This is a genomic window from Pseudokineococcus lusitanus (assembly GCF_003751265.1).
Taxonomy (GTDB): domain Bacteria; phylum Actinomycetota; class Actinomycetes; order Actinomycetales; family Quadrisphaeraceae; genus Pseudokineococcus; species Pseudokineococcus lusitanus.
Window position 1 is genome coordinate 57,093 of the sequence record NZ_RJKN01000006.1, and the last position, 57,671, is coordinate 114,763.

General features: G+C 74.8%; 46 protein-coding genes (1 of these 46 only partly in view). 23 read left to right on the forward strand and 23 right to left on the reverse strand.

Annotation, left to right across the window (positions count from 1 at the left end; genetic code table 11):
• Positions 1-7 precede the first annotated feature (7 nt).
• The 5 genes from EDC03_RS11840 to EDC03_RS11860 all read right to left on the reverse strand — a co-directional run bounded on the left by EDC03_RS11840 (position 8) and on the right by EDC03_RS11860 (position 4,609).
• Positions 8-466, reverse strand: coding sequence for a DUF4262 domain-containing protein (locus tag EDC03_RS11840; protein ID WP_123380461.1), 459 nt, complete (start codon positions 464-466; stop codon positions 8-10).
• Between the two features lie 217 nt (positions 467-683).
• Positions 684-2,189: an NAD-dependent succinate-semialdehyde dehydrogenase gene (locus EDC03_RS11845; protein WP_123380462.1), complete on the reverse strand. Its 1,506-nt coding sequence runs from the start codon at positions 2,187-2,189 to the stop codon at positions 684-686.
• Complete coding sequence (locus EDC03_RS11850; protein WP_123380463.1) at positions 2,176-3,372, reverse strand: alcohol dehydrogenase catalytic domain-containing protein; 1,197 nt, start codon at positions 3,370-3,372, stop codon at positions 2,176-2,178. The genes EDC03_RS11845 and EDC03_RS11850 overlap by 14 nt, the downstream gene beginning before the upstream one ends.
• Positions 3,369-3,785, reverse strand: coding sequence for an FmdB family zinc ribbon protein (locus EDC03_RS11855; RefSeq protein ID WP_123380464.1), 417 nt, complete (start codon positions 3,783-3,785; stop codon positions 3,369-3,371). Before EDC03_RS11855 ends, EDC03_RS11850 begins: the two co-directional genes overlap by 4 nt.
• The gene (locus EDC03_RS11860) at positions 3,785-4,609 is read right to left on the reverse strand and encodes an N-acyl homoserine lactonase family protein (RefSeq protein WP_123380465.1); all 825 of its coding nucleotides are present in this window, start codon (positions 4,607-4,609) and stop codon (positions 3,785-3,787) included. The genes EDC03_RS11855 and EDC03_RS11860 overlap by 1 nt, the downstream gene beginning before the upstream one ends.
• 168 nt (positions 4,610-4,777) lie before the next feature.
• Here EDC03_RS11860 and EDC03_RS11865 point away from each other — a divergent pair, with 168 nt between their 5' ends.
• Positions 4,778-6,541 carry a GAF domain-containing protein gene (locus EDC03_RS11865; RefSeq protein ID WP_148058073.1) on the forward strand — a complete coding sequence of 588 codons (1,764 nt, stop codon included), beginning with the start codon at positions 4,778-4,780 and terminating at the stop codon, positions 6,539-6,541.
• Positions 6,542-6,573: 32 nt separating this feature from the next.
• Here the strand turns inward: EDC03_RS11865 and EDC03_RS11870 are convergent, their stop codons facing one another.
• The 4 genes from EDC03_RS11870 to EDC03_RS11890 all read right to left on the reverse strand — a co-directional run bounded on the left by EDC03_RS11870 (position 6,574) and on the right by EDC03_RS11890 (position 9,141).
• Entirely contained in the window at positions 6,574-6,972 is a 399-nt protein-coding gene (locus tag EDC03_RS11870) for a PIN domain-containing protein (protein WP_199720203.1), read from the reverse strand.
• 17 nt (positions 6,973-6,989) lie between these two features.
• The gene (locus EDC03_RS11875) at positions 6,990-7,226 is read right to left on the reverse strand and encodes an AbrB/MazE/SpoVT family DNA-binding domain-containing protein (RefSeq protein ID WP_123380468.1); all 237 of its coding nucleotides are present in this window, start codon (positions 7,224-7,226) and stop codon (positions 6,990-6,992) included.
• A gap of 292 nt (positions 7,227-7,518) precedes the next feature.
• Positions 7,519-7,878 carry a hypothetical protein gene (locus tag EDC03_RS11880; protein WP_123380469.1) on the reverse strand — a complete coding sequence of 120 codons (360 nt, stop codon included), beginning with the start codon at positions 7,876-7,878 and terminating at the stop codon, positions 7,519-7,521.
• Between the two features lie 690 nt (positions 7,879-8,568).
• Positions 8,569-9,141 carry a nuclease-related domain-containing protein gene (locus EDC03_RS11890; RefSeq protein ID WP_158674282.1) on the reverse strand — a complete coding sequence of 191 codons (573 nt, stop codon included), beginning with the start codon at positions 9,139-9,141 and terminating at the stop codon, positions 8,569-8,571.
• A 479-nt stretch (positions 9,142-9,620) separates the two neighbouring features.
• Between EDC03_RS11890 and EDC03_RS11895 the strand changes: the two genes are divergently transcribed.
• A complete protein-coding gene (locus tag EDC03_RS11895; RefSeq protein ID WP_123380472.1) occupies positions 9,621-9,929 on the forward strand; it encodes a hypothetical protein in 309 nt (102 codons plus the stop codon).
• Positions 9,930-9,947: 18 nt separating this feature from the next.
• On the opposite strand, the gene EDC03_RS11900 is transcribed toward EDC03_RS11895, so the two are convergent.
• Positions 9,948-10,403, reverse strand: a complete 456-nt coding sequence (locus tag EDC03_RS11900) for an HNH endonuclease family protein (protein WP_123380473.1) — start codon at positions 10,401-10,403, stop codon at positions 9,948-9,950.
• A 322-nt stretch (positions 10,404-10,725) separates the two neighbouring features.
• A complete protein-coding gene (locus tag EDC03_RS11905) occupies positions 10,726-11,622 on the reverse strand; it encodes a DUF262 domain-containing protein (protein ID WP_123380474.1) in 897 nt (298 codons plus the stop codon).
• Between the two features lie 291 nt (positions 11,623-11,913).
• Here EDC03_RS11905 and EDC03_RS17890 point away from each other — a divergent pair, with 291 nt between their 5' ends.
• The 4 genes from EDC03_RS17890 (at position 11,914) to EDC03_RS11925 (ending at position 15,685) form a co-directional block, all read left to right on the forward strand.
• Positions 11,914-13,011: a tellurite resistance TerB family protein gene (locus EDC03_RS17890; RefSeq protein WP_199720204.1), complete on the forward strand. Its 1,098-nt coding sequence runs from the start codon at positions 11,914-11,916 to the stop codon at positions 13,009-13,011.
• A gap of 101 nt (positions 13,012-13,112) precedes the next feature.
• Positions 13,113-13,793: a hypothetical protein gene (locus EDC03_RS11915; RefSeq protein ID WP_123380475.1), complete on the forward strand. Its 681-nt coding sequence runs from the start codon at positions 13,113-13,115 to the stop codon at positions 13,791-13,793.
• A complete protein-coding gene (locus tag EDC03_RS11920; RefSeq protein WP_123380476.1) occupies positions 13,793-14,296 on the forward strand; it encodes a hypothetical protein in 504 nt (167 codons plus the stop codon). The genes EDC03_RS11915 and EDC03_RS11920 overlap by 1 nt, the downstream gene beginning before the upstream one ends.
• Positions 14,297-14,527: 231 nt before the next feature.
• A complete protein-coding gene (locus tag EDC03_RS11925) occupies positions 14,528-15,685 on the forward strand; it encodes a phospholipase D family protein (RefSeq protein WP_241967184.1) in 1,158 nt (385 codons plus the stop codon).
• Between the two features lie 47 nt (positions 15,686-15,732).
• Here the strand turns inward: EDC03_RS11925 and EDC03_RS11930 are convergent, their stop codons facing one another.
• Complete coding sequence (locus EDC03_RS11930) at positions 15,733-17,322, reverse strand: Eco57I restriction-modification methylase domain-containing protein (protein WP_123380478.1); 1,590 nt, start codon at positions 17,320-17,322, stop codon at positions 15,733-15,735.
• Positions 17,323-18,421: 1,099 nt separating this feature from the next.
• On the opposite strand from EDC03_RS11930, the gene EDC03_RS11935 reads away from it, so the two are divergent.
• From EDC03_RS11935 to EDC03_RS11970, 8 genes are all read left to right on the forward strand, one after another.
• A complete protein-coding gene (locus EDC03_RS11935) occupies positions 18,422-21,358 on the forward strand; it encodes an Ig-like domain-containing protein (protein ID WP_123380479.1) in 2,937 nt (978 codons plus the stop codon).
• Positions 21,359-21,613: 255 nt separating this feature from the next.
• Positions 21,614-24,139, forward strand: a complete 2,526-nt coding sequence (locus EDC03_RS11940) for an Ig-like domain repeat protein (RefSeq protein WP_148058075.1) — start codon at positions 21,614-21,616, stop codon at positions 24,137-24,139.
• 168 nt (positions 24,140-24,307) lie between these two features.
• Complete coding sequence (locus EDC03_RS11945; protein ID WP_123380481.1) at positions 24,308-27,109, forward strand: Ig-like domain repeat protein; 2,802 nt, start codon at positions 24,308-24,310, stop codon at positions 27,107-27,109.
• Positions 27,110-27,376: 267 nt separating this feature from the next.
• Positions 27,377-29,002: an ABC transporter substrate-binding protein gene (locus EDC03_RS11950; RefSeq protein ID WP_241967164.1), complete on the forward strand. Its 1,626-nt coding sequence runs from the start codon at positions 27,377-27,379 to the stop codon at positions 29,000-29,002.
• 4 nt (positions 29,003-29,006) lie between these two features.
• The gene (locus EDC03_RS11955; RefSeq protein ID WP_123380483.1) at positions 29,007-29,954 is read left to right on the forward strand and encodes an ABC transporter permease; all 948 of its coding nucleotides are present in this window, start codon (positions 29,007-29,009) and stop codon (positions 29,952-29,954) included.
• Positions 29,954-30,910: an ABC transporter permease gene (locus EDC03_RS11960; RefSeq protein ID WP_123380484.1), complete on the forward strand. Its 957-nt coding sequence runs from the start codon at positions 29,954-29,956 to the stop codon at positions 30,908-30,910. Before EDC03_RS11955 ends, EDC03_RS11960 begins: the two co-directional genes overlap by 1 nt.
• On the forward strand, positions 30,907-32,739 hold the full coding sequence (locus EDC03_RS11965; RefSeq protein WP_199720205.1) for a gamma-glutamyltransferase family protein: 1,833 nt from the start codon (positions 30,907-30,909) through the stop codon (positions 32,737-32,739). The genes EDC03_RS11960 and EDC03_RS11965 overlap by 4 nt, the downstream gene beginning before the upstream one ends.
• Positions 32,740-32,888: 149 nt before the next feature.
• Positions 32,889-34,565 carry a dipeptide ABC transporter ATP-binding protein gene (locus EDC03_RS11970; RefSeq protein WP_123380683.1) on the forward strand — a complete coding sequence of 559 codons (1,677 nt, stop codon included), beginning with the start codon at positions 32,889-32,891 and terminating at the stop codon, positions 34,563-34,565.
• Positions 34,566-34,636: 71 nt separating this feature from the next.
• Here EDC03_RS11970 and EDC03_RS11975 read toward each other — a convergent pair whose 3' ends face one another.
• A complete protein-coding gene (locus EDC03_RS11975) occupies positions 34,637-35,584 on the reverse strand; it encodes an NAD-dependent epimerase/dehydratase family protein (RefSeq protein ID WP_199720206.1) in 948 nt (315 codons plus the stop codon).
• A 113-nt stretch (positions 35,585-35,697) separates the two neighbouring features.
• Here EDC03_RS11975 and EDC03_RS11980 point away from each other — a divergent pair, with 113 nt between their 5' ends.
• From EDC03_RS11980 to hepT, 3 genes are read left to right on the forward strand one after another with little or no spacing between them, the layout of a single operon-like run.
• Positions 35,698-36,384 carry a TetR/AcrR family transcriptional regulator gene (locus tag EDC03_RS11980; RefSeq protein WP_199720207.1) on the forward strand — a complete coding sequence of 229 codons (687 nt, stop codon included), beginning with the start codon at positions 35,698-35,700 and terminating at the stop codon, positions 36,382-36,384.
• Between the two features lie 50 nt (positions 36,385-36,434).
• Positions 36,435-36,869, forward strand: a complete 435-nt coding sequence (locus EDC03_RS11985; protein ID WP_123380487.1) for a hypothetical protein — start codon at positions 36,435-36,437, stop codon at positions 36,867-36,869.
• On the forward strand, positions 36,866-37,306 hold the full coding sequence (gene hepT / locus EDC03_RS11990) for a type VII toxin-antitoxin system HepT family RNase toxin (protein WP_123380488.1): 441 nt from the start codon (positions 36,866-36,868) through the stop codon (positions 37,304-37,306). Before EDC03_RS11985 ends, hepT begins: the two co-directional genes overlap by 4 nt.
• Before the next feature lie 60 nt (positions 37,307-37,366).
• Here hepT and EDC03_RS11995 read toward each other — a convergent pair whose 3' ends face one another.
• Both EDC03_RS11995 and EDC03_RS12000 read right to left on the reverse strand, forming a co-directional pair.
• Positions 37,367-40,159 carry an alpha-amylase family glycosyl hydrolase gene (locus tag EDC03_RS11995; protein ID WP_123380489.1) on the reverse strand — a complete coding sequence of 931 codons (2,793 nt, stop codon included), beginning with the start codon at positions 40,157-40,159 and terminating at the stop codon, positions 37,367-37,369.
• A gap of 91 nt (positions 40,160-40,250) precedes the next feature.
• A complete protein-coding gene (locus EDC03_RS12000; RefSeq protein ID WP_123380684.1) occupies positions 40,251-41,174 on the reverse strand; it encodes an NAD-dependent epimerase/dehydratase family protein in 924 nt (307 codons plus the stop codon).
• A gap of 186 nt (positions 41,175-41,360) precedes the next feature.
• On the opposite strand from EDC03_RS12000, the gene EDC03_RS12005 reads away from it, so the two are divergent.
• A complete protein-coding gene (locus EDC03_RS12005; protein WP_123380490.1) occupies positions 41,361-42,131 on the forward strand; it encodes a hypothetical protein in 771 nt (256 codons plus the stop codon).
• A gap of 95 nt (positions 42,132-42,226) precedes the next feature.
• Here EDC03_RS12005 and EDC03_RS12010 read toward each other — a convergent pair whose 3' ends face one another.
• A complete protein-coding gene (locus EDC03_RS12010) occupies positions 42,227-43,102 on the reverse strand; it encodes an endonuclease domain-containing protein (RefSeq protein ID WP_158674283.1) in 876 nt (291 codons plus the stop codon).
• Positions 43,103-43,277: 175 nt separating this feature from the next.
• Positions 43,278-46,256 carry an Ig-like domain-containing protein gene (locus EDC03_RS12015; protein WP_123380492.1) on the reverse strand — a complete coding sequence of 993 codons (2,979 nt, stop codon included), beginning with the start codon at positions 46,254-46,256 and terminating at the stop codon, positions 43,278-43,280.
• Between the two features lie 260 nt (positions 46,257-46,516).
• Here EDC03_RS12015 and EDC03_RS12020 point away from each other — a divergent pair, with 260 nt between their 5' ends.
• The 4 genes from EDC03_RS12020 (at position 46,517) to EDC03_RS12035 (ending at position 51,344) form a co-directional block, all read left to right on the forward strand.
• Positions 46,517-47,221 carry a FadR/GntR family transcriptional regulator gene (locus tag EDC03_RS12020; RefSeq protein WP_123380493.1) on the forward strand — a complete coding sequence of 235 codons (705 nt, stop codon included), beginning with the start codon at positions 46,517-46,519 and terminating at the stop codon, positions 47,219-47,221.
• An 87-nt stretch (positions 47,222-47,308) separates the two neighbouring features.
• Entirely contained in the window at positions 47,309-48,724 is a 1,416-nt protein-coding gene (locus tag EDC03_RS12025) for a four-carbon acid sugar kinase family protein (RefSeq protein WP_123380494.1), read from the forward strand.
• A 93-nt stretch (positions 48,725-48,817) separates the two neighbouring features.
• Positions 48,818-49,750 (forward strand): NAD(P)-dependent oxidoreductase, encoded by a 933-nt coding sequence (locus EDC03_RS12030; protein WP_123380495.1) that lies wholly within the window; start codon positions 48,818-48,820, stop codon positions 49,748-49,750.
• Positions 49,751-49,847: 97 nt separating this feature from the next.
• On the forward strand, positions 49,848-51,344 hold the full coding sequence (locus tag EDC03_RS12035) for a GntP family transporter (protein ID WP_123380496.1): 1,497 nt from the start codon (positions 49,848-49,850) through the stop codon (positions 51,342-51,344).
• Positions 51,345-51,374: 30 nt separating this feature from the next.
• Here the strand turns inward: EDC03_RS12035 and EDC03_RS12040 are convergent, their stop codons facing one another.
• The 4 genes from EDC03_RS12040 to EDC03_RS18590 form a co-directional block, all read right to left on the reverse strand.
• Complete coding sequence (locus tag EDC03_RS12040; RefSeq protein WP_123380497.1) at positions 51,375-52,922, reverse strand: amidohydrolase; 1,548 nt, start codon at positions 52,920-52,922, stop codon at positions 51,375-51,377.
• A 144-nt stretch (positions 52,923-53,066) separates the two neighbouring features.
• The gene (locus EDC03_RS12045) at positions 53,067-53,816 is read right to left on the reverse strand and encodes a GntR family transcriptional regulator (RefSeq protein WP_123380498.1); all 750 of its coding nucleotides are present in this window, start codon (positions 53,814-53,816) and stop codon (positions 53,067-53,069) included.
• Positions 53,817-53,886: 70 nt separating this feature from the next.
• Positions 53,887-54,576 (reverse strand): DUF4232 domain-containing protein, encoded by a 690-nt coding sequence (locus tag EDC03_RS12050; protein WP_123380499.1) that lies wholly within the window; start codon positions 54,574-54,576, stop codon positions 53,887-53,889.
• Positions 54,577-54,677: 101 nt separating this feature from the next.
• Complete coding sequence (locus EDC03_RS18590) at positions 54,678-54,989, reverse strand: hypothetical protein (RefSeq protein ID WP_199720208.1); 312 nt, start codon at positions 54,987-54,989, stop codon at positions 54,678-54,680.
• Positions 54,990-55,179: 190 nt separating this feature from the next.
• On the opposite strand from EDC03_RS18590, the gene EDC03_RS12060 reads away from it, so the two are divergent.
• Positions 55,180-55,803, forward strand: a complete 624-nt coding sequence (locus EDC03_RS12060; protein WP_199720209.1) for a hypothetical protein — start codon at positions 55,180-55,182, stop codon at positions 55,801-55,803.
• A 76-nt stretch (positions 55,804-55,879) separates the two neighbouring features.
• On the opposite strand, the gene EDC03_RS12065 is transcribed toward EDC03_RS12060, so the two are convergent.
• Together EDC03_RS12065 and EDC03_RS17385 are read right to left on the reverse strand one after the other, a co-directional pair.
• Positions 55,880-56,575 (reverse strand): HNH endonuclease family protein, encoded by a 696-nt coding sequence (locus EDC03_RS12065; RefSeq protein ID WP_241967167.1) that lies wholly within the window; start codon positions 56,573-56,575, stop codon positions 55,880-55,882.
• Between the two features lie 302 nt (positions 56,576-56,877).
• Positions 56,878-57,671: the 3' portion of a hypothetical protein gene (locus EDC03_RS17385; protein ID WP_148058076.1), read on the reverse strand. Its footprint extends 190 nt past the window's final position; the window shows 794 of its 984 coding nt (coding positions 191-984); its start codon lies off the right edge, out of view; the stop codon is at positions 56,878-56,880.

A 57,671-nucleotide genomic window follows, 5' to 3' on the forward strand; every position in this document is an offset into this window, starting at 1 on the left:
TGTCCTGTCACAGCTGCTCGACGTACCGAGGGCGGCAGCACACCTCGCGGTCGAGCTCCCACGGCCACTGGCCGGCGTCGTCCTGCCACACGAGCTGGAGCAGCGGGACGGGCGGCCCGTCGGCGGCGTACATGGCTTGGAGCACCACCATGAGCTCGGGACGGCTGACGGGCTCGAGCCGGACCGGCACCGGTCCGATGTCGTGCAGCTCGTCACCGGCCTGTAGACGTCTCCCGTCGAGAACCGCCTGCGTCGCCAGGCCGAGCAACGGGAAGGAGACCGCCATCTCGAGGCCGCTGACCACCAGCTCGGGTTGTTCCGGTCGCAGCGAGAGCCCCACGGTGTGGGTCAGCGCCGGGCCCACGGCGTCGCCGCGGACGTGGACCACCGACACCCCGTGCTCGTCGACCAGCCGTCGGTGGTGCTCGACGAGAGTGTCGACGTCGACTTCGCCGTCCGTCGTCATGCCGTCCCCCTCGCCTCGACGCCCGTCGTCGGGCGTGCGCTGGAGACGCTAGGGACGCGCGCTCCTCGACGTCCTGGGGCGCCGACGTCCTGTGGACACCGGAGGTGGTCCGACGACATGTGGACCACCACGCCGCCCGGTGCCGCCGACGACCGCTCGATCTGACGGCGAGCGGGCACCCCTGGGTGTGGACGGGTCGAGGACGACGGCCGCGCCGTCAGCCCCAGGGATCGGCGATGCCGGCGTACACGGTCTCGAGGTACTCCTCGATCCCCTCCTCGCCGCCCTCGCGGCCGATCCCCGACTGCTTGACGCCGCCGAAGGGCGCCGCCGGGTTGGAGATGACGCCGGTGTTGATCCCGAGCATTCCCGTCTCCAGCCGCTCGACGAGGCGCAGCGCCCGCGCCGTCGACCCCGTGTAGGCGTACGCCACGAGCCCGTACTCGGTGTCGTTGGCGAGCGCCACGGCCTCGTCCTCGGTGTCGAAGGTGGCGACCGGCGCGACGGGCCCGAAGATCTCCTCGGCCAGCAGGCGCGACCCGAGCGCGACGTCGGCCAGCACCGTGGGCGCGTAGAAGTAGCCCGGCCCCTCGACCCGCGAGCCCCCGGTGAGGACGCGCGCGCCGCGGGAGACGGCGTCGTCGACGAGGTCGGCGACCTTGGAGCGCCCCTTCTCGTTGATGAGCGGCCCCACCTGGGCGCCGTCCTCGGTGCCCCGCGAGACCTTCACCGCGGCGACCCGCTCGGCCAGCCGCCGCGAGAAGTCCTCCGCCACCGCGGAGTGCACGTAGAAGCGGTTGGCCGACGTGCAGGCCTCCCCGCCGTTGCGCAGCTTCGCGAGCATCGCGCCCTCGACGGCGGCGTCGAGGTCGGCGTCCTCGAAGACGAGGAACGGCGCGTTGCCGCCGAGCTCCATCGACGTCCGCAGCACGCCGTCGGCGGCCTGCTTCAGCAACTGCTTGCCCACCGCCGTCGAGCCGGTGAAGGACAGCTTGCGCAGCCGCGGATCGGCGATGAGCGGCCCCGTGACGTCGCCGGCCCGGGTGCACGGCACGACGTTGACGACGCCGTCGGGCACGCCCGCCTCCTGCAGCACCTGCGCGAAGAGGAGGGCCGTCAGCGGGGTCTCCGCCGCGGGCTTGAGCACCACGGTGCAGCCGGCCGCGAGCGCCGGCGCGATCTTCCGGGTGGCCATGGCCAGCGGGAAGTTCCACGGCGTGATGAGCAGGCACGGGCCGGCGGGCTTCTTGGCCACGAGGACCCGCTGCTTGCCGTCCGGCGCGGGCAGGTAGCGCCCGGCCACGTGGGCCGCCTGCTCCGACGCCCACCGGAGGAACTCCGCGCCGTAGGTCACCTCGCCGCGCGACTCCGCGAGCGACTTGCCCATCTCCAGCGTCATGAGCAGCGCGAGGTCGTCCGTCCGGGCGACGACCGCGTCGAAGGCCCTCCGCAGCACCTCGGCCCGCTCGCGGGGCGCCGTCCTCCCCCACGTCGCCTGCGCCGCGACCGCGGCGTCGAGCGCGGCCGCTCCGTCCTCGACTCCTGCGTCGGCCACCGTCGTCAGCTCGAGTCCCGTCGCCGGGTCCTCGACGGCGAAGCGCTCTTCCGACGACGACGGCACCCACCGCCCGCCGACGAGGAGGTCGGTCGGCACGCCCGCGAGGAGCTTGCTCTCGCGGGCGGCCTGCTCGGACGTGACGGGCCCTCGCTCAACGGTGGTCATGCCCGGCCTCCTGGTCGTCGTCGGACGACGCGGCGTCGTCCTCCCCGAAGAGGATCACCTGACGGATGGCCGCGCCATCGGCGAGGGAGTCCATCGCGGCGTTGACGTCCTCGAGCCGCGTCCGCGAGGAGATGAGCGCCTCGACGGGCAGGCGTCCCTCGCGCCACATCTGCGCGTACGCCGGGATGTCGCGGGCGGGGACCGCGGACCCGAGGTAGCTCCCGACGATGGTCCGCGCCTCGGCGGTGATGCCGAGGGGCTTGATGGTCGCCTCGGCGGTCGGCGCGGGCAGCCCGACGGTGACGGTCGTCCCGCCGACGCCGGTCAGCGCCACCGCCGTCTCGAAGGCCCGGACGTTGCCGGCGGCCTCGACGACGACGGGCGCCTTGAGCCCGGCCGCGAGCGCGTCGGCCGGCGAGAGCGCCTGCGACGCACCCAGCTCGAGCGCCCGCGCCAGCTTCTCGGGGACGGCGTCAACCCCGATGACCGGCCCCCGGCCGAGCGAGACGGCGGTGATCAGGGCCGCCATCCCGACGCCGCCGAGCCCCACGACGACGACGATGTCACCGTCCGCGGGCCTGCCGGCGTTGACCACGGCGCCGCCGCCCGTCAGCACGGCGCACCCGAGGACGGCCGCGACCTCCGGGGGGACGTCGTCGTCGACGGGGACGAGCGAGCGGCGGTCGACGACGGCGTGCGTCGCGAACCCGGAGACACCGAGGTGGTGGTGGACGTCGTCGCCCGCCCCGACGGCGTCGTCCCCGTCGCCGAGCGGGGCCACGGCGTGCAGCCGTCGTCCCCCGCCGAGCAGCTCGCCGGCGTTGTTGGACGCCGACCCCCGCGTGCACGGCAGGCGGCCGTCGGTCCGGCAGCCGTCGCACTCGCCGCAGCGGGGCAGGAAGGCCATGACGACCCGCTGGCCGACGGCGAGGTCGTCGACCTCGGCGCCGACGCGCTCCACCCGCCCCGCCGCCTCGTGGCCGAGCAGCATCGGCACGGGTCGCACCCGGTTGCCGTCGACGACGGACAGGTCGGAGTGGCAGACGCCCGCTGCCTCGATCCGGACGAGCACCTCGGTGGGCCCCGGCTCGTCCAGCTCGAGCTCGACGACGGCGATCGGCCGCGAGGTCGCGTAGGGACGCTCGTCGCCGATCCGCTTCAGGACGGCGCCGCGGATCCTCACGACGCCGCCCGGGCGGGCGCCGTCGCGGCTTCCGCCGCCTTCACCGACGCGACGACGGCGGCCGGGTCGTCCCCGGCGCGCAGCGGTCGGCTCGCGAAGACCCCTTCGTGCGCGAGGACCGGCCGCCGGTCGCCCGCCAGCTCGGGGTGCTTCTCCTCCAACCGCTCCCGGTCGGCGGCGACCCGGTGCCAGTGCGCGACGGTGTCGCGGTCGCCCCGGCCGACGGCCTCCCAGCTGCGCGGCATCTGCTCCCGCGCCACCCCGGTGGACGCCCGGCCGCCGATGTTGAGGCGGCTGGGACGCCGTCGCGACGCCGCCCCGCACACCGGGCAGGCGGGGTCGGCCGCCGCCATGGACGCGAGGCCGGCCTCGAAGCGGTGGCCCGTCCCGCAGACGAAGTCGTGGAGCACCATCAGCGGTACACCCCGTCGGGCGCGTAGCGGAGCTGCTTCGCCTGCTCGCCGTCGTGGCCGAAGATGACCTCGGCACCGGTCCTCTCGGCGATGCCGCGCAGCTTCTCGACGCTCTCGAGCCAGCGCAGGTTGTCCCAGACGATGGCGGCACCGACGGCGGGCGGGCCCCAGGAGTCGCTGAGGTAGACCGCGTCCGAGGTGAAGATCTTCGTGCCCTCCTCGGGCAGGTCGACCTTCAGCGACATGGTTCCCCAGGTGTGCCCCGGGGTCTCGATGACGGAGATGCCGGGGAGGATCTCGACGTCGCCGCTGACGGTCTCGAAGGGCAGGCCCCGGTAGTCGCTGACGATGTGCGCGCCGGCGCTGTACCCCTCGATCGTGGAGGCGCCTTCCAGCTCCTTGTCGTTGACGACGATCCGCGTCCTCCCGTTGTCGAAGTCGCGGGCGTTGGCCGCGTGGTCGAAGTGGAGGTGGCTGAGCACGAGGATGTCGATGTCCTCGGGCCTCAGCTCGAGCGAGGCGAGCGAGGAGTCGAGGTAGCCGGGCCCGTCGACCGGCTCCTTGACGGGGAAGAAGTCGTGGAAGCCCGTCGGCGCCCACCGCTGCTCCCAGTCGCGCGGGACACCGGTGTCCCACAGCACCCGGCCCTCGGGATGCTCGATGAGCACCGCGTGGGTCGGGCAGTCGCCCCAGACGACGGGGTCGTCCTTGTGGTGGCGGTCCCGGATGGTGCGGCCGCCCTTGAGGAGCAGCCAGGTGAGGTCGGTCTCCATCACCCCGGTGGAGAGGACGTGCAGCGTCATGTCGGGGGCGTTGCCGGTCATGTCGGACCCCTGTCTCGCGTTCTGCCCCGCGCCCTCGCGGGACGCGCCGCCCCGTCGCGGCGCGCGCCCAGACTGGGACGGCCGGGACGGTGACGACCATGGGCGTCGCTGACACACTGCGGCCCCCCGGGTGTGGCTGACGCACACCCCGCCGACGGAGGTGAGGGCGTGCTCGACGACGTCGGCCCGGTGGTGGACGGGGGGCACCTGCGCGCCGCGGCCGTGGGCAGCTTCGGGGCGCCGACGCCGGAGGCGCTGCTGCGGGCGGTGCACGACGCCGCCACCGACCTCGCCAGCGTGCGCGACCGGGGCGTCATCCTCCAGGCGCTCGTCCGCCGGACCCGCGCGCTGCTCGGCGCCGACATGGCCTACCTGTCGCTCAACGACCTCGACGCGGGCGAGACGTGGATCCACGTCACCGACGGCGTGCGCACCGCCGCCTACGCCGGCATCCGGATGCCGCTGGGCACCGGCATCCTCGGCGCGGTCGCGGCCGGGGGGACGTCGGTGCACACGGACGACTACCTCGCCGACCGCGACCTCAACCACCTCACGCACATCGACGCCGTCGTCGCCGAGGAGGGCGTGCGCGCCATCAGCGGCGAGCCGCTCCGGGTCGACGGGCACCTCGTCGGGGCGCTGCTCGTCGCTCACCGCACGCCCGTCGCCATGCCGCCCGCCGGGCTGGCGGCGCTGCGGCTCATGGCGCTGCAGGCCGCCGTCGCGCTGGAGCAGACCCGACGGGCCGGGGAGATCGCCGAGCTGCGCGACGCCGCCCGGGCCGCGCGTGACGACGCCGCGCGGCTCGAGCAGAAGGCCGCAGAGGCCGAGGCGCTGCTGGCGCTGGACGCGCGGCTGCTCGCCGCGGTCGAGACCGGCAGCGGATGCCACGCCGTCCTCGAGGAGGTCGCCGCCGAGCTCGCGGCGCCCGTGGCGCTGCTCGACGCGCGGGGCGAGGTGCGGTCGGGGTCACCCACGGCCCTGCCCGACGATGCGCAGCCCCCGGGGAGCGAGTGCGCCGTCGAGGGCGGCCGCGGCTGCCTCGTCACCCCGGCGAGCGGGGCGCGGGCGGACGCCGTCTTGGGGCGCGGAGCGCTGGCCGTCGGCCTCGCGCTGCAGGTCGAGCACGAGCTGGCCGAGGCCGCGGACCGCTCGGCGTCGACGCTGCTCGACGATCTGCTCGGCGACCACCTCGACGACGGGCCCGACGGCGACCGCGCCGCCCGCCGCGAGGTCGCCGAGGCCCGGGCGCTCAGCCACGGGGTCGACCTGCGCGCGCCGGCGTCGTCGCTCGTGGTGCTCGTGCCGGCGGCCGAGCGGCAGCGCGGCGTCGCCGCCCTGCGGCCGCTCGTGGCGCGGGGCGGCCTCGTCTCGGTGCACGCCGGCCACGTGTGCCTGCTGTGCCCGGCCGGCGGGTCCACCACCGACGCCGTCGGCGACCGCGTCGCGGAGGCGCTCGCGACGGCGGGCGTGCCCGGCCTCGTGGGCAGCGCGACCGCCGCCGGCCGCGGCGCCGGCCCGCTGCAGCGCGCGCACGCCGAGGCGGCCCAGGCCGCCCGCGCCGCGCAGGTCCTCGGCTGGCGGCGTGGCCACGCCGACCGGGCCCGCCTCGGCCTCGCGGGCCTGCTGCTCGGCGGCCACGACGAGCAGGTCGTCGACGCGCTCGTCGAGCAGCAGCTCGGCCCCGCCCTGGCGTACGACGCCGCCCACGGCACCCGGCTCGTGGAGACGGCGGCCGCCGTCCTCGAGGAGGGGTCGCGGACGGGCGCGGCGGCGCGGCTATTCGTGCACGTCAACACGGTGCGGCAGCGCGCGGAGCGCCTCGGCGAGCTGCTCGGGCAGGGGTGGGACGTGCCGCCGCGGAGCCTCGACGTGCACGCGGCGCTGCGGCTGCAGGTGCTGAGGGCGGCGCGGGGCGGCACAGGCGGATGAGCTGCCCGGCTCGCCTCGACCGACCTCGTTCGTCAGCCGACGACGAAGACCCTCGCGCCCAGCGCCTCGTAGGTGCTGCGGGCCCTGTCGTCCCGGGTGCCGAGCGGCACCCCGGCCTGGACGGCCGTCAGCGCGACCGCACCGTCGTAGGCCGCGCCCCCGACGACGCCCGCGTCGGCCCGCACCTCCGGCAGCCGGGCGGAGACCGCCTCGGGGAGAGTGACGGGCGGCTCGAAGCGGGCGAGAAGTCGGACGGCGTCCGCCGCGTCGACACGCACGTCACCCGGGAGGCGCGTGAGGACGGAGAAGGTCTCGAGCGCCGCGTGCCCGCACAGGGGGAGGCGGCGCCCGCGGCACCACTCCGCGACGGCCTCGTGCGCGTCGTGCGTGGCGATGAGCACCGGGACGGCGGCGCTCGTGTCCAGCGCCACCAGCTCGTCCGGTGCGGTCAACGGCGCCCGGCGTCGAGGAGGCCGAAGACGGTGTCGTCGTCGACGGGCGTGCTGCCGGTGGCGACGAGGTGGCCTTCCTCCTCGACGAGACGCGCCGTCCGTCCCGCGGGGACGAGCTGCAGCCCGGCGCCGTAGCGCGAGACGTCCACCCCCGCGCCGGGGGCGAGGCCGAGCGCGTCCCGCAGCGCCTTGGGGACGACCACAGGCCCCAGGAACTCCACCGTCGCACGCATGGTGGGACGCTACTGGCGGCCTGCCAGTCGGAGCCGCCCCGACGTCCTCGTCGCGCGGCTCGGGCACAGGCTGTCCGCGGAACCGGGCGTGGTGGTCCCAGGGCTACTCGAGCGCCGCCATCTCCCCGAGCAGTGGTTCGAGGGACGAGAGGTCAGCAGCGACGTCGGCCATCGTCCGCGCCGGGTCCAGGGCGAAGGTCGCGCCGAAGACCGAGGAGCCGTACCCCTCCGAGTCGCCCGGTCCGCGGCCGACGAAGGCCGGGAGACCGACGGCGACGGCCCGCTCGTGGGCTTAACGGTCCTCGGCGGCTCGGGGGCGGGCAGGCTCGCGCTCCCAGTCGTCGCGGGCCGCCGCCATGAGCGGCCACACGGCGGCGAGACGCGACCAGTCGAAGCGCCGGCCGGCGTCGATGTCCTGCCGCAGGCCGACGAGCACGTAGGGGCCGGCCGGCACGACGTCCGGGCCTGCTGTCGCCGGCCGACGCTGAGCCGGCAGCCCGTCGACCACCCTGAGGACGGCCGCATCCCCCGGCCTGGCGGTCGGGACCTCGACGTGGAGGACCTCGCGCGTGCTGGAGCCCGGGGCGAGGAGCGGGTCCCAGGACGTGCTGCGACGCAGGCGGGCCGCGACCCAGGACAGCCGAGCGGTCATCGCGGCGGCGACGTCCTCGCCGTCACGCCATGAGCCCCACGGTGTGTCCGGCGTAAGGCGGGGGACGGCGCGGTCCGCGTGCGCCAGCCATGCCCCCGCCGTCGCCGCCGCCCATCCTCCGCCGCCGGCGGCAGCAGCGAGCAAGTCCCCCAGGCGACGGCACGCCACGGTGCCGGCGGGTCGCCGAGGTGGAGGTGTCGTGACCTCAGCAGCACGTGCGCCATGGCTCCGGGCGTGCGGGACGCCGCGTAGCGCAAGCGGTCGGCGTCAGGCTCGACGAGCAGGGCGGAGGCGACGACGGCCTCGCCGTCGGCCCCGCGGAGCACGAGCCCCGGCTGCCGTCCCAGCCGGCTGACGTCGCGGCGTAGGACGGCTGGGTCATCGAGCGGCGCGCCGAGAAGGGCGCAGAGGGGCGGGGGGTCGGTCGCGAGCAGGACGGCGAGCAGGTCCAGCCAACGCTCGTCGTCGGGCTGCAGCGGCAGGACGTGCTCCACACCCTGCGGGACGCCGCCGGCGTCTCCGTCGACGGCAGGGGCGCTCATGGCGGCAGGAGAGCAGGCACCACCGACGGCCCGTCGCTGCCGGGGCGACGCCTCAAGGCTCCGTGGGTCGAACGGCGAGCGTCGCGACGCGTCGGACGACTCCGCGCGCGTGAGCACTGGTCGGCGACCCGGCGGGCGACGTCCGGGCTCAGCCGGCCGTCGGGAAGCGCTCGGCGAGGTATGCGGCGACAGCCGCCCGCTCCTCGACCGCCATGTCACCGGGCCGGCGGAGCAGCCTGGTGAGCCCCCGTCGCCCCACGAGCGGGACACCCGCGACCGTCTCACCGCCCCACGGCAGCTCGGTCCCGACGAAGCAGAGCGCGCCCCGCACCGGGACGTCGGCGCCCACGCGCTCCAGCTCGGCGGTCACCGCGGCGACCTGCGTCGCGAGGCCGTCGAGCAGCCGTGACTGGTCGCGGCCCCGGATGACGAGCCGCTCGGTCCGAGGGCGAAGGAAATCGCCCGCTCGCCGCACCTCGAGCCGCCCGGTGTGGGTCTTGGCGTCGACCACCCAGACCCCGGCGGGCGTGACGACGAGGTGGTCGATGTTCGGCGTCGACAGCCGCCCGTCGGGCCGACGCAGGCGGCGGTCGTGCAGGCCGACGACGTCCGGCCCCAGCGCGTCGACCGCCTCGGCGACCGCCCTCTCGCCACGCGCCCCTTGCTGCCAGACGCGCGTGCTGGCCGGCTCGTCGGACAGGGCGAGGATCAGCCCGCCCAAGCGTGGGTGTCGCGCCCGGACGCGTGCCTCGCGCGCGGCGACCCGCCGGTCGTGCTCGCGCTGCGCCGACGCCCCCGCCCGTCCGGGCGTCGGCATCTCTGCCGCGCGCGGGTGGGGCACGGCGGGCGGAGCCGCCTCCGGAGCGGCTCCGCCGTCGACGCAGGCGAGACACCGCGTCGTCCTAGCTGCGGCGTCCCAGCCGGCACGGCTCCCGGCGGGGAGCGGCGTCGCGCATGCGGCGCAGGTGTCGTCACGGCGCAGCGTCAGGACCTTCACCACTCGACCGTCGTCTCCCGGCACGGCCTGAGAAGCCGGCGCGTCGATCCGTCACCCGCTTGCTCGAGGGTTGCCCCCACCGACCACGACCGGCACCGCCGACCGGGTGACGGACCGGGCCGCGCCCCCGCTGGGACGCCTCTCCGGCCCTATCGGAGTGTGGGTCGCAACGGCTCACGTCCTCAACGAGACGGAGCCCGATCATGACCATCACCACTCCCTCCACCGACCGCTTCGCCGCCTGGCAGGAGGACGCCGACGTCGACCCCACCGCGGCGGACGACGGCGGCCCGGCGTGGTTCGTCCGGATGACCGTCGTCCGCCTTCTCGACGACGAGCGTGAGGAGGAGCACGTCGAGGACCTCTTCGGCCTCGTCGACGGCGGCGGCCGCTTCCACCACGACGTCGCCGACGTCGCGCTCGAGGACGCCGGCGGCACGTGGCGCCGCACGGGGCGCTGGACGTTCGACCGGCGGCACCAGCAGTGGCGGGCACCGGTGAGTCGCGGCTGAGCGCAGACGCCGGTCGGCTCAGCCTCGGCTGGGCTCTCCGGCCGGTCGGGGCCAGCAGCGGCACGCCAGCTCGGCGAGCTGCTGGCCCCGCCGCCGGATGTCGTCGTCGGTCCATGCCTCGGGGTGCCCGCTCGTCAGCTCGTTGTTGAGGGCCAGCAACGACCACTGCTGCAGCAGAGACCGTTTGCCCTTCCCCGCCAGCTGCCCGCCACCGTCTCGGCACTGCGCCTCGTCGTCGCGCCACGGGCGGTTCGACAGCGACGCGTTGAGCTTCTGGCTGACCAGCGTGAGGTTGCCGAGGGTGTCGACGAGGCGGTCGCGCGCTGCGGCCTGCTCGGACGACCTGCGCGCCGACCTCCCGACGACGCGGGACTCGGCCTTCTGGCCGACCGACGACGACAGCGGCGCTGCCTCCACCGCGGCGCCGGCGCCCTCGACCCCGGCGGCGTCGAGGCGGCGCAGCAGCACGACCATCAGCTTGTTGATGCCAGCCGTCGGGCGCCGGAGCAGCGCCCGCCAGCACCGCCCAGCTCTCCAGGGCGGCCAGACCCGCGTCCACCTGCGCGGTCGGAACCCGGTGAGCGGGCGCCAGAAGCCACAGCAGCACGGGCGTCGTCGACGCCAGCTCGAGCGCCTCGACCACCCGCCCGTAGAAGCGGCCAGCGCTGGTCTCGGCGTCGAGTCCCGAGAGGTCGCGGAAGACTCGGGCGTCCTCGGCGAGGCGGCGGAGGAAGGCGTCGGCGGAGCCGACGTCCGCCATGAGCGGCTTCGCGTGCTCGACGAAACGGCGGAAGACCTACTCCGTCGGCACCTCCTCGCGAGTCCTGGCCGTCAGCCAGTACTGGAAGAAGATGTCGAGGCGGGCCCTGGAGGTGCGGCCCTGCCGCACCTCGTCCCGCCACCAGTCGTCGTCGAGCTCGAGCCACAGCGACTCGGCCCAATGCTCGACGTCGGCGCCGGCCTCGTGACCCCATTGGAACACCCAGTTCTTGACGAGGTCGGCGGAGAGCAGGGGTGTGCCGCGGTCGTTGAGCGTCTCGAAGATGAGCTGGTCGTCGTCGGACTCGTCGAGCGTGATGGCCACCAGCCCGAGGCGGTCCTGCAGCGCCGCCGACAGGGCGTGGGCGCGCTCGTCCTGGCTGCCGACCACGTCGCCGAGGGCCTCGTCGATGTCGCCGACCAGCCACCGCGCCACGCGCTCACGGAAGTACCGGTGAGCCTTCAGCGGACGCGACTCCGGGTCGACCGACGCCGACGACGGCACAGGGTCCATCGCCGCCTCGAACGCCGCACGGTCCGTCCTCGACGGCCAGACCTTGAAGCGCTCCGGCATGCCCGCCAGCCGCCTGGACCGGTTGAGCACGAGGACGGCGAGGTCCTCGGCCTCCTCGTGCCCGTGCTCCTCGGTAGCCGCCTGCGCCGCGTCGAGCAGCAGCTGCAGCGTCGTCATGCGCTGCTGCCCGTCGATGACGGAGTGCCTCGTGACACCGCCCGCTGCGCTGGGGAGCGCCTTCGTGACGACGGCGCCGAGGAAGTGACGGCGCTCGGGCGCGTCCGCGTCGTCGTCACTGCCGACCTGGGCCTCGGCGACCCGCCGGACGTCCTCCCACAGCGGCGCCCACTGCTCCTCCTCGTTCCAGACGTACGGGCGCTGGAACGCCGGGATCTCGTAGTGGTCGCGTCCCTCGAGGATCCCGCGGCGTGACGCTGTCGGCCTTCATGGTTGCTCCCCCGTGACGGCGCTGGTCACCCGACCGGCTCCGGGCCGGCACCGTGCCTGACGGGTCCGACAATCCGCACCTAAGGTCCTGCCGAAGCAAGGTGCCCGAGCACCTTCGACGACAGGGGGCAGCGCGTGGGCGAGCCAGCGACACGGACCGGGTCGACGTCGGACGAGGTCGGGCCCGTCACCGACTCTCCTGCCGACCAGCACCCCAACGGCACGGAGGTCCACACCACGGACGCGGCTCCCATATCACCCGACATGGACGACGACGCTGCCGACGTCGAGGCGCACGTCGCGGAGGAGCAGTCCCGGCAGCGCGCCTTCGTCAAGAGCCTGGCGGCCGACGACATCAAGTCCGGTGGGTGGTTCACGAAGCTGGTGGCGCACGCGCTCGGCTCGTACACCGACAAGGTGGACTGGCAGTACTTCCAGGAGAAGTACGCCGGGGTGCCGGCGGACGCGGTCGTGGACCAGCGCATCAAGATGGCGGCCCGGTACGCGGCGCTGGAAGGCGGCCTCTCGGCCGGGGCGTACTCAGCCGCCGTCGCCGCCACCATCGGGTCCCTGGGCGGCGCCTCGCCGGCGACGCTGCCCGCCGCCGCGACGACGATGCTGGTCGACGTCACGTACGTCACCCAGCTCCAGCTGCGCCTCGCGCACGACATCGCCGTCCTCTACCGCGTCCCGCTGGACACCTCGGACCCGGAGGACCTGTGGAAGCTCATCCGCGTGGCCTTCACCATCAAGGGGGGGGAGGCCGTCGGCGAAGGAGCCGTCAAGGCGGTTCCCGTCGTCGTGCGACCACTGGTCAAGCGCTTCTACGCGAAGGGCACCCTCCAAGCCGCCAAGGGCCTTCCGGTCGTCGGCAAGTACCTGCTGCAGCGCAACGTCATCAAGATCGGCATACCCCTCGTCGGCGTGCCGCTGGCGGCACTCCTCAACCGGTACACCACCTTGGTCGCCGGCCGTCACGCGCGCGCCGTCTTCCGCGAGGAGGCGCGCGTCATCGAGCTCGCGGAGCGGCTCGTCGAGCGGACCGAGCACCCGCAGGCGCTGCTCTGGGTGGCGTGGCTCGTCATCAACGCTGACAAGAACATCTCCGACAGCGAAGCCCTGCTCATGCGCCACCTCGTGCGCCTCGCGCGTGGGCAGCACGAGGTGGTCGACGAGGTACTCGCGCGCCTGGTCGAGGTGGACGCCGCGGACGTGTGGGCCCGAGTCGATGCCGAGCCCGGCGACCGCAGCGGCCTCCTCGCTGCCGCTCATCAGATCGCGGAGGTCGATGGCTCCGTCAACGCCCGCGAGCGGGACGTCCTGGCCGACCTCGCCGAGAGGGCGGCTCGGGCGGACAGCTGACGCCTTCTGCACCGTTGACGCGGCGGCTCGTCGAGCATTTGCGCGATCCGTAATGACGAAAGAGTCCACGCGCCTCCGGTCCGCGGTGTAGACCCGCCCTCATGACGCACGACGACGACGTCGCCCGCCTGTCCGCCCACGTCGAGGAGACGCTGCCGCGCGACGAGTGGGCAGGATGGCCCGGCGGTTGGCGAGGGCAGTCCGAGCTGGCTCTCCTGGACGCCGTCTTCAGCATCAGTGCCCGCTACGGCGGGGAGGACACCGGCGTCCGTCGCGTAGTCAAGGCGTACCGCGATCGCCCTGGCGCCACCGGAGCGGACGACCTCCGCACGCTCGCAGCCTTCGACGCGGAGGAGCTGGCCGCTCTGGTCGGCAACAGGCAGCGGGTCTCCGGTCGCCTGAAGGCGGACGCCGTCGTCGAGGCAGCCGCCCATCTGGTGGCGGCCGGGGCGACCTCGAGCGACAACGTGGACCCCACCGCTCACAAGTCCGCCTACACGAGCGTCCACGGCCTCGGCAGCCAGACCTGGCACTACTTCTGCATGCTGCTCGGCCGCGAGGAGGTGAAGGCCGACCGCTGGATCATCCGCTTCGTCGAGGACGCCCTCGGGCGGCCGAGCACGGCCGACGAGTCGCACCGCCTCCTCCATGCGGTGGCCGAACGGCTCGGCGCCTCACCGACCGCCCTGGACCACGCCATCTGGAGCGCGACGCGGGAGCCGGCGGGCAACGCCGACACCACCGGCGGTCCCGACATGGCGACCCGTGAGGATGGCGCCTGATGACCGCTGAGTGGCTCGGCATCCTTTCCGCGCTCCTCGCCGTCGGCGGTCTCGTCTTCACCGGCATGCAGACGCGTCACCTGTGGCAGCAGCGCGACGAGGACGACCGGCTGGCCGCGGAGGGCGTCTCCCTCAGCTGGCAGCCGCTGCAAGCCCCCAGCCGGCCGGACGCCGATGGGACGGCCCGATGGGTGTACGAGATCGTCATCCACAACCCAGGTCGCTTCCCGATTTCGGTGATCGATGCCGAGCTGACCTTCCCGGTACCCGTCCGCCGCGTGCACTCGACCGGCCAGGTCGACGAGCCGACGACCACGCTCAAGCTCGAGCAACCGGTCATCCACGGGGGCGGCGATCGACGGTGGAAGCGAGCGCTGGTGATGGACATGGAGACGGCTCGGGGACGACTCAACGGAACCAAGGGTGTCGTGACGTTCACCGACATCCAGGGCATCAAGAGGACCACCGTGTGGCCCCGCCGCCCGGGACGTCCCGTCGACTGACACGGGCCTACCCTCGGCAATGTCTGCGCCTGCGTCATCACGGCCGGCGAGGACGAGGGCCACAACGTCGGCGCGATCGCCGGCGGATCAGTACTTCGCACAGCGAACGGCCGCCCCGCGGCGGCAGTGGGCGATAGACACTAGGAGTCACGAACTCCTGCAACAGCCCTTCGGGTTCGGAAGTCAGCGCATGTCACGCTGAGCACGGGTACGCTACTAAGCGTGCGATACATGGACTCTGGGTCGAGAGATCCAGCACAGGCCGTCGGAACCTGGCTGAACGAGACGCTGCATGACGACTCTCTAGTGTCTCTTCGCCTTCAGACGGGCTACGTAGGCCCCGAGCCGCTCGGGTATCTTGAGTACTCACTCTCTAGATTAACGGCGCGCGACGGACTAACGTCCATTTTACTTGGTTCCAACGGGGGTGAAACCAAGCGAGAGACGGTGGAGAATGTACTCCGCCTTGCGGGTGCACCACGAGACAATCTCCATATCGGCGTCGCAGCATTTGCCGATGGGCTATTTCACCCGAAGGTTTATCACGTCACAAGAGCAGACCGATCCATGGCCGCATACGTAGGATCGGCCAATTTCACCTTTTCGGGGCTGAGCGGAAGGAACATCGAGGCCGGCATCACCCTCGACACACGACAGGGCGACGATCCGGCCGTGCTCGCCGAGATCGCTGGCGCCGTCGACAAGTGGTTTCATGAGGGGCGACCAGCCATCTTCACTATCGACTCTACGACCGACATTGATCGACTCGCATCCGACGGTACGCTGGGAATGGCAGCCACGAGAGCCGGACGCCGCGGCGTCGACAGAGCAGGCAGAAAGAGACCTGTGTTGCAGAGACTCCGGCAACTTGTCCGACTTCCCGCCATCGCAACACCCATGGCACCGGTGACAGCCGCCGCCGTCTCGACATCCCTTGATCAGCCCCCATCGGATGCGGCCGCACCTTCTTCTCTGCTTGAGAGTTGGAGTAAATTACTCTCGGCGTCGGACGCCCAGCGGAAGCCTGATGGCAACCAGAGCGGCGTCGTAGCCCTTACCCAGGGGAATCGGCGAGGCAGTATCGACCAGACCTCCTACTTCCGACACGACCTGTTTGGCGAGCTGGTGTGGCAACAAGCGGCGACTCGAACGGGCGGAATGATGGATACCGCGTATGCGCCCATGCACGTCACAGTACTTGGCGACTACCTGGGCATCCACCTCTTTGAGGTGACAGACGATCATGTGCGCGAATCGAGCCAGCGAAATTACACAGCCAAGTTGTCGTTGAAGCCGATCCGGCGACTGTTTGAGGAGGTCGACATGACCGAACGAGTCCTCACGCTGGCCCGCGACGTCGATGGCGACTACTGGCTAAGTATCGAATAGGAGTCGCTGACAACAAGCATCCGTCAAACGGAGTCAGGCCACGTCACTCATCGCCTACTCCGACCCATCCGCCTGCTTCTCATTCGGTGCCACACTGCGCGCATAGAATGAATGTCATCCGGGCTTATGCCTGCCTGCTCGACTAAGACAGTCCGGTCGACCAAGTCGAGCGCGTCATCGACCCGCTGCTCGCGAAGGAGCTCATCGACCTTACTACTCAGGCCATCAGGCACCAAGGCGGGATCGGGCACAGGCAAGTGTGAGCATTCAGACGGCTCCATTTCGAGGAGCCCCCCGCCGTAGCTACGCCCTATCACCTCAGACATCGCCAGCGTGACCGTATTGAAGGCGCCAACCGCCAAGTCTTGAATGCTCACGTTTGGCTTGACGAAAACGCGGTGAACAGTGTCGGTGCTGGTGGCACCTGCCTCGTTTGCGGCGATGCGCAAGTGGGACGCGACCTGACGAAGCATGAAACCTTCAGGCGCACTTACCGACGGCACGACCCACCAGTCATTGCGGATACGGCACTTGAAGCCAGTGTGGACGCCCTCCCCCTCCCCCTCCTCGATGTACCTTGCGAGACTGGGCGCTGCAGTCGGGTCCACACCTGGCGCGACCGCCAGTAGATGGGTGCGCGCGCCCCCTGCAGACTGCTCCGACAAATCACTGGCGCGGTAGGTAAGGCCGCGCATCTGCGCACTTCTAGCAAGAAGGGGCATGGTCCAAGCCCCTAGGCCACGTCGCTTAACGTCCTCCTCGGTAAGGCAGAAGAACGAGTTGCGGCCCGTAACTACCCCTACGTTCACCGCGGCATAGGCGCCGAGCGGCGCTAGGCGATGGTCGTTGCGGAGTCTCCGAACCAGCTCAATCGCCTCGGGCCCTAAGTAGTACTTGGTCCACTTCTCTGTGTCATGCAAGGGCGCGCGAGCAGCGGAGGTCTCGAGTGAGGCGTTGGCGAGAGCCGCGGCATCGGCCACCTCCACCGTGTTGATGCTTGCAGGGCCTTTTCCTCGCACGGCCAGGAGTAGTACCACCTCTTGTAGGATGCCGGGAAAAATGAGCTTTTCAAAGGACACGATAGTTATGTCAGAGCACATATCGACAAGGAAGGCCCGTAGTTGAGCGGCATAACCGACCTGTAAAAGTTCCGCCGGAAGCACAAGGCCGACGCGCCCGCCCTCACGGACAGCCATGACGGATGCCGCGACGAAAGGAACCCAGGCATTGGTCAATTTGGAGGGGCGCATGCCCGCACGCCTCAGAAAGGCGAGAGCCAGGTCGCGGGCCTCATGCTCCCAAGAGCCGAAGCGGATGTAAGGGGGGTTGCCCGCAACGCCGTCGTACGTGCCGTGCCTAAACTCTTCGAACCACCTGAAGAAGTCAGAGTCCACGACAGGGGCGCCAGTCGCGCGCGCCTTTCGCGCTTCATCGGGGAAGAGCTCGATACCTTGCGGCCGCACTCCTGGCCTGATCAGATGGCGCAAAATGGCACCGTCTCCACAGGCGGGCTCCAGCACGTCGGAGCCCGCCTCCAGTACCCAGTCTGCTACGTATCGGGCGATATCGTCGGGCGTATAATAGCCGCCGCGTAATTTGTCTCCTACGGGCTCGGCCTTCGCGGCGAATGTCTGCATGGGCACATCCTCTCTCGCACCACTGACGGTCCGGCGGAGGACGCGCTGCCTGTGGAAGGCGCGCTACTCCGTCCACAGGCAACGAGGTGACGTGCTGCTCTGGTTGCGGGGCGCTGGGGCGCCAGCTAGGGGCGAAGCTCACCGCCTGAGCGCGTTGGCGCACCCTCGACTGTGATCTCATGGCCAGTCCCTTGCCCGGTGGCGCCATAGCGACCACCCGCAACTGCTGGCGGTAGAGGCCTGGGCGCACCTACCTCGAGTCGGCCAAGCAGAGCACCTGTGCCCTGCAGCAGTACGTCGGTCGGCGCTCAGCACCGACCGCCTGCGCGACAAGTGACGGACGTCCTGCGCGTGCGTGGGTAGTCGGGCGCATCGCCGTCGGGCTCCCGAGGTGAGATCGACCTTGGCGTGACGGTTCGAGGGCCCGGACGTCCCGGTGCTCGCCGTCCTGCTTGACGGACCCGCATGGGCGCAGCGCCGGAGACCGGCGAGCACGAAGGCCTACCCTCCGACGCGCTGTCCCGGATGCTGCGCTGGCCCGTCGTCGAGCGCGTCTGCTGCCCGCCCGGTTGGACGGCGCCGTCGCCGTGGTCGACCGTCTCGCGGCCGCCGTCGACTCGGTCGAGACGATCAGCACCGCGTCGCCCATCGGCCCTTCGGCTGCCCGGCTGCCCGGCCGACGCCGCGTGAGGAGGTCGTGTAGCCGACGCCAAGCGCAGAGGTCGGCGGGGTGTCCGCCGTGCACCGGCGACGGCGGGTCTGGGCTACACCTTCGCCGACGCGTCGGGCAGCCATTCTGACGACCTGCCAGTCGTGTCCGGCACCGAGGCGCCCAAAGGCGGCAGTGACCCGCAGGGCGAGCTCCAGGGCTTCACCTTGGGCGCCCCGCCGCTCCTCGCCACCTGAGCACCCGGCTGCTCACCTCCGGCGGCTGAGGGCTTGCGTCCTGCTCGCTGCCTGCCTCCGCCGCCCCGACCGGCTCAACGACACGCGCCGGACGAGTGGTGGGCGGACCCTCACCGTCTCGTCGTGTTACGGGTCGCGCACCGGCGACCGAAGAAGGGCCAGCCAGGGCCGACGAGCAGAGGACGACCACACCGTGCACGGACTTCGCACGACCATCACGCGCGCCGCCGGGGCGGGCGCCTGCGCGCTCCTCGCCGTAGCGCTGCTGCCGGCGACCGCCGGCGCCACCCCCGACGACGACACCGCGCAGGTGCTGCTCGCCGGGCGGGCCGTCGACGTCGTCGTCGAGACGGCCGCCCACGACCACGGCGACGCGGACCACGGCGACCACGCCGAGACGCCCACCGACGCGCCCATGGGCCTGCAGCTCCCCGACGGCACGCTCGTCGGCGTCGAGGGCCTCGCCGAGTCCGGCGCCGCGTCCGGTGAGCAGGTGCGGCTCGTCGTCGACGTCCCCGCCGAGGTCGAGGGCGACGTCGCCGACGCCGCGGGCGAGCGCGCGCTCGCCGGAGCCCGCGAGCGCCCCGCCGCCGCGGGATCCGCGGTCGCCGAGGCCGTCGTCACCGCGGCCACCACGGAGGGCGTCACGCTGGCGACCGAGCCCGGCGCCGTCCGCACGACCGCCGAGGCGCCGCCCGCCGCGACCGCCGCCGCCGTCGGCCCGCCGCGCCCGATCACCGTCGTCGTCGCCGACATGGGCGACGGCGACGAGCACGTCCCCACCGACGCCGAGCTCGCCGCGATGGTCGAGGACACCTCGGACTACTGGGCCGACCAGAGCGCCGGCCGCGTCACCTTTTCCCTCGCCGCCACGCCGACCCGCTACACGACCGCGCTCACGTGCGAGGACCCGTGGGCGCTCTGGGACGAGGCCGGCAAGGCGGCCGGCTTCCCCGGCGGCCGGCGGGCGCACCTCGTCGTCGTCCTCCTCGACGAGGAGGACCCGGCGAAGAAGTGCGGGTACGGCGTCGGCAGCGTCGGCTGGGGCGTCGACGCGGGCGGCGTCTCGTCGATCGCCAACGCCGACGACCTCTCCCTCGTCGCGCACGAGGTCGGCCACAACCTCTCCTTCGAGCACGCCAACGCCCTCGAGTGCACGACCGCGCCGCGCCAGGACTTCGTCGGCAGCGCGACGCAGGACCCGTGTGACGTCCGCGAGTACGGCGACCTGGTCGACGTCATGGCGGCCGCCCTCCCCCAGCCCGGCGCGGTCTCGGCGATGGCACGGGCCCGTGTCGGCTTCCTCGACGCGGACGAGCGGCGCAGCGTCTCGCTGCTCGGCACGTCCGTCGTCGACCTCGCCCCGCTCGCCGGGGACCCGGGCACCGGCGTCAAGGACGTCAGCGTCACCGACCCGCGCACCGGCGTGAGCTACCGGCTCGAGAACCGCTCCGCGACCGGCCGCGACGAGCGGCGGCTCGGGCTCTTCGGCGCCCGGTCCGGCCTCCGGGTCCTGCGTGCCGACGGCGGCGGCAACGCCACGCTCGCCCTCGACGCCACCCCGACGGCGCGCGCCACGGACAAGATCGACCTCGACCGCGCCCTGCCCGACGGCGACGTCTGGCGCAGCGCGAGCGGCGGCGTCGAGGTGCGCACCACGACGCTCGCCGACGGCGCCGTCCGCGCCCAGGTGAGCCTCGCCGGGACCGGCGAGGTCCACGGCCCCCGCACGACGACGCCGGTCGTGACCGTGCCCGAGCTGGTCCGCGGCCGGTCGGCCCGCCTCGAGGGCTCCGTCACCGCGGGCGAGGACTCCGTCACGCCGGCGGGCTCGGTCACCCTCGACCTCGCCGGCGACCGGGCCACGGCTCCGGTCCGCGCCGACGGCACCTTCGCCGTCGACCTGACGCCCGTCCTCAGCGGCAGCCAGACCCTCACGACGTCCTTCACGACGGCGGACGCCGACCGGTGGGGCGACTCCACCGACAGCCGGGCCGTCGACGTGGCCGGCTCCGGCGCCGTCTCCGTGCTGCGCGTGACCCGGTCCGGCGACGACGCCGCCCCGTCGGCCGGCTCGCCGAGCGACCTGGTCCTCGACCTCGGGGCCGACGCCGTCGACGGCACCGTCACCGTGCGGTCGGGCTCCGGGGTGCTGGCGACCGCCTCCGTGACCGGGCGCGAGACGACGGTCCGGCTCCCCGCCCTGCCCGCCGGCTCCTCCGTCCTCGACATCGCCTACGACGGCGGGACCTCGGCCGAGCCCGGCTCGACCGGCCTCCGCCTGGAGGTGGCCCGCGGCGCCAGCACGACCCGCGCCACGGTCACCACGACCGCGACGGCCAGCCGCGCCGCCGTCCTCCGCGCCACGGTGTCCGGGCCGGCGACGCCGACGGGCGCCGTCACCGTCCGCCGCGGCGAGCAGGTCCTCGCCACCGGCACGCTCGCCGACGGCGCCCTCGCGATCACCCTTCCCGTGCTGCCCGTCGGCCGGCAGGAGCTCGTCGTCGCCTACGCGGGGGACGCGAGCTCGGTGCCGTCGCAGGTCGCGCTGCCCGTCGTCATCGCCAAGGACACGGCGACCCTCGAGGTCGTGGCGCCCACGGGGCCGACGACGGCCGGCGGCCAGGCGGTCGTCGTCCGCGTCCGGGCCGGTGGCACGGCCGCGACCGGCGTCGTCCGCCTCAACGTCGATGGCAAGACCGCGACGAAGGCCGCCCTCGTCCGCGGCGAGGTGCGGCTGCCCCTGCCGAAGCTGGCCGCGGGGCGCCGGACGGTGACCGTCTCCTACGACGGCTCCGCCACGGCCAGCCCGGTCGCGCAGCCGCTCACGGTCGACGTCGCCCGCTCCACCGGCACGACGACGGCCCGCCCCGCGGCGACCACCGTCACCGCCGGCCGCACCTCGACCGTCGCCGTCACGGTCACGAGCCCCGCCGGCACCCCGACCGGCGAGGTCGTGCTCAAGAACGCCGCCGGCCGCGTCGTCGCGAGGGCCACGCTGTCCGGCGGCCGCGCCACCCTCACGCAGCCCGCGCTGCGCCGCGGCACCCACCGCTTCGCCGTCGAGCACGTCGGCGACGCCGCCACCGCTCCCAGCCGCTCGGCCGCGTGGACGGTGACCGCGCGCTGACCCGTACGTCCGCCCTTCGACGCCCACCCGCACGGTCCCCTCTGAGGCCGCACTGGTGGGCGTCGTCGTCCGCACCCGCCTCGGCGACGTCGCCGGAGGCGGCCACCCGCCGGTCTCCGACCCAGCCGGGCCGTCATCACCGACACCTGCCCTACGGGCGAGGGCTCTGCGCGCACGGGTGAGTCGGACGAAAGCCCCTCCGCCGACGGCCGCGTCCGTCGATCATCCGTCGACCGCTCCGTCGAAAGGGTGCTCGTGCTCACGTCCCGCCTGGTCGGCCTCGCCATGACGTCCGTCGTCGTCCTCGGCGGCGTCGCCGCGCCCCCGGCCCTCGCCGCCGACGTCGACGCACCGACTCGCGTCGGCCTCGCCGGCGGCGTCGTCGAGGTGGTCGCCGAGCCGGCGCCCGGTGAATCGTCGGGAAGCACGGCCGGGACCACCGCCGGGCTCCTGCTCGCCGACGGCACCCTCGTCGCCGTCGACGGCCTGACGGCCGGGGTGACGAGCGGCGCGCAGGTGGGCGTCGAGGTCACCGGCGAGCCGTCGGACGCCCTCGCCGCGGGTACCGCCCTCGACGTCGTGCCCGGCACCGTCCGCGTGACCGCCGCGGCGCCGCAGCCGACGACGGCGGCCGTCGAGGCACCGCCGCGCCCGGTGACCGTCGTCGTCGCGGACCTCGGCGCCGGGGACGAGCGCGTCCCGACCGACGACGAGCTCACCACCATGGTGGCCACGGCCTCGGACTACTGGTCGGACCAGAGCGACGGCCGCATCACCTTCACGACGGCCGGTCCGCCCGTCCGGTACGGCTCCCGGCTGGCCTGCACCGACGACGTCGGGGTCTGGAACGAGGCGCAGGCCCGGTCCGGCTTCCGGTACGGGGAGGGCGGGCACCTCCTCGTCGTCCTCCTCGACGAGGGCACCGGCTGCCGGCGGGGCCTGAGCAGCCGAGGTCCGGACGTCGGCACCGGGGGCTTCGTCACCCTCAGCACCGTCTCCGACCCCGCGCTGACCGCCCGCGAGCTGGGCCACAACCTCGGTCTCGGCCGGGCCGACACCTTCGAGTGCACCGAGGACGAGCGGCAGGACTACGCCACGCCGAGCGGTCGGCCCGTGCCGCCGTGCTGGGCCGTGGCGTACGGCGACGGCCTCGACGTCATGTCCGACAGCTACTTCTACGAGACCCCGCCGTCGCTGTCCGCGGCCGGCCGCGCCTCGATCGGGCTCCTCCGCCCCGAGGAGCAGCGGTCGGTGGCCGGGGCGGGGACCACGGTGGTCGAGCTCGCGCCCCTGGCCGGCCCGCACCGGGCGGGCGTCAAGGACCTCAGCGTCACCGACCCGCGCAGCGGGGTGGTCTACCGGGTCGAGAACCGCGTCGCCGTCGGCCGTGACGCCTCCACCATGAGGGGCTTCCGCAGCCCCGACGGCCTCCGCGTCCTGCGGACGCCGGGCCTGCCCGGCGGGTCGACGCTCGTCCTCGACCCGACGCCCACCGAGCGGTGGGACCTCGAGGACTCTGCCGACCTCAAGCGCACGCTGCAGCCGGGCGACGTCTGGCGCAGCGCCACCGGCGGCGTCGAGATCCGGACCACGCCGCAGCCCGACGGGCGGGCCCTCGCCCGGGTGAGCCTGGCGCGCGACGGCGAGGCGCACGACGTCCTGCGGACCACGACGACCACGCTCGCCGCCACCACGCTCTACCGCGAGGGCACGACGCGGGTGCGGGGCACCGTCTTCGGCGGACCGGGGGTCATGCCGCCGGAGGGCACCGTGACGGTCGACGTCGCGGGCACCAGCACGTCCGCCGTCGTCGCCCCCGACGGCTCCTTCGCCGTCGACGTCACGCCGCCGACCGGCGGCGAGCAGGTGCTCCGCGCGAGCTTCACGCCGACGTCCCCGGACTGGTGGACGCCGTCGTCGACCGAGCGCACCGTCGCCGTCTCCGAGGCCACGCCCGTCGAGGTGGTCTTCACGACGGCCACGGGCGTGCGGCCCGACGCCGTGACGCCCGCCGTCCTGGACGTCCGGCTGCCGCGGCAGGGCGTCGTCGACGGCACCGTCACGGTGACGGGCGCGGCCGGCCTCCTCGCCACCGCGCCGGTCGCCGACGGCGCCGCCCGCCTCGCGCTGCCGCTGCTGCCCGGCGGGACGCACCCGCTCGTCGTCGCCTACGACGGCGGCCGCGACGCCCGGCCGGGCACCCGCAGCCTCACGCTCGAGGTCCGGCGCGTCGGCAGCACCACCGCGGTCGGGGTGGCGAGCGCGCCCTCCGGCCTGCGCGCCGGCGTGCTGAGTGTCGACGTCGCGAGCCCGCTCGCGGCGACCGGGGTGGTGGACGTGCTCCAGCACGACCGGCTCGTCGCGTCCGGAACCGTCGCCGACGGCACCGCGCTCGTCTTCCTCGGCCGGCTCGACGTCGGCACGCACGACCTCGTCGTCGCCTACCGCGGCGACACGTCGGTCGGCCCGTCCCGCACCTCGCTCCGCCTGCCCGTCGCCCGGACCACGTCCACGGTCCGGGCCGTCGCGCCCCGCGGCGTCACGACCGCGGGCGGGCAACCGGTCGTCGTCCGCGTGCGGGCGGGCGACGCCCCGGCCACCGGGGTGGTCCGGCTCGACACCGGCAGCCGCACCGTCACGAAGGTCGCCCTCGTCGACGGGCAGGCGCGCCTCCTCCTGCCCCGGCTCCCCGCGGGCCGGCAGACGCTCGACGTCGTCTACGACGGGACGGCCACCACCGCGCCGTCCACCCGGCAGGTCACCGTCTCCGTCAGCCGCTGACCGGCGCACGGCCGACGGCCCCCTTCCCTGGAGGAGGGGGCCGTCGGCGTCCCGGGCGGTCGCCGTCGACCGGGTGACGCCACGGCGTCCGGAGCCGTGCCGGGTCAAGTCGGCCCGCCCTCCCGCCGACACCGCTTTCGCAGGGGGCTGCCGAGACGAGGACAGACCGTGGACCGACACCACCAGACCGTGGTGCGCGCCGCGCGGGCCGGGGCGTGCGCCCTGCTCGCCGCCGCGCTCCTGCCGCCCGTGACGGCGGTCGCCGCCCCGACGCCGCCCACGGCGGGCACCGCGCAGGCCGTGCTCGCCGGCCGCGTCGTGGAGCTGGGGGCCGAGCACGCGCCGCCCGCCCCTGCCGACGGGGCGACGCCGTCCGCCGCCCCCGCGGACGCCGAGGGACACCCGCACGCCGGCGACCACCCGCACGACCACACCCACGCACCGGGCACCCCCGCGCACGACCACGCCCACACCCACGCCCCGGGCACCCCCGCGCACGGCCACGCGCCCCTCGCCGTCCCGCGGGGTCTGCGGCTCGACGACGGCACCTTCGTCGGCGTCGCCGGGCTCGAGGCGTCGGACGCCGCCAACGGCGAGGAGGTGCGCCTCGTCGTCGACGTCCCCGTCGCGGTCGAGGACGCCGTCGCCGACGCCGCCGGCGCGCGCCGCCTCGAGGCCGCGCGGGAGCTCCCCGCGGCCGCGGGCTCGCCCGTCGCCGACGCCGTCGTGGAGGCGGCTGCCGCGGAGGGCGTCACGCTGACCACCGAGCCGTCGACGGTGCAGGTCACCGACGAGGCGCCGGCGCCCGTCCTCGCGGAGGCCGTGTCGCCGCCGCGCCCGGTGACCGTGGCCGTCGTCGACATGGGCAGCGGCGGCGAGCACGTCCCCACCGACGCCGAGCTCACCTCGATGGTCCGGCAGGCCTCGGACTACTGGTCCGACCAGAGCGCCGGCCGCGTCACCTTCGCCCTCGCCGGCACGCCGGCCCGCTACGCGTCGACCCTGCGCTGCGATCAGGGCTGGGACCTCTTCACCGAGGCGAAGGACCGCACGCGCTGGGGCGGGGGCGCGCGCGAGCACCTCCTGCTCGTCCTCCTCGACGAGGACGGCAAGGGCTGCAGCTACGGCGTCGGCAGCGTCGGGTGGGACGTCGGCACCGGCGGCGTCACCTACCTCGCCAACAGCCACGACGTCTCGCTCACCGCCCACGAGCTGGGCCACAACCTCTCGCTCGACCACGCCAACGCCGTCGAGTGCACCGCCGACGCCCGCCAGGACTTCGTCGGCGCCGCCGCCCCGGCGCCCTGCCGCGAGCAGGAGTACGGCGACGCGCTCGACGTCATGGCGGCCGCGAACTGGCACCCCGGCGCGCTGGCCGCGATGAGCCGCGCCCGCATCGGCTTCCTCGACGCCGAGGAGCGCCGCTCCGTGACGGCGAGCGGCACGACGGTCGTCGACCTCGCCCCGCTCGCCGGGGCCGCCGGCGCCGGCGTCAAGGACCTGTCGGTCACCGACCCGCGCAGCGGCGTCGTCTACCGCCTCGAGAATCGCCAGGCGGTCGGCCGCGACCAGGGACGCCTCGACATGTGGCACGCCACGTCGGGGCTGCGGGTGCTCCGGGCGCAGAAGGACTCCCGCGCGAGCCTGGCGCTCGACGCCACCCCGACGACCCGGCAGGGCTGGGACGTCGACGTCGACCGCGCCCTCCCGCACGGCCGGGTGTGGCGCAGCGCGAGCGGGGGCGTCGAGGTGCGCACGACCGCCCTCGCCGGCGGCCACGTCCGCGCGACCGTGAGCCTCGCGCGCGACGGCGAGGACCACGGCCCCCGCGCGACGCCGGTCACCGTGACCGCCGGGACGGCCGACGGCGGCCCGCTCGACGCCGCCACGCGCGCCGTCCTCGACGTCCGGCTCGGCGGCGGTGCCACCGACGGCACCGTGACGGTGACCGCCGGCGCCCGCACGCCGGCGACCGCCCCGGTCACCGGCGGGGCCGCCCGCGTCACGCTCCCGCTGCTCCCGGGCGGGACGCACGACCTCGTCGTCGCCTACGACGGCGGCACGGGCGCGGCACCGGGCTCGACCGGGCTGACGCTCGAGGTCGCCCGCGTCGCGACGACGACGGCCGCCCGCCTGCTGACCCCCGCGACCGCCACGCGCGCCGCGGTCGTCGAGGCGTCGGTGCGCGTCCCCGCGCCGCCGGGTGCGACGGCGAGCGGCGTCGCCGCGACCGGTGAGGTGACCGTCCGGGTCGGCGACCGCGTCGTCGCCGCCGGTCCCGCGTCGACCACCGGGAGGACGGTCACCCTGCCGCTGCTGCCCGTCGGGGCCCACGACGTCGTCGTCTCCTACGCCGGCGACCGCTCGACCCTCCCGTCCGCGACCACGCTGCGCGTCGTCGTCGCCAAGGACGCCGCCACGCTCGACGTCGACCCGCCGTCCTCCCCGACCACGGCGGGAGGCCAGGCGGTCGTCGCCCGGGTCAGCGCCGGCGGCGGGCCGGCCACCGGCGTCGTCCGGCTCGTCGTCGACGGCCGGACGACGACGAAGGTCGCCCTCGCGGACGGCGAGGCGCGCCTGCTCCTGCCGCGCCTGCCCGCGGGCGCGCAGACGGTGTCGGTCTCCTACGACGGCACGGCCGGCACGAGCCCCGTCGCCGAGCAGCTGACGCTCGACGTCGCCCGCTCCGCCGGCACGACGACGGCACGTCCCGCGGCGACCACCGTCACCGCCGGCCGCACCTCGACCGTCGCCGTCACGGTCACCAGCCCCGCCGGCACCCCGACCGGCGAGGTGGTCCTCAAGAACGCCGCCGGCCGCGTCGTCGCCAGGGCCACGCTCTCCGGCGGCCGCGCGACGCTCACCCAGCCCGCGCTGCGCCGCGGCACCCACCGCTTCGCCGTCGAGCACGTCGGCGACGTCGCCACCGCCCCCAGCCGCTCGGCGGCGTGGACGGTGACCGTGCGCTGACCCCTCCGCACCGTCCGTCAGCGCCCACCCGCGCGGCCCCGTCGGGGCCGGGCGGGTGGGCGCCGTTGTCGCCCGCCCTGTCTCGACTGATGAGCCCCCGGGTCTCCCACAACGGGCAGATCCGACCTAACGTCGTCGCCGAGCCGGGGGGCTCGTCGGCCGGACGCCGTCGAGCAGCCGCACGACGACGACACCGCGGAGGCCCCCCGCATGGGAGCGCACGCACGACGAGGACGGCACGCGCGACGCGCCGGCAGGGCGGCCGGGGTGGCCGCGGCCGCGCTGGCCGCCGCGCTGACGCTGACCTCCTGCTACGCCGTCCAGGACACGATCACGACCGTCGACCGGACGGACGCCGTCGGCGAGCCGCTGGGCGACACGCCGGTCCGCGAGGGCGGCGACCTCGTCATGGGCCTGTCCGCCGAGCCGGACGCCCTCGACCCGACGACGTCGTCCTCGCTCTACACGCGCTACGTCATGGCGTCGATCTGCGAGAAGCTCTACGACCTCGACGCCGAGGGCGAGCTCGTCCCGCAGCTGGCCACCGACCTGCCGACGGTCTCCGAGGACGGGCTGCAGGTCGACATCCCCGTCCGCGAGGGCGTCGTCTTCGCCGACGGCACGCCCTTCGACGCCGAGGCCGTCGCGACGACGCTGCAGCGCCACCTCGACCTGCCGGACTCCTCGCGCCGCAGCGAGATGGGGCCGATTACGGCGATCGAGGCGCTCGACGCCACGACCGTCCGCCTCACCTACGAGACGCCGTTCGCGCCCATCACCGCGGCGCTCGCCGACCGCGCCGGGATGATCATGTCGCCGACGGCCCTCGACGAGCTGGGCGAGGACTTCGGCACCTCGCCGACCTGCGTCGGGCCCTTCCGCTTCGCGGAGCGGGTGCCGCAGACGGAGATCGTCGTCGAGCGCGACCCCGGCTACTACGCCGCCGACGAGGTGCACCTCGACTCGATCACCTACCGGATCATGACCGACGCCTCGATCCGCTCGGCCAACCTCCGCTCGGGCGACGTGCAGGTGGCCGACACCATCTCCACGCAGGACGCCGACGCGATGACCCGCGAGAGCGGGCTCACGCTCCTGCAGTCCGGCTCGCTCGGCTACCAGGCGGTGACCTTCAACATCGGCAACGTCGACGGCACCGGGGAGCCGCCCGGCGAGATCGACACCCCCGAGGCGCAGGACGTCCGCGTGCGGGACGCGTTCTCCCGCGCGGTGGACCGCGAGGCCCTCGTCGCCACGGTCTTCAACGGCTGGTTCGACGCCGCCTGCTCGCCGATCAGCCCGGACAGCCCCTTCAGCACCCCGGCGAGCGAGGCGTGCCCCGAGCACGACCCCGAGGCGTCGCTCGATCTGCTGCGCGAGGCCGGCGTCGAGACGCCGCTGCGCATCGACATGCAGATCTCCAACACGCCCGACTCGCTGCGACTGGGCCAGGCGCTGCAGGCGTCGGTGCAGGCCGGCGGCTTCGACCTCGAGATCGTCCCCGTCGAGTACTCGACCCTCCTCGACGTCCAGACCCGCGGTGACTTCCGGATGCTCCAGCTCGGCTGGTCCGGCCGCGTCGACCCCGCCGCCAACACCTCGAACTTCCTGTCCACCGGCGCGGGCAACAACTACTCCGGCTACTCGGACGAGGACATGGACGCGCTCCTCGCCGAGGCATCCCAGGCCACGGACCAGGCCGCCCGCGCCGAGACCTACGGCCGCGTCGTCGAGAAGGTCCAGGAGGACGACCCCGTCGTGTACCTCTACCGCCAGCGCAACCTCACCGGGCACACCGACGAGGTGGCCGGCGTCCAGACCTTCGCCGACGGCGTCGTCCGGCTGTCCCGCGCCGCCTTCGTCGCGGACGACGACACCGTCGAGGAGCGCTGACGCCGTGGGCCGCTACCTCTTCCACCGCGCGTGGCAGTCGCTCGTCACGCTCGTGCTCGCGTCCGTCGTCGTCTTCCTCGGCGTGCGGGCCCTGCCCGGCGACCCCGCGCTGGCGCTGGCCGGCGAGGAGGCGACGCCGGAGCAGCTCGCCGCCGTCCGCGCCGAGCTGGGGCTCGACCAGTCGCTGCCCGTCCAGTACGGCCGCTACGTCGGCCAGCTGCTGAGCGGCGACCTCGGTGAGTCGAGCCGCACCGGCCAGCCCGTCGCCGACCTCGTCGCGACGACGCTGCCCGTCACCGCGTGGCTGTCCCTCTACGCGCTCGTCGTCGCCGTCGTCCTCGGCGTGGGCGCGGGCGTCGTCGCGGCAGTGAAGCGCGGCCGCTGGCAGGAGTGGGCGGTGTCGACGACGTCCGTCGTCCTGCTCTCCGTGCCGAGCTTCTGGATCGGCATCCTCGCCGTCCTCGTCCTCGCCGTGTGGGCGGGCCTGTTCCCCGCGTCCGGCTACGTGTCCCCGCTGGAGGACCCCCTGCGCGCCCTGTGGCACCTGACGATGCCCGCCTTCGTGCTGGGGACGGCGATCGCCGCCGTCGTCATGCGCCAGACCCGGGCGTCGATGCTCGAGACCCTCTCGGCCGACTTCGTCCGCACCGCCCGCGCCAAGGGGCTCTCCTCGCGCCGGGTGCTCGGCCGGTACGCGCTGCGCAACAGCCTCGTCGTCGTCGTGACGGTCGTCGGCCTGCAGCTCGGCGGCCTCATCTCCGGGGCCGTCGTCACCGAGCGGATCTTCGGCCTGCCGGGCCTCGGGCGGCTGACGCTCGACGCCGTCTTCACCCGCGACTACGCGGTGATCCAGGCGGTCGTCGTCCTCGTGACCGCCTTCTACGTCGTCATCAACCTCGCCGTCGACGCGCTGTACTCGCTGCTCGACCCGCGCGTGCGGGTGGACGCCTGATGGCCGCCGAGCAGCCGGCCACCCCGGCGGCCGTCGGCGGGACCCCAGACGTCCCGACGCCGACCGCCGGCGACGGGCTCGGCGGCGGCCGCGGCCGGGTGCTGCGGAAGGTCCTCGGCGACGCGAAGGGTGTCGTCGGCCTCGTGCTCCTGGCGCTCGTCGTCCTCGGCGCACTCCTGGCGCCGGTCCTCGCGCCGTACGGGCCGACCGAGGTGAACTTCGAGACGCCGTTCCAGCGGCCGCTCACCGTCGGGTACCTCCTCGGCACCGACGACCTCGGCCGGGACGTCCTCTCGCGCATCCTCTTCGGTCTCCGCGCGTCGCTGCAGGTGGGTCTGCTCGCCGTCGGCCTCGCCGTCGTCGTCGGGGTGCCCCTGGGCCTCGTCGCGGGGTGGTGGAAGGGCGTCGACGCCGTCGTCTCCCGGCTCACCGACCTGCTGCTGGCCTTCCCGTTCCTCATCATCGCCGTGGGCCTCGCGGCCATCGGCGGCGCGAGCCTCGGCAACGCCGCGGTCGCCCTCGGCATCGCCGCGGTCCCGACGATGGTCCGGGTCGTCCGCGCCGAGACGCTGCGGGTGCGCTCGCGCCCCTTCGTGGACGCCGCGCGGACGATGGACGCCTCCGGGCCGCGCATCCTCGCGACGCACGTCCTGCCCAACGCAGGCTCGGCGATCATCGTCCAGGCGACGATCATCATGCCGACGGCCGTCATCGGCGAGGCCCTGCTGTCCTTCCTCGGCCTGGGCATCCAGCCGCCCACCCCGAGCCTCGGGATCATGCTGTCGGACGCCCAGCAGTACCTCCTGCGCGCGCCGTCGGCCGCCGTCCTGCCGGGCGTGGCGATCGCCGTCATCTGCCTCGGCTTCAACCTCCTGGGCGACGCGCTCCGCGACGCGCTCGACCCCCTCACCGTCCCCGCCCGGCGTCGCCGCCGGGGGAAGGCAGCCGCCCGATGAGCCCCTCCCCGTCCTCGGCCTTCGTCACGCCGCCCACCGCGGCCGAGCAGCCCACCCGGCCGACGCTGCAGGGCACCTTCGGGATGGCCGCCTCGACGCACTGGATCGCCTCGTCCACCGCCATGTCGGTGCTCGAGCGCGGCGGCACGGCCGTCGACGCCGCGTGCGCCGCGGCCTTCGTCCTCCACGTCGTCGAGCCGCACCTCAACGGCCCCGGCGGCGACGTCACCGGGCTCGTGGCCACCGCGGACGGCGCCCCGCCGCAGGTCCTCATGGGGCAGGGCCCGGCCCCGGCCGCCGCGACGCCGGAGCACTTCCGCGCCGAGGGCCTCGACCTCGTGCCCGGAGCCGGGGCGCTGGCCGCCGCCGTCCCGGGCGCCGTCGACGCGTGGCTCGTGCTGCTGCGCGACCGCGGGACGTGGGAGGTGGCCGACGTCCTCGCGTACGCCGTCGGGTACGCCCGCCACGGGCACCCGGTGCTCGCCCGCGTCGGCGCCACGATCACCGGTGTCGCCGAGCTCTTCGCCGAGCACTGGCCGACGTCGGCCGCGCTGTGGATGCCCGGAGGGGTCGCGCCGACCGCGGGCGCGAGCATCGAGAACCCCGCGTACGCCGCGGTGCTCGAGCGGCTCGTCGACGCCGGCCGCGGCCGCCCCAGCCGCGAGGCGCGCGTCGACGCCGCCCGCGCCGCGTGGGGCGAGGGCTTCGTCGCCGAGGCCGTCGACGCCTTCGTCCGCGCGCCGCACCGGCACGCCAGCGGCACCGACCACGCCGGGGTGCTGCGCGGCGACGACATGGCCGCCTTCTCCGCCGGCTTCGAGGACGCCGTGACGCTCGACGTCATGGGCGTCACCGTCGCCAAGACGGGCGCCTGGGGCCAGGGACCCGTGCTGCTGCAGGCGCTCGCGCTGCTCGAGGGCTTCGACCCGGCCGACGTCGACCCCTCGACGCCGGACGGCGCGCACGTCGTCCTCGAGGCGCTCAAGCTCGCGCTGGCCGACCGGGACTGCTGGTACGGCGACCCGGGGCCGGACGAGGAGCAGGTGCCGCTGGCGACGCTGCTCTCCCCCGCGTACACGGCCGAGCGGCGGGCGCTCGTCGGCGACGCCGCGAGCCACGAGCTGCGCCCCGGCTCGCCCGACGGGCGCACGCCCTTCGTGCCGCCGCTGCGGGAGACGTACGACGCCGGCGCGGCGGGCGGGGCCGCGGGCGAGCCGACGGTCGCCCGCTCCGGCTCGACCCGCGGCGACACGTGCCACCTCGACGTCGTCGACCGCTGGGGCACCGTCGTCACCGCGACGCCGTCCGGCGGGTGGCTGCAGTCCTCGCCGACCATCCCCGAGCTGGGCTTCTGCCTCGGCACGCGGCTGCAGATGACGTGGCTCGAGGAGGGCTCGCCGTCGACGCTGCGACCGGGCCGGCGCCCCCGGACGACGCTGACGCCGACGATGCTGCTGCGCGACGGCGTCCCCGTCGCGGGCCTCGGCTCCCCCGGCGGCGACCAGCAGGACCAGTGGCAGCTGACGTACCTCCTGCGCACGCTGCTCGGCGGGTACACGCCGCAGCAGGCGATCGACGCGCCCGCGCTGCACACGACGTCGATGGCCGGCTCGTTCTGGCCGCGGACGTGGACGCCGGGCGGCGCCGTCGTCGAGGACCGGCTCGGCGAGGAGGTGGTCGGGTCGTTGGAGCGGCGCGGCCACGTCGTCACCCGCGCCGGCGGCTGGACGCTCGGGCGCCTGTCGGTCGTCACCCGCGACCCGGCGACGGGCCTGCTGCAGGCCGCGGCCAACCCCCGCGGTGACCAGGGCTACGCGGTGGGGCGGTGAGCGGGTTGGGCGACGACGGGGCCGACGGGAGCGGCAGCAGCCTGCGGGGCCGCGCGGCGGCCGGCGCGGGCAGCGCCTTCCGGGCGCTGCGGGCGCGCGTCGCGGGCGGGCGGCCGGACGACGACGTCGCCGGGGCCGCGGCGGAGCCCGTGCCCGAGAAGGTCTTCGGCCCGCCGCTGCTCGAGGTCCGCGGGCTGACGGTGACGTACCGCACCGGTGCCGAGGAGGTGCCGGCCGTCGTCGACGTCGACCTCACCGTCCGCGAGGGCGAGCGCGTCGCCGTCGTCGGGGAGTCCGGCTCCGGCAAGTCGACGACGGCGGCGGCGCTCATCGGGCTGCTGCCCGGCAGCGGCCGGGTCGCCGCGGGCACCATCTCCTTCGCCGGCGAGGACGTCACGCACGCCTCCGACGCGCGGCTGTTGCGGCTGCGCGGGCGCGAGGTCGGTCTCGTGCCGCAGGACCCGATGAGCAACCTCAACCCCGTCATGCGCGTCGGCGCGCAGGTCGAGGAGGTGCTGCGCGCGCACGGCCTCGCCACAGGCCGGGCGGCCAAGGACCGCGCCGTCGAGCTGCTCGGGCTCGCCGGCATCCCCGACGCCGCCCGCCGCGCCCGGCAGTACCCGCACGAGTTCTCGGGCGGCATGCGGCAGCGCGTCCTCATCGCCATCGCCCTGGCCTGCGAGCCGCGGCTGCTCGTGGCGGACGAGCCCACGTCCGCGCTCGACGTCACCGTGCAGCGGCAGATCCTCGACCACCTCGAGCACCTCACCGAGGCGGCCGGGACGTCGATGCTCCTCGTCACCCACGACCTGGGGCTCGCCGCCGACCGCGCCGACACCGTCGTCGTCATGTCCAGGGGGCGGGTCGTCGAGAGCGGTCCTGCCGCACGGCTGCTCACCGACCCGCAGCACGAGTACACGCGGCGGCTCGTGGCGGCCGCGCCGAGCGTCAGCGCCGCGCGGGCGCAGGTGCGCACGGCCGCGCGCCCCGACCGCGACGCCGTCCCCCGCCGTCACGACACCGCGGACGGCGTCCCCGTGCTGCGCGTCGAGGACGTGACGAAGACCTACCGGGTCCGCGGGCGCGGCGCGGGCGACGTCACCGCCGTCGACGGCGTCTCCTTCGCCGTCCCCGCCGGGACGACGACGGCCGTCGTCGGCGAGTCCGGCTCCGGCAAGACGACGCTGTCCCGCATGGCCCTCGGCCTCGAGGCGCCGACGTCGGGGCGGCTGCTCGTCGGCGACGACGTCGTCGGGGAGGCCACCGGCGCGCGCCGCCGCGCGGTGCGGCGGGCGATGCAGCCGGTCTTCCAGGACCCCTACGCGTCGCTCGACCCGACGATGAGCGTCGAGCGGCTCGTCGACGAGCCGCTGCGCGTCTTCGGCGAGGGCGACCGGGCGTCCCGGCGCCGACGGGTCGGCGAGCTGCTCGACCAGGTGTCCCTGCCGCGCGACGCCGCCCAGCGCCGCCCGGCCGAGCTGTCGGGCGGGCAGCGCCAGCGCGTCGCCATCGCCCGTGCGCTGGCGGTCGAGCCGCGCCTCGTCGTCCTCGACGAGGCGGTCTCGGCGCTCGACGTCCTCGTGCAGGACCAGGTGCTGCAGCTGCTGCACGAGCTCCAGGAGGACCTCGGCGTCGCGTACCTCTTCATCACCCACGACCTCGCGGTGGTCCGCCAGGTCGCGCACGCGGTCGCCGTCATGCGCCGGGGCCGGCTCGTCGAGCACGGGCCGGTCGACGCCGTCATGGGCGCCCCGCGCGAGGAGTACACGCGCGAGCTGCTCGCGGCCATCCCCGGCGCCGACTTCTACGCGGCCCGCGCGGGGTGAGCGGTCGAGTCCGACGTCTCCCATGATCCCCGGCCGGGGATCATGCGGGACGTCGGACTCGAGGGCCGCCGTCAGCGGGTCGTGCTCGCCGGCGCCTCCGCCGGGCCGGCGACCGTCGCCCGCACCGCCTCGTCCCACGGCGTCGCCGTGAGCCCGAGCACCGCGGTGGTCTCGGTGGCGTCGAGGACGAAGTCGCCGTCCCACTGGTGCCGGATGCCGACGATCTCGCCCATCTGCGGGACCGCCAGGCCGACGGCCCGCAGCACCGGCCACGGCATCCCGCTGACCCTCGGCGTCCGTGCGCCCATCGCCGCGGCGACGTCGGTGAGGGCCTGCCGCTGCGAGCGCGGGTCACCGCTCGGGACCATCCACGCCCGGCCCCACGTGCTCGCGTCGGTGGCGACGCGGACGAGGAGCTCGGCGACGTCGGGCACGTACGTCCAGCTGTGGAGGGCGTCGGGGTCGCCGACCACCCACGCCCGGCCGCCGCGCCGCAGCGTCGCGAGCTGCCGGGTGAGGTGCGACTGCGGCGTCGGGACCGCGCCGACGAAGTCCGACGCGCGGACCTCGACGACGCCGCGCACGCGGCCGGCCTCCTGCGCGGCGAGCGCATCGCGCCACATCCGCGCCCGCAGACGGCCCTTCGCGTCGGTGGCGGCGAGGGGCGTCGACGCCGTCATCGGGCCGTCGGGCCGGCCGTACCCGTAGAGGTTGCCCATGACGGCGAGGACGGCGCCGCTCTCCTCGGCCGCCCGCAGCAGCGCCGCCGCGACCGGCGGCCACTCGCGCGCCCAGCGCGTGTAGTCCTTCGGGTTCACCGCGTTGTAGAGGGCGTCCGCCCGCCCCGTCGCCGCGGCGAGCGCCGCGCCGTCCGCGGCGTCGACGGCGACGTGCCGCACCTGCGCCGTCGACGTGCCGCCGCTACGGGACAGGACGACGACCTCGTGCCCCTCCCGCACGAGCACCTGCGCGACCGCGGACCCGACCGGCCCCTTGCCCACCACCACGTGACGTCCCACGACGACCTCCTCGACGAGTGCACTGCTCTGTTCCGAGAGCACTGTTCTCCTCTCGGTCCTCACCTGTCAAGAGCGGTGCTCTCGTCTGCGAGCAGCGCTATGGTCAGCGGGTGGTGAGCACGGCGAGGGAGCGCGCCCGGGAGGCGCTGACGGCCGACATCGTCGACGCGGCCCGCGGCCAGCTGGCCGAGGTGGGCGCGGCGGCGCTGTCCCTCCGGGCGGTGGCGCGGGAGCTGGGCCTCGCCTCGTCGGCCGTCTACCGCTACGTGCCGAGCCGCGACGACCTGCTGACGCGGCTGCTCGTCGCCGCGTACGAGTCCCTGGGCGCGGCCGCCGAGGAGGCCGACGACGCCGCCCTCGCGCCGCGCGACCGCTGGGTCGCCGTCTGCCGCGGCGTCCGCGCGTGGGGGCTGGAGCACCCGCACGAGTGGGCGCTGCTCTACGGCTCCCCGGTGCCGGGGTACGCCGCGCCGCAGGACACCGTCGCCGCGGCCGGCCGCTCGGCGGCCGTCTTCGGCGGTGTCCTCGGCGACGCCGCCCGCTCCGGCCGGCTCGCCGAGCGTCCGCCGGCGCCCGGCCGCGTCGACGTCGTCGGGGAGGACGTCCGCCCCGTCCTCGGCGGCGAGCACCCCGCGCTCGACGACGACGTCCGCGCCCGCGCCGTCCTCGCCTGGAGCTCGGCCCTGGGCCTCGTGAGCTTCGAGCTGTTCGGCCAGCTCGTCGGCGTCGTCACCGACCCCGAGGCCTTCTTCACCGAGCAGGTGGGGCGGCTGGCCGACGTCGTCGGGCTGGGCGCCTGAGGGCGCCGCGCCCACGACGCCGACCGCGCCCGGGTCCTACCCTCACCGTCATGGGCACGACGGCGCTGCAGGCGCTCGCGACGCTCCGCGCCGCCGCGGACGACGGCCGGCTCGCCGCGCTCTGCCGCCGGCACGACGTCGACCTCGTCACCGCCTTCGGCAGCGCGGTCCGCGTCGACCGCGCCGGCGCGGAGGAGCCGGCGCCGCGCGACCTCGACGTCGCTGTCCGCTTCGCCGGGCGGCGCGGTGACCTCGTCGCCGTCGTCACCGACCTCGTCGACCTGCTCGGCCTCGCCGCGGTCGACGTCATGGACCTCGGCCGCGCCGGCGTCGTCGCGCGGAGCCGGGCGCTGGGCCCGGCGGCGGAACCGTTGCACGAGGCGGCTCCCGGCCTCCACGCGCTGGCGCAGATGGCCGCGCTGACGACCGAGATGGAGACAGAGCGCCTGCGCCGGTGGGACCTCGACCTCCTCGCGAGCCGATGAGCCCGCCCGCCCTCGACCACGGCGTCGTCCACGCGAAGCTCGCGCTCATCGAGTCCTCGCTGCGCACCCTGGCCGGGGTGGGCGACGTCGACGCCGACCGGCTGCGGACCGACGAGCTGCTGGCGGCCGGGGTCGAGCGGCTGCTCAGCCGGGTCGTCGACCTGGCCGTGGACGTCAACAGCCACCTCGCGGTGGCCGAGCTCGGCCGCGCGCCCGCGGACTACCGGTCGTCCTTCGAGGCCGCCGTCGAGGCGGGAGCACTGCCCCGGGAGCTCGGCGAGCGTCTGGCGCCCTCGGCGGGGCTGCGCAACGTGATCGTGCACGAGTACGCCGCCCTCGACCTCGAGCGCGTGGCGGCGGCCGTCCCCCTGGCTGTCACGGACTACCGCGAGTACGTCACCGCGGTGGCGGCCCACCTCGTCCGACGCCGGCCCTGACGCCCGTCGACGACGACCGCCCCTGACCCGGGCGGGTCAGGGGCGGTCGCGGTCGGGCGGTCAGGCCTGCTGCACGACCACCCGGTGGGTGCCGTGGTCGTAGACGAACGTCACCGGGCCGCCGGGGTGGTCGAGCGTCATGTTCGGGCCGTCCGGCACGCCACCCGCCCCGTAGTTCTCCGTCCACGCGCGGTCGATGGCGACCTTGTAGGAGTAGCTGCCGGCCGGGAGGTCGACCGTCAGGGCCCACCGCCCGGTCGTCTCGTCGAGGGTCATCTGCGCCTGGTCGCACGCCGGCTGCCAGTCGGCCGTGCAGCCGATCTCGCTGTTGAGGTCACCGGCGAGGGCGACCTCCCCCGGCTGCACGACGGTCTCCTCCGCCGCCGTCACGAGGTGCGTGCGGGTGTCGTAGGTGAAGGTCACGGCACCGCCGCCGGTCGTCAGCGCGATGTTCGCGCCGCCGGGCTCGCCGCCGGCGCCGTAGTTCTCGTCCCAGGACCGGTTGACGGCGACCTTGTACTCGTACGTCCCGGCGGGCGGCGTGACGACGAGCGTCCACAGCCCCGTCGCCGGGTCGTAGGTCATCTGCGCCTCGTCGCAGTCCGGCTGCCAATCGCTCTCGCAGCCGATCTCGGAGTTGAGGCTGCCGGCGACGGCGACCGCCGTCGGCTCGCCGCCGACGCCCGGCCCCGGCTCGGGGGTGACGACGGCCGTCGTGCCCGCCCCCGCGACGTTGCCGGAGTGGTCGCGCACGACGGCGCGGTACTCCAGCTCCTGGCCCTCCTCGAGGCCGCGGACGTCGTGGAACACCCGGTACGGCGCGTTGTCGTCGGTGCCCAGCACCTCCCAGTCGTCGCCGGAGCCGGCGTCACGGACGGCGAAGGTCACCTGGTCGAAGCCGCCACCGGGGACGTCGACGGACACCTCGGCGCGGCCGCTGACCTCGGCGCCCGTCGTGAACACCGGCGTCGGCGCCCACCGCGCGGGCCGCATCGCCTTCGTGGCCCGGTAGACGACCGCCTCGAGCGGCGGCACGGTGACCTTCGCCGTCCGGGCGTTGCTCGCCCAGACGTCCTTCGTGCCCGCCGGCCAGACGCCCTCGTAGCGGGTGCGCTGGGTGAAGGTGTCGAGGGTGACGGTCCGCGGCTCGTCGCTGTTGTTGACGGCCACGAGGTACTCGACGTCGTCGTCGTCGCTGATACGGCTGAAGGCGTAGACGCCCTCGCCCTCGTCGGCGTACCGCTGGACCATCGCGCCGTCGGCGAGGGTCGGGTGCTCCTCGCGGAGCGCCGCCAGGTCGGCGAGGGACGTGTACAGCGGGTGCGACGGGTCGAAGTTGTCCTCGGCCGTCGTCGCGTCGGTGCCGATAAGCTCGTCGTCGTTGTAGGACGCCACCTGCGACGGGAACATGTCCTGCCGCGCGTCCTGGTCGCCGCCGTCGCCCGTGAAGCCCTGCTCGTCGCCGTAGTAGACGACCGGCTGGCCGCGGACGAGGTACATGAGGGCGTGCGCCATCTGGTCGCGCTTGAGCAGCTCGTCGCCCTCCGCGCCGGCGTCCCGCAGGAACATGCCGATGCGGCCCATGTCGTGGTTGCCGAGGAAGGTCGGCAGCGAGTACGCGTTGCTGTCGGCGTCGGTGTACATGTCGTCGAGCTCGAAGAGGTCGGCGAGCTGCTGCGCCGACCCGCCGCCGCCGAAGGACTGCGCCCGGGACTGGAAGCCGAAGTCGAGCGTCGACTGGATCCCGCCCTCGGTCGTGAAGCGCGAGAGGCGCGCGGGGTCGGCGTCGTAGACCTCGCCGAAGGAGAAGAAGTCGTCGTTGCCGACGGACGCCGCGTGCTCGGTGATGGCCGGCGCGAACTGCTGCCAGAACTCGATGTTGACGTGCTTCACCGTGTCGATCCGGAAGCCGTCGATGCCGAGGTCCACCCACGCCTTGTAGATGTCCTCCATGCCCGTCACCACCTCGGGCCGGGCGGTGAAGAGGTCGTCGAGGCCGGAGAAGTCGCCGTAGACGTCCGACTCCCCGCCGTCGAAACGGGCGTTCCCGCGGTTGTGGTACATCGTCGGGTCGTTGAGCCAGGCGGGGACCTTGACCGTCGCGTCGCCCGGCTCGGGGAAGACGGGCGTGTACGGGAACGACGTCGCGGCGTCGAGCGCGGGGAAGTCGTCGGTGCCGGCGTAGTCGCGGTCGTCGAAGGCCTGGCCCGCTGCGTCGCGGAAGGGCTCGGCGTCCTTGGAGATGTAGGTCTGCGACCCCTCCGCGTACTGGATGACGTCCGCGGTGTGGTTGGTGATGATGTCGAAGAAGACCTTCATCCCGCGGTCGTGGGCCTCGTCGATGAGCCCCTCGAGCTCCTCGTTCGTCCCGAGGTGCGGGTCGATCTGCGTGAAGTCGGTGATCCAGTAGCCGTGGTACCCGGCGGACACCGAGGCGCCCGTCCCCTGCACGGGGCGGTTGAGGAAGGACGGCGTCAGCCAGATCGCCGTCGTCCCGAGGCCCTCGATGTAGTCGAGCCGCTGGCGGATCCCCTCGAGGTCACCCCCGTGGTAGAAGCCCTTGTGGGTCGGGTCGAGGCCGCTGACGAGGGGGTCGTCGCCGTACCCGCCGTCGTCGTTGGTGGTGTCGCCGTTCTCGAAGCGGTCGGCCATGACGAAGTAGAAGCGCTCGCGCGTGAGGTCCTCGCGCAGCGAGGTCGCCGCGAGCGCCTCGTCCTCGGCCTGCTGGGCGGGCGGGGTGGTGGGCGGCCGGACGACGGACGGCCGCGCCGTCGCGGCGGTCGGGGCCAGCAGGAGCGCGGCGGCGACGGCCGCGGCCCCCGCTCCGGACAGGACGGCGGACGGACGACGCACGGGGCCTCCTCGACGGTGAGTGACGCCGAGGAGCGTAGGCCCGGGCGGCGAGCCCGTCGTCGTGAGGAGGCTCACGACGACGGGCTCCCGGTCAGGCCGAGGGCGCCAGGCCCTGCCGCAGCTCGCCGAGCGCCTCGTCCTTCGTCACGCGTGGCGCCCAGCCCCACGCCCGGGCGCGGTCGGTGACGAGGCGACCGGTCCACACCGGCTCGTCGCTCCACTCGGGCGTCGCCCCGACGGCCTCGGCGACCGTGCCGAGGTAGTCGCGCCACGTGCCGGCCTCGGCGGCGACGAGCACGGGCGTCGTCGCCCCCTCGACGGGGCCGCGGTCGGGGTCGTCGGACGTCGCCACCGCGCCGACGGCGACGTCCGCGACGAGGTCGGCGAGGTCGTGCACGTGGACCCACGCCCACGTCTTGTCCGGGTTGGCGGGCGGCTCCGAGCCCTCGCGGACCTCGGCCGGTCGCAGCGCGTTCCACACCGAGCTCTCGCCCGCGCCGAGGATCGCCGGCGGGCGGACGAGGACGGTCGTCAGCCCGCCGACCTCGGCGAGCGCGACGTCCGTGGCGTTCTTCGTGTCGGGGTAGTCGCCGCTGCCGTCGGGCAGGAGGGCGCCGTCCTCGGTGACGTCCCCGACGCCGGCGGTCCGGTCGTAGACGCCCGCGGTCGAGAGGTGGACGAAGCGGGGGACGCCGGCGTCCCGCGCGGCGCGGGCGATGACCGGCGTCCCGACGACGCCGACCTCGTGCTGCACCTCCCGCGACGACCCCATGGGGTGCACGGTCGTGACGACCGCGTCGGCGCCCTGCACGACCTCGCGGGCGAAGGCCTCGTCGGCGAAGTCGCCGACGTGCTCGGTCACCCCCTCCAGCACCGGGGCGGCGCCGGCGCGGCGGACGACGGCTCGCACCTCCGCCGACCGCTCGCGGAGCGCGCGGCACACGGCCTGCCCCACGAGCCCGTTGGCACCGGTCACGACGACGACGGCAGCAGCGCCCTCAGGTGTCTCAGCCATGCCCGCCACCCTGCCAGCGGGGGGCGGGCGGGGCAGGTCGGCCCGCCCGCGGCGCGAGCGCGCCCGTCGCCGCGAGCTGCTCGGCGGCACCACCATGGGCGCGTGACCCGCCGACGTCGTCCCGCCCCCCGTCGCGCGGCGACGCGCCGCCCTGTCCCCGCCGCGCCCGCTCCCGACGCGCCGCCCGTGGTCGCGCCCGCCGCGGACGACGACGACGCCCCGCTCGCCCCGCTGCTGGCGGCCGCGCTCGTCGTCGGGGTCGGACGGGCGCGCACCGGGCTCGACGCGGAGCTGGAGGTCAGCGGGCTCCTCGGGCCCGTCGCCGTCGCGGCGGCCGCGCACCGGGACCTGCTCGCGGCGCTGGAGGGGGTCGACGACGAGGAGGCCGGGCGGACGCGGGACCGGGGCGACGCCCCGCCGGACGAGCGCACCACGACGCTCGACGTCGTCGAGGTGCTCGGCGCCTCGGCGCACCCCGACGCGCTGGCCGCCCTGCGGGTGCTGGCCGCCGTCGGGCTGCCGGACGTGCGCGACGCCGCGGCCGACGCGGCCGACCGGCTCTCCGCGTCGGGCCTCGCCGACCGGCCGTGGGCCCGGACGGTGGGGGCGCCGCCGGCGCAGGGCGCGTGGGCGTGGTCGGACGACGAGACGGGCCTCGACAGCCTCGCCGTCCTCTACGCCGAGCGCGGCCGTGAGCACGTGCTCCTCGTCGTCACCCGCGACGGCGCCGTCGCCGACCTCGGCCTCGTGAGCGACCGCCGCCGGCTCGACGACGTCCTCACGAGCCTGCGGACGGCGTCGCCCGGCACCCCGGACACCGTGCGGGTCCCCGTCGAGGAGGTGCCGGAGCGCCTCGACCGCGCCCTGGCCCTCCCGCTGGCGGCCTCGGACGAGACGGTCGAGGACGTGACGGCGCTCTGGCCGCTGGTGCGCGCCCGCGCGCGGGCGGTGGGCTGACGTCGAGTCCGACGACAGCGCCCGAGTCCGACGTCGCGCACGCCGGTCGCGCCCTGCGCGGTGCGGGGCGTCGGACCCGGGACGCGACGTCGGACTCACGCGCCGACGAGGAGCCCCCCGAGGAGCCGCAGCAGCTCCTCGGGCGCGGCGAGCACCCGCGCGTCGACCTGCAGGACCGTCCACCCGAGCGCGCGGAGCCGGTTGTGGCGGGCCAGGTCGCGGCTGTGCTGCCGGGCGTCCCGGTGGTGCGCGCCGTCGTACTCGACCGCGACGCGCAGTGCCGGCCAGGCGAGGTCGAGCCGCGCGACGAAGCGGCCCTCGGTGTCGTACACCTCGTGCTGCGGCACCGGCGGCGGCAGCCCCGCGTCGAGGAGCAGGAGCCGGAGCGCCGTCTCGCGCGGTGACTCCGCCCGCGGGTCGAGCAGAGCCAGCCGTCGACGGGCCTGACCCAGCCCTCGGGCGCCGCGCTGGCGTGCCAGCTGCGCCGCGACGTCGTCGACGCCCAGCCCGAGGCGGTGCGCCAGCGCCTCTGCGACGCAGAGCGCGCGCGGCATGGGGAGCGACCGGAGGAGGTCGACGACCGTGCGGGTCGGCGACGTCGCGGCGCCCCACCGCGTGGCGACGACGTCCGCCGGCGGGAGGTCGGCCTGCTGGACGACGAGCAGGGGCGGTCGGGACCGGGGCGCCGGTCGTGGGCACAGGACGAGCACCGGCTCGTCCGGCCGCGCCTCGGGGACGCCGTGCACCCACGCCGCCGACAGACCGCCGAGCACGGCGTCGCCGCGCAGGGCCCTCAGCGCGGCCGTCGCACGGACGCGGTGGTCGTCCGACGTCCCGGCGTTGACGTGGACGCCGCGCACGACGCTGCGGAACGCGGGGCCCGCCACCTGCCGGCGGCTCACGTGGGCGAGCAGCTCACCGGTCCTCAGCGGCACCCCGACGAGGTGCTGCGGCAGCGGCGGGCGGGGCACCGGTGCACTCTGGCGGCCTCGCGCCGCGCCCGCTGACGGCCTGTGGACGACGGCCCGGCCACCCCAGCTGCGCCGAGTCCGACGTCCGGCCTCGAGTCCGACGCCGGGCACGCCGGACGACCTGCGGGCGGTGCGGGACGTCGGACTCGGGGCGCGACGTCGGACTCGAGGCGCCTCAGGCGGTGACCGTGATCGTCTGCGTGGCCGACGTCGCGGCGGTCAGCTGGGTGCTGCCGCCGTAGACCACCGTCAGCGAGCGCTTCCCCGCCGGGAGGGTGCTCGGGACGGTGAGGGTGGCGGCGCCGTCGGCGAGCGTCGTCCGGGCGAGCACCGCGGAGCCGGAGCGCAGCTCGACCGTCCCGGTCGGCGTCCCCGCCGGGGAGGCGACGACGACGGACACCGTCGCGGTCTCGGAGGTGCGCTTCGTCGTCGTGCTGAGGGTCGCGGTGACCGTCGGGCGGGCCGGCGCGACGACGAGCTGCGCCGTCGCGGAGCCGCCCTCGGTCGAGCCGCCGCCGTCGTGCGTCACGACGAGCGGGCCGGAGCCGGCGGGCTGGCGCGGCAGCGTGACGCTCGCCGTCCCGCGGGACAGCGTGCCCGTGCCGAGGACGACGTCGCCGCGGCTGACCGTCACCCCGCCGGTCGAGGGTCCCAGCGTGCTCGACACCCTGACGGTGACCACGGGCTGCTGCGCGGTCGTCGCCTTCGCCACCGCGGCGGTCACCCGCGAGCGCGGCAGCGACGTCACCTCGAGGCGGACCGCGGCGGACTCGGAGGCCAGGGCCCGGGTCTCGCCGCCGTACGCGACGACGAGGTCGTGGAAGCCGACGGGCAGGCGCGGCAGCGTCACCGTCGCGCGGCCGCTCACCAGCGTGGCGGTGGCGAGCGACGTCGAGCCCTCCCGCACCGTGACGGTGCCCGCGGGCGTCACCCCGCCCGGCGCGGTGACGGTGACGGCCACGCGGCCGTTCTCCGTCGTCGCGACGTCGGCGGCCGGCAACGAGGCGACGACCTTCGAGGCGGCGGGCGCCACGGTGACCGTGGCCGTCGTCGTCGAGGCAGCCGTCGTCGGGCCGGTCGACGGCGTCGCCGGCGCGAAGGTGACCGTGAGGTCGTGCCGCCCGCCGACGAGGACGGGCAACCGCGGGGCGGCGGACCCGCCGGACAGCGTCGCCGTCGCGAGCTTCCGCGTCCCCTCCGCGACCGTCACGGTCCCGGCCGGCACGAGGGAGCGGCCGGTCGCGGCGACCTCCACCGGCAGCGTGACGACGGCGCCGGCGGCGACCGCGCCCGACGGCGAGGTGGCGGTCGTCGTCGTCGGCGCGACGACGGGGACGGCGAGGTCCTTGCTGCTCGTGACGAAGGCGTCGTCGTCCGGCGCGTAGGTGAGGCGGACGGTGGCACGGCCCAGCACCGTCGGCGTCCAGACGACGGCGAAGGTGCCGTCGGCACGGACCGGGCCGGACGCGGTCGCGCCCGCCGGGGACGTCGCCGTCACCGTGCCCGTCGGGACCCGGCCAGGGGTGCCGGTGACCTTGCCCGTCAGCGTGACGGCCCGGTCGACGGGCGCGGACGCGACCGCGGTGGGCGCGACCGTCGTCGTGAAGGGGCCCGTGGCCCAGTGCGTCGCACCCGCCGGGGCGACCGAGACGGACGCGACGACGGCGCCGTCCCGCCCGAGCCGGGTGCGCACCTGGACCCCGCCGCCGGCGGAGACGAAGGTCGTCCCGGGGGCGACGACGACGTCCGGGTCGCGCCCGCCGCTGGTCGGGGTCGCGTCGAGGACGAGGGACTTGGCGCCCGTCCCGGCCTTGAGGACGCGCAGGCCGAAGGTCTGGCCGCTGCGGCCCGCCCAGCCGTAGGTGTCCCGGCCGCTGCTCTGCCGGTTCTCGAGGTAGTAGGTGACCTTGCTCCGGGGGTCGACGACGGTGGCCGAGCGGACGCCGGCGTAGGCGGACAGCGGCGCGAGGGTCACCGACGTGACGCCGGCCTTCGTCACCGCGACGCGGTCGTCCGCGGCCAGCAGGCCGAGGCGGCCGAGCGCGTAGGCCGAGGCGTTGCCGGCGGCGGCCGGGGTCGAGGTGGAGGACATGACGTCGGCGAGGTCCCCGTAGGGCTGCTCGGTGCAGCTCGTCGCGTCCTGCGCCGTGCCGCAGACGCCGCGGTCGGCGTGCAGGAGCGACATGTTGTGTCCCCACTCGTGCGCCAGCGCCGGCCAGCTCGTGTCGGACACGTAGCTGTAGCCGCCGGACGACGGGCCGCCGCCGATGGTCCCCAGGCCGTACGCGCAGCCGGGGCCCGAGGGCAGGAAGAGGACGAGGTACCGGTCGGCGCCCTGCGTGAAGCCGGCCCGCTGGGCCGCCTCGGTCCACAGGTCGAAGGGCTTGTCGCAGCCGATCGAGCTGGCGTAGCGGACGGTCGCGCCCTCCTGGGCGTACGTCATCGACCCGCCGCTCTGGTCGGCCCAGAAGTCGCTGCCGGCGCCGATGATCCGCGCCACCTCGGCATCGGTGTACCGGCTGTCGGTCCGGCCCTGGTGCGTGACGACGACGGCCGTCACCTTCTTCGGCGCACCGGTCGCGGCGACGCGACGGGGTTCGCTCGCGGCGACGACGCGCGCCTCGGAGGGCTGGTCGGCCGTCGCGAGGGCGACGGCGGCCGCCCCGGCGAGGTCGGAGCGCACGGGCGCGGGGGCGCCCGCCGCGTCCTCGAGCGCCTGCGGCAGGACGACGACGCGCTCGGTGGCGGCGCTGCCGTCCGCGGCGGCGGGGGCGCCGACGTCCGGCACGTCGACGCGGCGGCCGGTCTCGACGGCGTCGACGACGGCGTCCGGGACGGGCACCTCGACGGTGACGCGGCTGCCCGCGGTGGTGCCCTCGACGTCGTGCGCGTCGACGGGGACGACGAGGCCGCCCGTCAGCCGGACGGCGGCGAGGAGGTCGTCGGCGTGCTCGTCGTGCGCGGCGTCGGCGACGTCGTCGTGGTGCGCGCGGTGCGCGTCGGCCGCGAGCAGCAGCTCCCCGGCGAGGAGCGCGGTCGGCTCCAAGGGCGCGGCGGAGGCCGGCAGCGGCAGCAGGGCGGCGGCCACGACGGTGGCGGCGAGCGCAGGGCCCACGACGGCACGGGCACGGGACCCGGCAGGGCGACGCGGCATGGGGATGCTCCTCGGTGACGAGTGGTCACCGTCCGGTGACGACGGAGCATCGAGCGGTAAGGCCGAGTCGCTGACGGGGCGCGACGCCCGGCCACCCGTCCGGCCCGCGCGTCACCCGCGTGCCGCGGCGGTCGGGGGAGGCGACCGATCCGGGCGGCCACCCGGACGGGCCAGGGGGCCGTCCTAGGGTGGCGCGGACCACCACTCCCCCCGGTGCAGCCGAGACACCCGGCCACCGGGCGCGACCCGAGGACGGACCCATGGCACGCCAGTCGCTCGTGGCGGCCACCGTCGAGCGCTTCTCCGACGACGTGCTCGAGGGCCGCTTCCCGCCCGGGACGCAGCTGCCGCCCGAGGCCGACCTCGCCGAGCGCTACGGCGTCAGCAGGCTCACCGCCCGCGAGGCCATCAAGCTGCTGCAGGCGCAGGGCGTCGTCCGGGGCGTCCCCGGCCGGCGGAGCGAGGTGGCGCCCGTCGCGCAGTGGACGGGCCTGGAGATGCTCGTGCGCAGCGTGTCCCGCGCGGACGACGCCGGGCCGGTCGCCCTCCAGCTCGTCGCCGTGCGCCGCATGATCGAGACCGGCGCCGCCGCGCTGGCCGCCGAGCACCGCACCGACGACGACCTCGCCGCCCTCGAGAGGCACCTCGGCGGCATGCGCGACGCCCACACGGCGGCGGACGTCGACGCCTTCGTCCGCGCGGACATCGCCTTCCACGACGTCGTCCTCCGCGCCGGGGGCAACGTCTTCCTCGCCGTCGTCATGGAGCCGCTGGGCCGGGTCCTGCAGCACGCACGCCGCGACACCTCGAGCCACGAGCCGGTGCAGCGGCACGCCATCGCCGAGCACGGGCACGTCCTCGACGCCGTCCGCGCCCGCGACGCCGAGCGGGCCCGGGACGCGATGGCCTCCCACATGGACCAGACGGAGGCCGACCTGCGGCACTTCGTCCTGCGCCAGACCTGACCGCTCCGCGTGAGGCGTCTCACGTCGTCTTGACGACAGGCGGGTCGTTGCGCTCAGATATCTGATATCTGACGACGAGGAGGAGCGATGACGCTCGACGACGTCCTGACCGCCGCCGGCCCCGAGGCCGACGTCACCACCGCGCAGGTGGCCGAGGCCGTGCGCGCCGCCGGCACCACGCTCGTGGTGCTCGACGACGACCCCACCGGCACGCAGTCGGTCGCCGACCTGCCCGTCCTCACCCGCTGGGAGTCCGGCGATCTCGCGTGGGCGCTTGGCCGGGGCGCCGCGCTCTACGTCCTCACCAACTCCCGCAGCCTCGACGCCGCGGCGACGGAGCAGCGCACCCGCGAGGTCGTCCGCGCGGCCCTCGCGGTGGCCGCCGAGCGCGGCGAGCGCGTGACCTTCCTGTCCCGCAGCGACTCCACGCTCCGCGGGCACTTCCCGCTCGAGACCGACGTCGTCGCCGAGGAGCTCGCCGCGGCGGGCCACGCCCGGCCCGACCTCGTCCTCCTCGTCCCGGCCTTCCCCGACGCCGGTCGCGTCACCGCCGGCGGGACGCACTGGACCCGCGAGGCCGGCGCGATGGTGCCCGTCGGGGAGTCGGAGTTCGCCCGCGACGCGACGTTCGGCTACCGCAGCTCGCACCTGCCCGCGTGGGTGGAGGAGAAGACGGACGGCCGCGTCGCCGCGGAGGACGTCGTCGTGCTGGACCTCGCCACCGTCCGCCGCGGGCCGGACGCCGTCCTCGACCTGCTCCGCGCGGCGCCCACCGGCGCCGTCGTCTCCGTCGACGCCGCCACGCAGGGCGACCTCCAGGTGACGGCGCTCGCCTGCCTCCGCCTCGAGGGCGAGGGCCGCACGCTGCTCTACCGCACGGGCCCCGCCTTCGTCCGCGCCCGGGTCGGCCAGGACGCCCCCGCCGTCGTCGAGCACGTCGACGTCGCCGACCGCAGCGGCGCAGGCGGTCTCGTCGTCGTCGGCTCCCACACCGGCCTCACCACCCGCCAGCGCGACCGGCTCGTCGCCGAGCGGCCGGCCACCGAGGTCGTCGAGCTCTCCGTGCCCGTCCTCGTCGACGACGCCCGCCGCGCGGCGCACCTCGACGAGGCCGTCGCCCGCGTGGTCGACGTCCTCGCCCGCGGCGACGCCCTCCTGCAGACCAGCCGCGACCTCGTCACCGCGGACGACGCCGACGCGAGCCTCGCGCTCTCCCGGTCGGTCTCGTCCGCCGTGGTCGAGGTGGTCGCCCGCGTGCTGGCCGAGCGACCGCCGCGCTTCGTCGTCGCCAAGGGCGGCATCACGTCGCACGACGTCGCCGTCCGTGGGCTCGGCATCAGCCGCGCCACCGTCGTCGGCCCGATGCTGCCCGGCCTCGTGTCGCTCTGGCAGCCCGCCGACGGGCCCGCCACCGGCGTCCCCTACGTCGTCTTCCCCGGCAACGTCGGCGACGACGACGGCCTCGCCCGCGTCGTCACGCGCCTGGCGGGCGCCGCCGGCTGACGCCGGTCCCCCGACCGCACCACCGGGCCGTGTCCCCCCGCCGGCCCGGTGGTGCGCCCCACCTCTTCTCCCCCACCGTCGCCGAGGAGCGCCATGACCACCCCTACCACCGACCAGGGCTCCGCCCCCGAGGTCGTCCGCAGCGTCGCCGTCCTCGGGCTCGGCGCCATGGGCCTGCCGATGGCCACGCGCCTGTCGACCGGGCTCGAGGTCCGCGGCTTCGACATCGCCGCCGAGCGCCTCGAGCTCGCGGGCGCCCAGGGCGTGACGCCGTGCGCCAGCGCGGCGGAGGCCGTCGACGGCGCCGACGCCCTCCTGCTCGCCGTGCGCGACGGCGCCCAGCTCGACGACGTCCTCTTCGGCGAGCGCGGCGTCGCCGCCGGTCTCAAGGAGGGCGCCGTCGTCGTCCTCACGAGCACCGTGGGCACGACGGCGCTCGTGCCCGTCGTCGAGCGGCTGGAGGCACAGGGCGTGGACGTCGTCGACGCCCCCCTGTCCGGCGGCCCCGCGCGCGCCGGTGCCGGGGACCTCCTCGTCGTCGTCGGCGCCACGCCCACCGCCCGCGCCAAGGCGCAGCCGGTGCTGGACCTCCTGGCGAGCACGCTGACCGTCGTCGGCGACCGCCCCGGCGACGGCCAGGCGCTCAAGACGGTCAACCAGCTGCTGTGCGGCGTCCACATCGCCGCGGCCGGCGAGGCGCTGGCCCTCGCCGACGCGCTCGGCCTCGACCTCGAGCGCACCCTCGACGCCCTCATGGCCGGCGCCGCCGCGAGCTTCATGCTCGGCGACCGCGGCCGCCGGATGCTCGAGGCGCACACCGAGCAGGGCGCCGAGGTCAAGAGCCGCCTCGACATCTTCGTCAAGGACATGGGCATCGTCGGCGACGCCGCCCGCGCCGCCCACCTCGCCGCCCCCGTCGCGGCCGCCGCCGAGCAGCTGTTCCTCCTCGGCGCCACGCAGGGCCTCGCGACGAGCGACGACTCCGCCGTCGTCAAGGTCGTCCGCCCGGAGCGCACGACGTCCTGACCCGCCCGCGGCGGGGCGTGACGCCCCGCCCGCCGCAGCACCTCCCCGCACCACCTCCCCCGCCAGAGCCCCACGTCACCGTCGACGGAGCCTCCCCATGCCCGAGTGGTCCCTCCCCCTCATCGGGGCAGCCGGCATCGCCCTGCTGCTCGTCCTCGTCATCCGCTTCAAGGTGCAGGCCTTCGCGGCCCTGCTCGTCACCGCGCTCGTCGTCGGCCTCGTCGCCGGCCTGCCGCTCGCCACCGTCCCGGCCGAGGGCGACACGCCAGCGCAGCTCGGCGTCGTCGACGCGATCATCGCGGGGATGGGCGGGACCCTCGGGTCCGTCGCCATCCTCGTGGCGCTCGGCGCGATGATCGGCAAGATCATCGAGCTGTCCGGCGGCGCCGAGTCGCTCGCCGGCCGCTTCGCGCACCTGCTCGGCCCGCGCCGGGTGGCCGGGGCGCTGACTGCCGCGGCCGGCGTCCTCGCCATCCCCGTCTTCTTCGACGTCGGCTTCATCATCCTCGTGCCGATCATCTACGGCTTCTGCAAGGCGACCGGCGTCTCGCCCGTGCGCTACGGCCTGCCCGTGGCGGGCCTCATGCTCGCGGTCCACGTCGCCGTCCCCCCGCACCCGGGCGTCGTCGGCGGGGCCGCGGTCCTGGGCGCGGACGTCGGCTGGCTGACCGTCCTCGGCCTCGTGATCTGCGCGCCCGTCGGCGTCGTCGCGCACCTGCTGTCCAAGCGGATCAACCGCGCCGACATGGAGATGCTCCCGGCCACCCGCGAGCAGTTCGAGTCCTTCGGCTCCGCGGGCGGCACGACGACGGCCGCCGTCGGCGGGGGCACCACCGCCGTCGCCGAGCGCACCGCGACCGGCGGGACCGGCGAGGCCGGCGGGTCGGCGTCGGGCGGCCTGGCCCCCGGCGAGCGCGCACCCGGCGCCGGCACCGTCCTGACGATCGTGCTCGTGCCGCTGCTGCTCATCATGCTCGGCACCGTCGGCGCCACCGTGCTGCCCGAGGGCAGCACGCTCCGCGGCGTCGCGGGACTCGTCGGCGCGCCCGTCGTCGCACTGCTCGTCGCCCTCGCGCTGGCCGGCGTCCTCCTCGGCATCCGCCGCGGCTGGGGCGCCGAGCGGCTCGGCGAGGTCATGGAGAGCTCGCTGCCGCCCGCGGCCGTCGTCATCCTCGTCACCGGCGCGGGCGGCGCCTTCGCCCGCGTCCTCACCGAGAGCGGGGTCGGGACGTCGCTGTCGGACCTGCTGACGTCGCTCGGCCTGCCGCTGCTCGTCGCGGCGTACCTCATCTCGCTGACGCTGAGGGCGGCGCAGGGCTCGGCGACCGTCGCGATCATCACGGCCGCCGGCCTCACCGCCGGCGCGGTCACGCAGGCGGACCTCGGCGTCCTCCACACGGCGCTGCTGACGCTGGCGATCTGCTTCGGCGCCCTCGGCCTCAGCCACGTCAACGACTCGGGCTTCTGGGTCGTGACGCGCTACCTCGGCATGTCGGTCGCGGACGGCCTGCGCCGCTGGACGGTCCTCACGACGGTGCTGAGCCTCGTCGGCTTCGCGATCGTCGGCCTGCTGTGGGTGGTCGTCCCGGGCTGACTCCGCTCGCCCCGTCGCGGCGCCGTCCTCTCACCCGAGGGCGGCGCCGCGGTGCGTCCAGCGACCGCCGACGAGCGTGCCGAGCACCTCGGGACGGCGCAGGGCGTCGGCGCCGTCGCGGGCGAGGACGGCGGCGGGGTCCTCGGCGAGGAGGACGAGGTCGGCGACGTCGCCGACCTCGACGGCGGAGCGGCCGCCGCTGCACGCCCGCAGCGCTTGGCGGAGGTCGAGGTGCTGCTCGGGGTGCCAGGCGCCGCGGTCGTCGGCGGAGCGGTGGACGGCGCTGGCGACGGCGTCCCACGGGTCGAGGGGGGCGACGGGCGCGTCGGAGCCGAGGACGACGTCCGCGCCCGCCGCGACCAGTGCGCGGTAGGGGAAGGCGCGGTCGGTGGCGCCGGCCCAGTGGTGGTCGGCGAGGTCGCGGTCGTCGACGGCGTGCCGCGGCTGGACGCTCGCCGTCACCCCGAGCGCGGCGAATCGGGGCAGGTCCGCGGGCAGCACCTGCTGGGCGTGCTCGACGCGGCCGCCGCAGCCCGCGGCCTCGAAGCCGTCGAGCGCGGTGCGGACGCCGGCGTCGCCGATGGCGTGGACGGCGGCCTCGAGCCCGCCGGCGGTGGCGCGACGGAGCCAGCCCTCGAGCTCGGCGGCGGGCAGCCGCAGCATCCCGTGGTCGCCGCCGGGGTAGGCGTGGGTGCAGTAGGCCGTGCGGGTGCCGAGCGAGCCGTCGACGAAAAGCTTGAGCGGGCCGACGCGGACGCGGTCGCGCGCCGTCGGGTCGACGATGCCGGGCAGCGGGTCGCCGCTGCGGAGGCCCGCCGCGAGCGTCGAGTCGAGGTGCTCGGGCCAGACGCCCGCGCGGACGCGCACCGACGGGCCGGGGACGCCGAGCCCGCCGGGGTGGTGGACGTCGGCGCGACGGGCCCAGTCGGCGAGCGGCGCGAGCTCGAGGTCGACGACGGACGTGACGCCCCGCGCAGCCGCCGCGGCGGTGGCCTCGAGGACCCACTCGTCGTTCGTCGCGGCGTCGACGGCACCCGCCCGGGCGAGGAGGTCCATGGCCTCGTCCTCGACGACGACGCCGTCCGGCGCCGTGACGCCGAAGCGCACCGCCGCGGCGGTGCTCACCCAGAGGGTGTGGAGGTCCTGGCTGACGACGACGACCGCGCGTCCCGGCATCGCGGCGTCGAGGTCGTGGCGGTGGGGCGGGCGGGACCAGAGGCCGTCGCGGAAGCCGCGGCCGAGGAGGACGTCGGCGCCGTCGTCCTTCGTGCTCAGCGTGCGGGCGACCTCCTCGGGGCTGCCGGCCGCCGACACGTCGATCCGCCGGCGGGTGGCCGCCCACTGCGCGAGGTGGACGTGCTCGTCGTGGAGGCCGGGGAGGAGGACGGCGCCGTCGGCGTCGACGGTCTCCGGGCGGTGAGTCCGCGCGACGTCGTCGGGCAGGTGGTCGGCGACGGCGGCGACGCGGCCGTCCCTGAGGAGCACGTCGCGCAGGCGTCGGGGGTCGGGCGTGCCCGCCAGCCGGGCCCGCCGCAGGAGCACCGCCGTCGGCGTCGTGTCGTCCACCACGGCGGGCATCGTGCCCTGCGCGGCGGCCCCCTCCTCGTCTTCGCTGCCGAAGTCGTCCGATGGGTGTCTCCTAGGCCCACTTCGCTGCCGAAGTCGACGCACACGCGCCGTCTCCGCCCACATCGCTGCCGAAGTGAGCGGGGGTTCGGCGTCCTAGGGGCGGCTGTCCTCCGCGGACGGCGTCGGTCGGCTGATGTCGACGAGGATCCGGTAGCGGTCGCCGCGGTAGACGGAGCGCACGAACTCGACGACGCGGCCCGTCGTCACGCGCGTGGTGCGCTCGAAGAGGAAGGCCGGGACGCCCTCGTCGACGTCGAGCGCAGCGGCCTCGCTCTTGCGGACGAGGACGGGCTCGATGGTCTGCGAGCCGCGGGCGATGGTGAGGCCGTACCGGTCCTCGAGGAGTTCGTAGAAGGAGCGGCCGGCGAGCTCGTCGCCGGTGAGGCCGGGGACGAGGTCGGCGGGGACGTGCAGGTCCTCGATGGCCATGGGGAGGTCGTCGGCGAGCCGGAGCCGGACGACGTGGAGGACGCTCGCGGTCGGCTCGACGCCGAGGCACGCCCCGACGGCGACGCCCGCCGGCCCGCGCCCCGCCCTGAGCGTGCGGGCGCTGGGGCGAAGGCCGCGGGCGCGCATGTCCTCGGAGAAAGAGCTGGCGTGCAGCCGCTGCGCGACCTTGGGCGGCGCGACGAAGGTGCCCGCGCCCTGGCGGCGGACGAGGCGCCCCTCGGCGACGAGGTGGTCGACGGCCTTGCGGAGCGTCATCCGCGCGACGCCGAGCTCGGCCGAGAGCTGCCGCTCGGTGGGCAGGGCGGCGCCGTACGGGAGGTGGTCGAGGCGCGCGGCGAGCTCCTCGCGGACCACGAGGTGCTTCGGCCGGGCCGGCGACGCCGTCGGCTGCATGCCCCATTGGTACAACACTCACGCAAGGCGGGCCGCTGGTGTCCACCCCGCGGCGCTCACACGAGGCCCGTCAGCCGCCGGGCGTCCCCGCCTGCACGGGCCCGACCGTCAACAGCGTGACGTCGTCGGACGCGCACGCCTCGACGTCCGCCGCGGCGAAGGCCGCCGCCGTCTCGCCGGGCGGATAGACGCGGAAGCCGCGGGCCGTCGTCGGCTCGCACTCGTCGGCGTCGTAGTTGCCGGCCGCGGAGACCTGGAGCAGCGCATACGCCTCGGCGCCGGGGGCGAGCTCCACTGTCGCAGCGGTCGCGCTCTTGTCGCGCACGGCCGCGGCGCCGACCTGCTCGCCGTCGTCGCCGGTGACGGTGGAGACGCCCGGATAGACCTCGAGCGCGCAGGCCGCCGAGCCGGTGTTCGTGAAGGAGACGACCTCGCAGGTGGAGCCGGCCGCGCCGCCGCCCTCGGCGGGGGCGACCGCGACGTCGAGCTGGTCGGTGGTGCAGGCGCCCTCGGTGGCGTCGGCCGGCGCCGAGGTGGTGGGGGCACCGGTCGACGCCGCCGACGCGCTTCTCGTCGCGGTAGGGGACGGCGACGGACCAGGTGACGTCGAGGCCTCCGCCGTGGGGGCCGTCGAGGTGGCGCCCGCACTGGCGTCCGGCGCGTCGCCGGCACCGGCGTCGGAGCAAGCACTGAGGAGGAGAGGTGCCGCGAGGAGCAGCACGGTGGCAGCACTCCGCATCGTCGACATGACGATCACCATAAAAGTGTCCTTAGGCAACCGCCCGTCGGTGGCTCAGTCGCTCCGGGGAGCCGGAGCCGCGGCGCTGGACGGTGGCGCGCCGCGCTCTCGCCATGCGTCCTTCACTGCACGGGCTGCCTCGTCCATCTCCTCGTGCTCCCAGAAGCGCAAGGCCAGCCACCCCAGCGCACGCAGGTGCTCGTCGGTCGAGGCGTCACGACGACGATTCGTCGCCAGCTTTCGGCCCACCACTCGACGTTCAACATCGGCGTGGTCGCGTGGACGGGGCACCCGCGCCAGAAGCAGTCATCGACGAAGACCGCGATGCGGGCCCTGGTCAGCAGGAGGTCGGCCCTTCGACGCGGCATCCCCGGCAGCGGGCTGTCGACCCGGTACCGGAGGCCTCGGGCGTGGACGGCGCGGCGCAGAGACATCTCGGGGGCGGTGTCGCGGCGACGCTAATTCCTCATGCGTCCAGCAACGTCCGTCGTTGACGGGGGAGGTGCGTGCATCCCGGCATGGTGGGGCGACTGTCGAACCGGCTCCAACGCCTATGGATGAGCCGTAGTGCGTCCGCACCGTGGAAGACGCGCACAAGCTCGCCATCGGGTCCAAGCTGTCACCGTGGCAACCCCGTACAAGAGGCTCGTGCGCTCGACCCTGACCGCCGCCGAGCAACGCGAGATGATCGACGTCGACGTCAGAGCCGCGGATCTCGCGCGCTTCCTCGATGACGAGAGCGATGCCATCGACGCAGCGCACATCTTCAACGCCGGCAGCATGTCGATCCAGAACATTGTCGGAGAGCTGTTGCGAGTCCTCATGGGCTTCCGTGAGGAGGTGGTCATCACTCCGGAGGACGGCCTGGTGACTAAGGCCCGACCCGACTTCTACCACTCCCTGGGACCGGGGCGCGGCATTCTCGCTGAGGTAGAGAGGGGAGGAACAGTCAACAACAATCACGACCTGAAGGATGTCTGGAAGGCGCACATTGCGCCGGACGCACACCACCTCTTCCTCATCGTCCCGCAGCAGAACATCGCCGGGAACGGTAAGGGGCGGGAACGGCCCTTCATGCGAGTGTCCACCCGGGTGAGCGCCTTCTTCGGCGACACTCGGCGGGAAGTCGACATCTTGAGCGCCCACATCTTCGGATACGGCGAGCTCGTCGACGCCGGAGCGTCGGCGCCTACTGCTTCCGGACCAACGCCTGCAGCGCTGCGCGCTCAACCCGCGGGTGAAGCCTGACGCTCCCAGTGCTGGTCCAGGAAGGCCGACCTCGTCGCGGCCGGTAGTGAGTGCGGACCAAGGGCGCGGCCGCCCATCAGCCGGGCGTCGCCGTCTCGTCAGCGACGGGCACAGGCTCGTCTGGGCATTCGCCGAGGACACGGGCCATCGCGGCCCGCTCGGCCGCGGTGACCCACGCGCCATAGGTGGCCTTCACCGCGACCTGCCGGGCGACGTATGCGCACCAGACGGTGCGGTCGGGGGGGAGCCAGGTAGCGGCGTCGCTGTCCCCCTTGGCCTCGTTGGTGGGGCCGTCGACGGCGAGGAGGTTGAGCGGGTCGTTGGCGAAGGCCTCGCGGGTCTCGGCGTCCCACTCCCGGGCGCCCTTCTGCCACGCGTCGGAGAGCGCGACGACGTGGTCGATCTGCACCTCGGGGCTCGTCTCCGGGCCGCGGACGAAGTCGACGACCACGCCGGAGTAGGGGTCGTCCAGCACGCCGGCCCAGACGAGGCAGCCGTTGCGGCGGTCGACGTCGACGTCGTCGAGGTCACGCCGCAGGACGTCGTTGCGGGTGTCGCAGCCGTTCCCGTCGACGTCGGCCCAGGCCCCGCCGAAGAGCTCGCGGTCGTAGCCAGCGCGCGGGGCGCGGTCGCGGACCTCAAGTGAGGAAAGGACGTCGAGGGCCGTGCCGGTGGCTGCTCGGCGGCTGGTCGCCTCGGGCTCGAGCAGGCCGCATCCCGTCACCAGCGCGAGGAGGACGACCAGCGTAGGGACGAGGCGGGCCGCGGGCACGGGATCACTCTCCCGCCCGGGCGGCATGCGCGCCGTGTCGCGGCGGTCGAGGTGAGTGCAGGTGGACGTACTCATACACCGGCAGCACGATCGAGATTCCCCGCGGCGCCGACAAGAGCGGCCCCGTCCAGGTCGACCACGTCCTGGCCCGCTCGGACGCCTTGCAATGCGGCGCACATCTGTGGGACGCCGCTACGCGGAAGGCCTTCGCCAACGACCCCGAGGAGAGCCCAAACTCACCCTGCAGAAGAGCCATCGAAGCAGTTACTTGCAATAGGCCCAGCGAGAGAAAATTGCCGGACTTACTCCCGACTCATGTAATACGTCATACAGGCACTACACATCTCCGCCTCATCTAAGGCGCCCTCCTCAAGAGCACCGCAAGCGGAGCATTGAGCGAGGCCGTGAGCACTGGCTGAGAACCCGCAAGAAAAGCACACCCAGTTGATGTCCCGACGCCCAACAACAATGACACCGCCCACGAGAGCCTGCGCCATACAGTGGATGCAATCATGAACGGGCCACTCGCCACCGTGCTTATAGGTCCGATACTTGTCCTCGCCCAGGGACGCACTGGCATACTCTTCGGCACCCGTTTCTCCGTCGGTAGCCAAGTACAAGCAGAAGTGGCAACGCACCATCGCCCCCGCAATAGCCAGCGCGTCCTGGTCGCACCGAGGACACGCCACCACCAGATCTAGCGCGGCGAGCGTCTCCACCAGCGCCTTGGTACGCGCCTCGACAAAGCTCCGTATCTCTCCCAGCTTGGTTGAGATGCCGTCCAAAAGGCCATCTATAGCCGCGCTTTCCTCGGGCAGAGCCCCAGGCCTCAAGTGTTTATCGAGAAACCAGAGCAGAAACTCGAGTCCACGCGCGAGCGTTGCCGCGACCGCTTCGGGAGGCTCACCCCCGAGCGCAAAGTGCGCAGTCCTGTTGCGCAACTTCTCGACGGCTTGAACGTCCTCGACGTGGTGCTGGGCCAGCTTTAGGTTGGACACGAGATTCAATCGCTTGAGTCCCTGAACCGCACCTACGCTACGCAGACGACCGCTTTTGAAGTCTTCGAAGTCTGCCTTGTCCGCGTCGGCCACTGTCA

Bases quoted from the DNA above. Each gene is read 5' to 3' on its own strand.
- EDC03_RS11840 (WP_123380461.1), bottom strand. From the start codon at position 466: ATGACGACGGACGGCGAAGTCGACGTCGACACTCTCGTCGAGCACCAC.
- EDC03_RS11845 (WP_123380462.1), bottom strand. From the start codon at position 2,189: ATGACCACCGTTGAGCGAGGGCCCGTCACGTCCGAGCAGGCCGCCCGC.
- EDC03_RS11855 (WP_123380464.1), bottom strand. From the start codon at position 3,785: ATGGTGCTCCACGACTTCGTCTGCGGGACGGGCCACCGCTTCGAGGCC.
- EDC03_RS11860 (WP_123380465.1), bottom strand. From the start codon at position 4,609: ATGACCGGCAACGCCCCCGACATGACGCTGCACGTCCTCTCCACCGGG.
- EDC03_RS11875 (WP_123380468.1), bottom strand. From the start codon at position 7,226: ATGCGTGCGACGGTGGAGTTCCTGGGGCCTGTGGTCGTCCCCAAGGCG.
- EDC03_RS11880 (WP_123380469.1), bottom strand. From the start codon at position 7,878: ATGACCGCTCGGCTGTCCTGGGTCGCGGCCCGCCTGCGTCGCAGCACG.
- EDC03_RS11895 (WP_123380472.1), top strand. From the start codon at position 9,621: ATGACCATCACCACTCCCTCCACCGACCGCTTCGCCGCCTGGCAGGAG.
- EDC03_RS11900 (WP_123380473.1), bottom strand. From the start codon at position 10,403: ATGGTCGTGCTGCTGCGCCGCCTCGACGCCGCCGGGGTCGAGGGCGCC.
- EDC03_RS17890 (WP_199720204.1), top strand. From the start codon at position 11,914: ATGGACGACGACGCTGCCGACGTCGAGGCGCACGTCGCGGAGGAGCAG.
- EDC03_RS11915 (WP_123380475.1), top strand. From the start codon at position 13,113: ATGACGCACGACGACGACGTCGCCCGCCTGTCCGCCCACGTCGAGGAG.
- EDC03_RS11920 (WP_123380476.1), top strand. From the start codon at position 13,793: ATGACCGCTGAGTGGCTCGGCATCCTTTCCGCGCTCCTCGCCGTCGGC.
- EDC03_RS11925 (WP_241967184.1), top strand. From the start codon at position 14,528: ATGGACTCTGGGTCGAGAGATCCAGCACAGGCCGTCGGAACCTGGCTG.
- EDC03_RS11930 (WP_123380478.1), bottom strand. From the start codon at position 17,322: ATGCAGACATTCGCCGCGAAGGCCGAGCCCGTAGGAGACAAATTACGC.
- EDC03_RS11960 (WP_123380484.1), top strand. From the start codon at position 29,954: ATGGCCGCCGAGCAGCCGGCCACCCCGGCGGCCGTCGGCGGGACCCCA.
- EDC03_RS11965 (WP_199720205.1), top strand. From the start codon at position 30,907: ATGAGCCCCTCCCCGTCCTCGGCCTTCGTCACGCCGCCCACCGCGGCC.
- EDC03_RS11985 (WP_123380487.1), top strand. From the start codon at position 36,435: ATGGGCACGACGGCGCTGCAGGCGCTCGCGACGCTCCGCGCCGCCGCG.
- hepT (WP_123380488.1), top strand. From the start codon at position 36,866: ATGAGCCCGCCCGCCCTCGACCACGGCGTCGTCCACGCGAAGCTCGCG.
- EDC03_RS12000 (WP_123380684.1), bottom strand. From the start codon at position 41,174: ATGGCTGAGACACCTGAGGGCGCTGCTGCCGTCGTCGTCGTGACCGGT.
- EDC03_RS12015 (WP_123380492.1), bottom strand. From the start codon at position 46,256: ATGCCGCGTCGCCCTGCCGGGTCCCGTGCCCGTGCCGTCGTGGGCCCT.
- EDC03_RS12020 (WP_123380493.1), top strand. From the start codon at position 46,517: ATGGCACGCCAGTCGCTCGTGGCGGCCACCGTCGAGCGCTTCTCCGAC.
- EDC03_RS12025 (WP_123380494.1), top strand. From the start codon at position 47,309: ATGACGCTCGACGACGTCCTGACCGCCGCCGGCCCCGAGGCCGACGTC.
- EDC03_RS12030 (WP_123380495.1), top strand. From the start codon at position 48,818: ATGACCACCCCTACCACCGACCAGGGCTCCGCCCCCGAGGTCGTCCGC.
- EDC03_RS12035 (WP_123380496.1), top strand. From the start codon at position 49,848: ATGCCCGAGTGGTCCCTCCCCCTCATCGGGGCAGCCGGCATCGCCCTG.
- EDC03_RS12040 (WP_123380497.1), bottom strand. From the start codon at position 52,922: ATGCCCGCCGTGGTGGACGACACGACGCCGACGGCGGTGCTCCTGCGG.
- EDC03_RS12045 (WP_123380498.1), bottom strand. From the start codon at position 53,816: ATGCAGCCGACGGCGTCGCCGGCCCGGCCGAAGCACCTCGTGGTCCGC.
- EDC03_RS12050 (WP_123380499.1), bottom strand. From the start codon at position 54,576: ATGGTGATCGTCATGTCGACGATGCGGAGTGCTGCCACCGTGCTGCTC.
- EDC03_RS18590 (WP_199720208.1), bottom strand. From the start codon at position 54,989: ATGTCTCTGCGCCGCGCCGTCCACGCCCGAGGCCTCCGGTACCGGGTC.